Annotated in this window: 55 protein-coding genes, 1 pseudogene and 1 riboswitch (1 of these 57 running past the window's edge); of the genes and pseudogenes, 1 reads left to right on the forward strand and 55 read right to left on the reverse strand. The window is 50.3% G+C overall.

The genetic code is table 11. The features are described 5' to 3' along the window. Positions 1-470 precede the first annotated feature (470 nt). The 55 genes and pseudogenes from lysS to BN3279_RS00570 form a co-directional block, all read right to left on the reverse strand. Positions 471-1,973, reverse strand: coding sequence for a lysine--tRNA ligase (gene lysS / locus BN3279_RS00305; RefSeq protein WP_059048712.1), 1,503 nt, complete (start codon positions 1,971-1,973; stop codon positions 471-473). A 104-nt stretch (positions 1,974-2,077) separates the two neighbouring features. Then, the gene (greA, locus tag BN3279_RS00310) at positions 2,078-2,554 is read right to left on the reverse strand and encodes a transcription elongation factor GreA (RefSeq protein WP_059048713.1); all 477 of its coding nucleotides are present in this window, start codon (positions 2,552-2,554) and stop codon (positions 2,078-2,080) included. A gap of 365 nt (positions 2,555-2,919) precedes the next feature. Next, a complete protein-coding gene (gene dusB, locus BN3279_RS00315; RefSeq protein WP_059048714.1) occupies positions 2,920-3,921 on the reverse strand; it encodes a tRNA dihydrouridine synthase DusB in 1,002 nt (333 codons plus the stop codon). 54 nt (positions 3,922-3,975) lie between these two features. Beyond that, positions 3,976-4,179, reverse strand: a complete 204-nt coding sequence (locus BN3279_RS23265) for a helix-turn-helix domain-containing protein (RefSeq protein WP_082672871.1) — start codon at positions 4,177-4,179, stop codon at positions 3,976-3,978. Next, positions 4,131-4,679 (reverse strand): 2-amino-4-hydroxy-6-hydroxymethyldihydropteridine diphosphokinase, encoded by a 549-nt coding sequence (gene folK, locus BN3279_RS00320; protein WP_059048715.1) that lies wholly within the window; start codon positions 4,677-4,679, stop codon positions 4,131-4,133. The genes BN3279_RS23265 and folK overlap by 49 nt, the downstream gene beginning before the upstream one ends. 9 nt (positions 4,680-4,688) lie before the next feature. Further along, positions 4,689-5,051 (reverse strand): dihydroneopterin aldolase, encoded by a 363-nt coding sequence (gene folB, locus BN3279_RS00325; protein ID WP_059048716.1) that lies wholly within the window; start codon positions 5,049-5,051, stop codon positions 4,689-4,691. A 30-nt stretch (positions 5,052-5,081) separates the two neighbouring features. Beyond that, complete coding sequence (gene folP / locus BN3279_RS00330; RefSeq protein WP_059048717.1) at positions 5,082-5,921, reverse strand: dihydropteroate synthase; 840 nt, start codon at positions 5,919-5,921, stop codon at positions 5,082-5,084. Then, positions 5,908-6,867, reverse strand: a complete 960-nt coding sequence (locus BN3279_RS00335; protein ID WP_059048718.1) for an aminotransferase class IV — start codon at positions 6,865-6,867, stop codon at positions 5,908-5,910. Before BN3279_RS00335 ends, folP begins: the two co-directional genes overlap by 14 nt. Continuing rightward, positions 6,864-7,445, reverse strand: a complete 582-nt coding sequence (gene pabA / locus BN3279_RS00340) for an aminodeoxychorismate/anthranilate synthase component II (RefSeq protein WP_059048719.1) — start codon at positions 7,443-7,445, stop codon at positions 6,864-6,866. Before pabA ends, BN3279_RS00335 begins: the two co-directional genes overlap by 4 nt. Positions 7,446-7,463: 18 nt before the next feature. Next, a complete protein-coding gene (locus BN3279_RS00345; protein ID WP_059048720.1) occupies positions 7,464-9,023 on the reverse strand; it encodes an anthranilate synthase component I family protein in 1,560 nt (519 codons plus the stop codon). 188 nt (positions 9,024-9,211) lie between these two features. Then, positions 9,212-10,150 carry a cysteine synthase A gene (gene cysK / locus BN3279_RS00350; RefSeq protein WP_059048721.1) on the reverse strand — a complete coding sequence of 313 codons (939 nt, stop codon included), beginning with the start codon at positions 10,148-10,150 and terminating at the stop codon, positions 9,212-9,214. Between the two features lie 170 nt (positions 10,151-10,320). After that, positions 10,321-11,220 (reverse strand): Hsp33 family molecular chaperone HslO, encoded by a 900-nt coding sequence (gene hslO / locus BN3279_RS00355; RefSeq protein WP_089153413.1) that lies wholly within the window; start codon positions 11,218-11,220, stop codon positions 10,321-10,323. Positions 11,221-11,262: 42 nt separating this feature from the next. Beyond that, positions 11,263-12,027 (reverse strand): type III pantothenate kinase, encoded by a 765-nt coding sequence (locus BN3279_RS00360; protein ID WP_059048723.1) that lies wholly within the window; start codon positions 12,025-12,027, stop codon positions 11,263-11,265. A gap of 7 nt (positions 12,028-12,034) precedes the next feature. Then, positions 12,035-12,901, reverse strand: coding sequence for a carboxylating nicotinate-nucleotide diphosphorylase (nadC, locus tag BN3279_RS00365; protein WP_059048724.1), 867 nt, complete (start codon positions 12,899-12,901; stop codon positions 12,035-12,037). Continuing rightward, positions 12,891-14,507 (reverse strand): L-aspartate oxidase, encoded by a 1,617-nt coding sequence (gene nadB, locus BN3279_RS00370; RefSeq protein ID WP_059048725.1) that lies wholly within the window; start codon positions 14,505-14,507, stop codon positions 12,891-12,893. The genes nadC and nadB overlap by 11 nt, the downstream gene beginning before the upstream one ends. 36 nt (positions 14,508-14,543) lie before the next feature. Further along, positions 14,544-15,482, reverse strand: a complete 939-nt coding sequence (gene nadA, locus BN3279_RS00375) for a quinolinate synthase NadA (protein WP_059048726.1) — start codon at positions 15,480-15,482, stop codon at positions 14,544-14,546. 286 nt (positions 15,483-15,768) lie between these two features. Further along, complete coding sequence (ftsH, locus tag BN3279_RS00380; RefSeq protein ID WP_059048727.1) at positions 15,769-17,850, reverse strand: ATP-dependent zinc metalloprotease FtsH; 2,082 nt, start codon at positions 17,848-17,850, stop codon at positions 15,769-15,771. 100 nt (positions 17,851-17,950) lie between these two features. Then, the gene (gene hpt, locus BN3279_RS00385) at positions 17,951-18,490 is read right to left on the reverse strand and encodes a hypoxanthine phosphoribosyltransferase (protein ID WP_059048728.1); all 540 of its coding nucleotides are present in this window, start codon (positions 18,488-18,490) and stop codon (positions 17,951-17,953) included. A gap of 72 nt (positions 18,491-18,562) precedes the next feature. Then, on the reverse strand, positions 18,563-19,999 hold the full coding sequence (tilS, locus tag BN3279_RS00390; RefSeq protein WP_059048729.1) for a tRNA lysidine(34) synthetase TilS: 1,437 nt from the start codon (positions 19,997-19,999) through the stop codon (positions 18,563-18,565). Positions 20,000-20,020: 21 nt separating this feature from the next. Beyond that, complete coding sequence (locus BN3279_RS00395) at positions 20,021-20,977, reverse strand: protein kinase domain-containing protein (RefSeq protein WP_059048730.1); 957 nt, start codon at positions 20,975-20,977, stop codon at positions 20,021-20,023. Next, positions 20,949-21,692 carry a vWA domain-containing protein gene (locus tag BN3279_RS00400; RefSeq protein WP_059048731.1) on the reverse strand — a complete coding sequence of 248 codons (744 nt, stop codon included), beginning with the start codon at positions 21,690-21,692 and terminating at the stop codon, positions 20,949-20,951. Before BN3279_RS00400 ends, BN3279_RS00395 begins: the two co-directional genes overlap by 29 nt. 158 nt (positions 21,693-21,850) lie before the next feature. Beyond that, positions 21,851-22,318: a hypothetical protein gene (locus BN3279_RS00405; protein ID WP_082672872.1), complete on the reverse strand. Its 468-nt coding sequence runs from the start codon at positions 22,316-22,318 to the stop codon at positions 21,851-21,853. Between the two features lie 47 nt (positions 22,319-22,365). Further along, a complete protein-coding gene (locus BN3279_RS00410) occupies positions 22,366-23,331 on the reverse strand; it encodes an ABC transporter ATP-binding protein (protein ID WP_059048733.1) in 966 nt (321 codons plus the stop codon). Further along, positions 23,324-24,307 carry an ABC transporter ATP-binding protein gene (locus BN3279_RS00415; protein WP_059048734.1) on the reverse strand — a complete coding sequence of 328 codons (984 nt, stop codon included), beginning with the start codon at positions 24,305-24,307 and terminating at the stop codon, positions 23,324-23,326. Before BN3279_RS00415 ends, BN3279_RS00410 begins: the two co-directional genes overlap by 8 nt. A gap of 10 nt (positions 24,308-24,317) precedes the next feature. Continuing rightward, entirely contained in the window at positions 24,318-25,244 is a 927-nt protein-coding gene (gene opp4C / locus BN3279_RS00420; RefSeq protein ID WP_059048772.1) for an oligopeptide ABC transporter permease, read from the reverse strand. Positions 25,245-25,265: 21 nt separating this feature from the next. Further along, on the reverse strand, positions 25,266-26,222 hold the full coding sequence (locus BN3279_RS00425) for an ABC transporter permease (RefSeq protein ID WP_059048735.1): 957 nt from the start codon (positions 26,220-26,222) through the stop codon (positions 25,266-25,268). Positions 26,223-26,286: 64 nt separating this feature from the next. Then, entirely contained in the window at positions 26,287-28,038 is a 1,752-nt protein-coding gene (locus BN3279_RS00430; RefSeq protein WP_059048736.1) for an ABC transporter substrate-binding protein, read from the reverse strand. A gap of 220 nt (positions 28,039-28,258) precedes the next feature. Then, complete coding sequence (locus BN3279_RS00435) at positions 28,259-29,170, reverse strand: ArsR/SmtB family transcription factor (RefSeq protein ID WP_059048737.1); 912 nt, start codon at positions 29,168-29,170, stop codon at positions 28,259-28,261. Positions 29,171-29,272: 102 nt separating this feature from the next. Beyond that, positions 29,273-31,738, reverse strand: coding sequence for a stage II sporulation protein E (gene spoIIE, locus BN3279_RS00440; protein WP_392396813.1), 2,466 nt, complete (start codon positions 31,736-31,738; stop codon positions 29,273-29,275). A gap of 434 nt (positions 31,739-32,172) precedes the next feature. After that, the gene (locus BN3279_RS00445) at positions 32,173-32,652 is read right to left on the reverse strand and encodes a S1 domain-containing RNA-binding protein (RefSeq protein WP_059048738.1); all 480 of its coding nucleotides are present in this window, start codon (positions 32,650-32,652) and stop codon (positions 32,173-32,175) included. A gap of 116 nt (positions 32,653-32,768) precedes the next feature. Further along, complete coding sequence (locus BN3279_RS00450; protein ID WP_232436722.1) at positions 32,769-33,119, reverse strand: FtsB family cell division protein; 351 nt, start codon at positions 33,117-33,119, stop codon at positions 32,769-32,771. A 31-nt stretch (positions 33,120-33,150) separates the two neighbouring features. Beyond that, positions 33,151-33,738, reverse strand: coding sequence for a spore cortex biosynthesis protein YabQ (gene yabQ / locus BN3279_RS00455; protein WP_059048740.1), 588 nt, complete (start codon positions 33,736-33,738; stop codon positions 33,151-33,153). Further along, a complete protein-coding gene (gene yabP, locus BN3279_RS00460) occupies positions 33,735-34,016 on the reverse strand; it encodes a sporulation protein YabP (RefSeq protein WP_059048741.1) in 282 nt (93 codons plus the stop codon). The genes yabQ and yabP overlap by 4 nt, the downstream gene beginning before the upstream one ends. 139 nt (positions 34,017-34,155) lie before the next feature. Next, positions 34,156-34,437 carry an RNA-binding S4 domain-containing protein gene (locus tag BN3279_RS00465; RefSeq protein WP_018753533.1) on the reverse strand — a complete coding sequence of 94 codons (282 nt, stop codon included), beginning with the start codon at positions 34,435-34,437 and terminating at the stop codon, positions 34,156-34,158. Continuing rightward, positions 34,437-34,709 (reverse strand): HU family DNA-binding protein, encoded by a 273-nt coding sequence (locus tag BN3279_RS00470; RefSeq protein ID WP_018753532.1) that lies wholly within the window; start codon positions 34,707-34,709, stop codon positions 34,437-34,439. Before BN3279_RS00470 ends, BN3279_RS00465 begins: the two co-directional genes overlap by 1 nt. A gap of 183 nt (positions 34,710-34,892) precedes the next feature. Beyond that, positions 34,893-36,392, reverse strand: a complete 1,500-nt coding sequence (yabN, locus tag BN3279_RS00475) for a bifunctional methyltransferase/pyrophosphohydrolase YabN (protein ID WP_059048742.1) — start codon at positions 36,390-36,392, stop codon at positions 34,893-34,895. A gap of 116 nt (positions 36,393-36,508) precedes the next feature. Next, positions 36,509-38,081: pseudogene (locus BN3279_RS00480) on the reverse strand (polysaccharide biosynthesis protein). Positions 38,082-38,241: 160 nt separating this feature from the next. Further along, positions 38,242-38,784, reverse strand: a complete 543-nt coding sequence (gene spoVT / locus BN3279_RS00485) for a stage V sporulation protein T (RefSeq protein ID WP_059048743.1) — start codon at positions 38,782-38,784, stop codon at positions 38,242-38,244. Positions 38,785-39,100: 316 nt separating this feature from the next. After that, positions 39,101-40,198 carry a peptidylprolyl isomerase gene (locus BN3279_RS00490; RefSeq protein ID WP_059048744.1) on the reverse strand — a complete coding sequence of 366 codons (1,098 nt, stop codon included), beginning with the start codon at positions 40,196-40,198 and terminating at the stop codon, positions 39,101-39,103. After that, on the reverse strand, positions 40,185-43,709 hold the full coding sequence (gene mfd / locus BN3279_RS00495) for a transcription-repair coupling factor (RefSeq protein WP_059048745.1): 3,525 nt from the start codon (positions 43,707-43,709) through the stop codon (positions 40,185-40,187). The genes BN3279_RS00490 and mfd overlap by 14 nt, the downstream gene beginning before the upstream one ends. Before the next feature lie 158 nt (positions 43,710-43,867). Beyond that, entirely contained in the window at positions 43,868-44,098 is a 231-nt protein-coding gene (locus BN3279_RS00500; protein ID WP_059048746.1) for an anti-sigma-F factor Fin, read from the reverse strand. Positions 44,099-44,145: 47 nt separating this feature from the next. Next, entirely contained in the window at positions 44,146-44,706 is a 561-nt protein-coding gene (gene pth, locus BN3279_RS00505) for an aminoacyl-tRNA hydrolase (protein ID WP_059048747.1), read from the reverse strand. Between the two features lie 111 nt (positions 44,707-44,817). Further along, positions 44,818-45,771, reverse strand: a complete 954-nt coding sequence (locus tag BN3279_RS00510) for a ribose-phosphate diphosphokinase (RefSeq protein ID WP_059048748.1) — start codon at positions 45,769-45,771, stop codon at positions 44,818-44,820. Positions 45,772-45,869: 98 nt separating this feature from the next. After that, on the reverse strand, positions 45,870-47,273 hold the full coding sequence (gene glmU, locus BN3279_RS00515; protein WP_059048749.1) for a bifunctional UDP-N-acetylglucosamine diphosphorylase/glucosamine-1-phosphate N-acetyltransferase GlmU: 1,404 nt from the start codon (positions 47,271-47,273) through the stop codon (positions 45,870-45,872). A gap of 137 nt (positions 47,274-47,410) precedes the next feature. Further along, positions 47,411-47,695 carry a septation regulator SpoVG gene (gene spoVG, locus BN3279_RS00520; RefSeq protein ID WP_009226349.1) on the reverse strand — a complete coding sequence of 95 codons (285 nt, stop codon included), beginning with the start codon at positions 47,693-47,695 and terminating at the stop codon, positions 47,411-47,413. Positions 47,696-47,871: 176 nt separating this feature from the next. Further along, positions 47,872-48,708 (reverse strand): pur operon repressor, encoded by an 837-nt coding sequence (gene purR, locus BN3279_RS00525; protein WP_059048750.1) that lies wholly within the window; start codon positions 48,706-48,708, stop codon positions 47,872-47,874. Between the two features lie 127 nt (positions 48,709-48,835). Continuing rightward, entirely contained in the window at positions 48,836-49,690 is an 855-nt protein-coding gene (ispE, locus tag BN3279_RS00530; protein ID WP_059048751.1) for a 4-(cytidine 5'-diphospho)-2-C-methyl-D-erythritol kinase, read from the reverse strand. Between the two features lie 189 nt (positions 49,691-49,879). After that, positions 49,880-50,056, reverse strand: a complete 177-nt coding sequence (locus BN3279_RS00535; RefSeq protein WP_059048752.1) for a small, acid-soluble spore protein, alpha/beta type — start codon at positions 50,054-50,056, stop codon at positions 49,880-49,882. 176 nt (positions 50,057-50,232) lie between these two features. Continuing rightward, positions 50,233-50,508, reverse strand: a complete 276-nt coding sequence (gene veg, locus BN3279_RS00540; RefSeq protein WP_059048753.1) for a biofilm formation stimulator Veg — start codon at positions 50,506-50,508, stop codon at positions 50,233-50,235. Between the two features lie 213 nt (positions 50,509-50,721). After that, on the reverse strand, positions 50,722-51,624 hold the full coding sequence (yabG, locus tag BN3279_RS00545; protein ID WP_059048754.1) for a sporulation peptidase YabG: 903 nt from the start codon (positions 51,622-51,624) through the stop codon (positions 50,722-50,724). Between the two features lie 38 nt (positions 51,625-51,662). Further along, positions 51,663-52,559, reverse strand: a complete 897-nt coding sequence (gene rsmA, locus BN3279_RS00550) for a 16S rRNA (adenine(1518)-N(6)/adenine(1519)-N(6))-dimethyltransferase RsmA (RefSeq protein WP_059048755.1) — start codon at positions 52,557-52,559, stop codon at positions 51,663-51,665. Then, a complete protein-coding gene (gene rnmV / locus BN3279_RS00555) occupies positions 52,550-53,110 on the reverse strand; it encodes a ribonuclease M5 (protein WP_059048756.1) in 561 nt (186 codons plus the stop codon). The genes rsmA and rnmV overlap by 10 nt, the downstream gene beginning before the upstream one ends. A gap of 140 nt (positions 53,111-53,250) precedes the next feature. Next, the gene (locus BN3279_RS00560) at positions 53,251-54,387 is read right to left on the reverse strand and encodes a 3D domain-containing protein (RefSeq protein WP_059048757.1); all 1,137 of its coding nucleotides are present in this window, start codon (positions 54,385-54,387) and stop codon (positions 53,251-53,253) included. Between the two features lie 263 nt (positions 54,388-54,650). Beyond that, positions 54,651-54,864: riboswitch (cyclic di-AMP (ydaO/yuaA leader) on the reverse strand. A gap of 213 nt (positions 54,865-55,077) precedes the next feature. Continuing rightward, positions 55,078-55,854 (reverse strand): TatD family hydrolase, encoded by a 777-nt coding sequence (locus BN3279_RS00565; RefSeq protein ID WP_187377708.1) that lies wholly within the window; start codon positions 55,852-55,854, stop codon positions 55,078-55,080. Between the two features lie 13 nt (positions 55,855-55,867). Continuing rightward, entirely contained in the window at positions 55,868-57,157 is a 1,290-nt protein-coding gene (locus BN3279_RS00570; RefSeq protein ID WP_059048759.1) for an HD domain-containing protein, read from the reverse strand. Positions 57,158-57,466: 309 nt separating this feature from the next. On the opposite strand from BN3279_RS00570, the gene BN3279_RS00575 reads away from it, so the two are divergent. After that, a protein-coding gene (locus BN3279_RS00575) for an AbrB/MazE/SpoVT family DNA-binding domain-containing protein (protein WP_018753512.1) crosses the window boundary here: on the forward strand, positions 57,467-57,671 show its 5' portion. The gene runs 50 nt beyond the window's last position; only the first 205 of its 255 coding nucleotides appear in the window; the start codon lies at positions 57,467-57,469; its stop codon lies beyond the right edge, outside the window.

Here is a 57,671-nt window from a genome sequence, read left to right on the forward strand (position 1 = left end):
GTTCGTCCTGAGCCAGGATCAAACTCTCCAATAAAGTGTTTGACTTGCTCATGTAAACTTGCTGACGAGAACTTTCGTTCTCTTTATTTCTTACTCACTCGTTGTTCAGTTTTCAAAGATCAACTTGCTTTTTCTTCATCACCGCGTTTCAGCGGCAACTTTTATAATATATCATGTCCGACGTTATTTGGCAAGCATTATTTTTCATCGCAATTCTTAGCTGACTGCTATAATGCTGTCCGGTTAACGACCGGATTTATAATATACCATCTTTTATCAATGGGCGCAACCTATTTATTTAGCTTTTGAGTAAGCAATATAAATTAGGCTTAGGATGTAGAAATCCATTCATAGACTCATCAAACATAAAAGGCAGTGCAAGGACAACGCCTCACACTGCCTTAAGTTATATTCATCCGTTTTAGGACGATGGTTATCCCTTAACTTTCTATAATAAGAGGTTGTCCTATTTAGCGCATATGCGGGAATAGTAAAACGTCGCGGATGGAAGCTGCATCTGTCAGAAGCATCACCAAACGGTCTACCCCGATACCCAACCCTCCGGTTGGCGGCATACCATATTCCAGGGACCGGACAAAGTCCTCGTCCATCTCATGGGCTTCATCATTACCGAGCTCTCGTTCCAGCAATTGCGCTTCAAAGCGCTGACGTTGATCGATAGGATCGTTCAGTTCGGTAAAAGCATTAGCATGCTCGCGGGCCACAATAAACAGCTCGAACCGGTCCGTAAAGCGCGGGTCAACTTCGTTTTTCTTAGCCAGCGGTGAGATTTCCACCGGATGCCCATATACAAATGTAGGCTGAATCAACGTCTCTTCTACAAATTGCTCGAAGAAAGCATTCAAGATATGGCCAAAGGTCATGTGCGGATCTACTGGAACCTTATGCTCTTTCGCCAAACGATGCGCTTCTTCTTTACTCATTTGGACAGCGAAATCAACACCGGTTACTTCCTTCACCGCATCCACCATCGAGACCCGACGCCACTGCGGCTTCAGGTTAACCTCATGACCTTGGTAATTAACGACTTGTGTACCCAACACTTCTTGAGCAATATGAGCAATCATATTTTCCGTCAAAGCCATGATATCCTTATAATCCGCATAGGCCTCATAAAGTTCAATCATCGTAAATTCCGGATTATGGCGAGTGGAAATCCCCTCGTTACGGTATACGCGTCCGATCTCATAAACCTTCTCCAACCCACCGACAATCAGGCGCTTCAAATGAAGTTCGATCGCAATCCGCATGTACAACTGCATGTCCAGTGCATTGTGGTGCGTAATGAACGGACGGGCTGCCGCTCCTCCAGCGATGTTATGAAGGGTAGGCGTCTCAACCTCCAGATAACCGAGCGAGTCCAGATAACGACGCATCGACTGAATAATGCGGGAGCGTTTGATGAAAGTCTGCTGTACTTCTGGATTTACAATTAAATCCACGTAACGCTGACGGTAACGCAGTTCTACATCTTTCAGGCCATGATACTTGTCCGGCAACGGATAGAGAGATTTCGACAACACTTCCAGATCCAGCACCTTGATGGTCGTTTCTCCGGTCTTGGTCTTGAATACTTCCCCCGTCACTCCAACGATATCCCCTAAATCCAAAATACCAAACGCTTCATATTTCACTTCAGGGATACTGTCTTTGCGAACATAGATTTGAATTTTACCCGACAAGTCCTGTACATGCGCGAAGCTGGCTTTACCCATAGTGCGTTTCGCCATAAGGCGTCCTGCAATGGATACCTTCACAGCCTTCTCTTCCAATTCCTCTTTGGTCAGACTGTCATACTTGGCAAGAATCTCTCCCGCCATATCGGTACGCTCATACTTTTTGCCAAAAGGATCGATGCCCAGTCCACGTAGCTCGTCCAATTTGGCGCGGCGAAATTGCAGCAGTTCACTAATCTCCACGACTTCTTCGTTGTTGTTCATTTCCTCGCTCATAGCCTTGCTCCACTCCTTATTACTGCTTTATTGGGTCCCACAAACAAAAGAAACAGTGAAAGAAGCTTCCGCGGTGGAAGCTTCTTTCAGGCGCTAATTCCGGCTTACTTCTTAATGTCTACGATTTTATATTGAATCACGCCAGCAGGAACTGTTACATCCACTACAGCGCCTTTTTTCTTACCAAGAATCGCTTTACCCACCGGGCTTTCATTGGAAATCTTGTTTTGCATCGGATCGGATTCCGCAGTTCCGACAATGGCATATTCCATAGTATCGCCGAACTCCAAATCCTCCACCGTCACAATAGAACCGATGCTAACCGTATCTGTGGCGATCTCATCATTGTTGATAATACGAGCATTACGCAGCATTTTCTCAAGTGTGATGATACGTCCTTCAATGAAGGCCTGCTCATTCTTGGCATCCTCGTATTCCGAGTTTTCACTGATATCCCCGTAGCCGATAGCTACTTTGATCCGTTCCGCAACCTCGCGGCGCTTCACAGATTTCAGATTTTCCAATTCTTCTTCCAGTCTCTTCAGACCGTCCTGGGTAAGGATAACTTCTTTGTCACTCATCTCAACCGATTCTCCTGTCATGGAAAAAATTTTCGCACGGTGCGTGCGGCACCCGAAAACCTTCCTGGAAAATGAACTCTCCCTCAGGAATGTTCTTTTGTCTTCCACTACCGCTTAGGTGCTTGGAAGCGCTCGCCTCCGGCAGCAATGGCCTTCTTGCATGGTGATTCATTGTATATATCATATGCGCTATGTTGTAACGGTCAGACCATCCCAAATAGGAAAGCCCACCACTGAGGCGAATTTATATTGTGAAATTATAGGTGAACGGGTCTCAAATGTCAATGACACCGAAAACTGCATATGTAAACGTTTTATGAAAAGGGAGGACTCTTGGAAAAAAAGAGCCCTCTGCCCGGTTCATGTCAAGCCGATACCTCGTCACGGGCCGTCTCCAACACCAGGTCGTCAACAAACGTCTCAAGGATTCGCACCATCTCATCACGCCGGGTCTCTTCCATGATTAAGTCCTTAATGCGCGCAGCGCCCTTCAGACCTTTCAAGTACCAGGCAAGATGCTTGCGCATCTCCCGAACGGCGACATGTTCGCCCTTCAAGGCAGCCAATCGATCCATATGAAGGATGGCAATACGCATTTTTTCATCCGCAGATGGCTCAGGGAGTAGTTCCCCTGTCTTCAAATACTCTACAGTGCGGTACAGCATCCACGGGTTCCCCAGAGCACCGCGCCCAATCATCACACCATCGCAGCCTGTCTCTTCCAGCATACGCTTGGCATCTTCGGGAGTAGACACATCGCCATTTCCGATGACCGGAATGGATACGGCTTCCTTGGCTTGCCGAATGTAGCTCCAGTCTGCCTTGCCCGTGTAGAGCTGCTCGCGTGTACGGCCATGCACGCTGACCGCCTTGCCGCCAGCCTGCTCTACAGCCTTGGCGTTGTCGACGACGTAGATATGCTCAGCATCCCAGCCAATCCGCATCTTGACGGTGACCGGCTTACTAACCGCATCCACGACAGCCGATACCATTTCGTAAATTTTACTCGGTTCCAACAGCCAGCGTGCACCTGCATCGCATTTTGTCACTTTCGGCACCGGGCAACCCATATTGATATCAATAATATCCGCGTTGGTCTCCTGGTCGACGACCTTGGCCGCCTCCACCAGCGATTTGCGGTCTCCACCAAAGATTTGCAAGCTTAGCGGCTTCTCACGCTCATCAACAAACAACATTTCCTGCGTACGCTTGTTGCCGTGAATAATCGCTTTGTCGCTCACCATCTCGGCGCAGACCAGTCCTGTCCCGAACTCCTTGGCAATCAGGCGGAATGCCGGATTACAGACGCCCGCCATAGGAGCAAGTACGACCTGATTCTTCATTTCAATATCGCCAATCTTCAGCAAGATGGTTCCCTCCTCTGACCTTATAGTCAAGTTGTGCCTGGGGTGCAGGCGTTGCTATTCCGGCTTCAACTCCGTTAGGGGAATCCCCAAACAATCCGAAATTTTATTTAAAATTTGATCATCTGGGCGGCGGTTTCCCCGCTCTATGGCTCCCAAGACCGCAAGGGATATACCGGACGCCTCAGCCAACTGCTGCTGGGTAAAGCCTTTTAACTTTCGGAAAGCGCGGATGCGCTGTGCCAGTTGTATGTTTTCCAAAACCGGACGCCTTCCTTTCCATCAATGGTGCCAAGCGCACGGCGTATATTCTCATACAGCCCGGAAGGCTCTCCTTCCGGAACGATATCCGATAAAGGAATCAGCACGAAGGCCCGCTCCATCATACGAGGATGCGGCAAGGTTAACAAGGCGGTATCCATTTCCCGTCCGGCAACCCATAGCAAATCCAGATCCACCGTTCGTGGCCCGAAACGAATCTTGCGCTCCCGGCCAAGTCGCTGTTCCACATCAAGCATGACCGATAACAGTTCCTCGGGGGCAAGGGTGGTGCGAAGGGCGACCGCCATATTGACAAAGCAAGGCTGGTCCAGATAACCTACTGGATCAGTCTCATAAAGATGGGAGCCCCGCAAAACCTCAATTCCGGGATGCTCCTGTAAAGCTGAAATGGCCTTCATCAGGGTAGCCTCTCGGTCTCCCAAATTGGCGCCCAAAGCAATATAAGCCTCTGAAAACTCAGAGGTAGAAGATGTGCTCATACGGAGTTCTCACTTTCTTGAACGGTGCAGCTTCACGGTCACACCCTCAAAGTGAATATCAAATGGAGGATGCGGCTTGGTCACCTGAACCGTTAAAGCATCTACCCTAGTATAAGTGTCCAAAACAGCAGATGCAATATGCTCAGCTAGCGCTTCGATCAATTTGAAGCTTTTTTTCTGAACAATTCCTTGGACCAGTTCATGCACTTCGGCATAATTTACCGTCAGCGACAAATCATCGTTCTCCCCTGCCTCGCGTAAATCCAGCTCTAACTCCAGATCTACGTAGAACCGCTGGCCCAGCTTCCGTTCCTCTTCAAATACGCCGTGGTATCCGTAATATTCCATACGACGCAGTATCATTTTATCCATAAATTCAGCCCCTTTTCCAGCAATACATAACTAGGCGTAAAGTATAGCATCACACATACGCGCAGTTTCTTTCATTTCCTTCACGTCATGGACGCGTACAATCTGGCAGCCTTGGGCAATGCCCAGCGCTACGGTCGCCGCCGTTCCCATAACGACCTCATCTACCGGCAAATCCAGTGCGGTGCGAATAAATCGCTTGCGAGATGTGCCGAGCAGCAATGGAAAGCCAAGCGTGGCCAATTGGTCCAGGTTAGCCATTACCTTTAGATTCTCCTCATAGTCCTTAGCAAACCCGATGCCCGGGTCCAAAATAATTCGTTCGTCGCTCACTCCCGCCTTCCTGGCCAATTCCACGCTCTCCAGTAAGTCCGCAGCAACATCGCTCATCAAATCACCATAGGCAAGGTCCTGCCGATTATGCATAAGAATGACCGGGCATCCGAACTCCGCGGCCACCTGCGCTATGCGCGGCTCCGCCTTGAACCCCCACACATCATTAATGATATGGGCTCCGGCGCGCAGTGCTTCCTCAGCTACCTGTGCCTTATACGTATCCACCGATAAAGGAATCTGCGGCATCTCATGATGAAGCTTCTCCACGATAGGAATGACTCGCGCCAACTCTTCCTGCTCGTTCACGGGCTCATGTCCCGGGCGCGTTGATTCGCCCCCGATATCAATGATATCCGCGCCGGCCAGTACCATCTCCCGGGCATGCTGCACTGCGTGTTCCACCTGGTTGTACCGCCCACCATCCGAGAAGGAGTCTGGAGTAACGTTAAGAATCCCCATAATTAAGGTGCGCTCTCCCAGCGCAAGAGACGCTTCTCCCATCTCGTAGCTACGCTTATACCACCTAGGTTGCATCATGATCCCTCGCTTTCTCTCTATAATCTCCCAACAAGTGGCTTGTTATCGCACCAATCCGACCTTCGCCTACGATACGCGATTGAGACAACAATTCATTCACCTTCAGTTCTGCATCACTTGCCATCCACCATAACTCTGTAATAGGCACCAGTTCCTGAATTGAGTTCGTCATAAACACTTCATCTGCGCTTAACAGACGGCTCCAGGCATAGCGACCTTCCTCCACAGCCAGCCCTTGGCGAGCACCCAATTCCATAACCATTGCCCGGGTAATTCCGGGCAGGATGCCTGTTCCGACTTCCGGCGTATGCAGCGTCTGTCCTTCTACAAAAAACAAGTTGCTAACAACGCCCTCGGCCAGACAGCCATCGGTCGTCAATTGCAGACCCTCCGCCGGAACGTGTGAGGATTTCGCAACAGGACTAGCCGCTGACTGCCGGGTCGCTTCTAGTTGGACCAACTCCCGCTTGGCAAGCATGCTGTTCATATAATGCAGCGATTTAAGGCGAATGTCGCCCTCCGGCGTGTTCCGCGAGGTCGCTAGCCTCCACAAAGGCTTGCCCTTGGTATACAGCGCCGCCCCCGTCTCCGGGAGCGGCTTCACATAAATAATAATCCGCGGCTTGCCGTAATCTCCTGCCGGCAAACCTAGCGGCCCATCTCCTGCGGTTACGGTATACCGGATATACCCCTCCGCCAATCCGTTCAGCTTCAGCAGCCCGGCGATCTGCTCGGCAATCTCTTCCGGCTCGGCAGCATATTCTATGCCAAGCGTGCGACATCCTGCCTGAAGCCGCTGGATATGCCGCTCCAGCAAGAATGGGCGGCCGCCATAAGTGCGGAACGTCTCGAACAGGCCGATCCCGTACATCAAGCCGTGATCCATCACAGAGATCACGGCTTGATCTGCTGGGGTCGGAACTCCGTCCACCCCGATATAATTCATGCTCTCTCTTTCGCTTTCCGGCTCAGGAAATTACGCAGGATCTGATGCCCATGATCCGTAATAATGGATTCGGGATGAAACTGAACGCCCTCCACCGCATAGGTTTTATGACGCAATCCCATAATTTCACCCTCGGCTGTTTCTGCGGTAATCTCCAAACAATCAGGTAAGCTCTCCCGTTCCACGATCAAGGAATGATACCGGGTCGCCGTAAAAGGAGACGGCAAACCAGCGAATACCGATTCTCCCTGATGAAGAATCGGAGAGGTCTTGCCATGCATCAGCCGTTCGGCGCGAATCACCCGACCTCCGAAGGCTTGGCCAATGGCCTGATGACCCAGGCATACACCAAAGATCGGGATAACTCCCTTGAATCGCTCAATCAGGTCCAGGGAAATTCCCGCCTCGCTTGGCGTACATGGACCCGGTGATATCAAAATATGATCTGGCCGCAAAGCCTCAATACCCGCAAGATCAATCTCATCATTGCGGCGGACAGTCACTTCCTCGCCTAGCTCGCCTAAATACTGTACCAGGTTATACGTAAAAGAATCATAATTGTCGATAACCAAAATCATCTCGTCTCATCTCCTGTCCTAGGCTTTGTCCGGCACGCCTTCGCTATGTCGAACCGCCAGAGCAATGGCTCTGGCCTTGTTATGGCATTCTCTGAATTCACGATAAGGCACGGAATCGATAACGATGCCGGCCCCTGCTTGTACGTATCCGGTGCCGTCCTTCGCCACCAGCGTACGTATAATAATATTTAATTCCATATTGCCGCTATAGTCAATCCATCCCATAGCACCCGTATAGGGTCCCCTAGTGACCGGCTCCAATTCCTCGATAATTTCCATCGTTCGCACCTTGGGAGCCCCTGTAATAGTCCCCCCCGGAAATACGGCAGCAATGGCATCGTAGATGGTGTGGTCCTCCCGCAAACGTCCTTCAACCTCGGAGACCAGATGCATGACATGGGAATAACGCTCAATAACATACAACTCGCTTGCCCGTACTGTGCCATAGGCCGCCACACGGCCGATATCATTGCGGAGCAAGTCAACCAGCATAATATGCTCGGCCAGTTCCTTCTCATTGTTCTTGAGTTCTTCCTCCATACGCTGGTCTTCCTCCGGGGTATGACCACGGCGGCGCGTACCGGCAATCGGCCGGGTACTTATTACCCCTTGCTCCACCTTCACCAGTAGTTCGGGCGAGGCCGATACCAACTGGAAGTCAGGGAAGCGGAGCAATCCCATGTAAGGGGACGGATTCATCCGGCGAAGCTGCTCATATACCTGTTCTGGGGTCGCAAGCAACGGGAAGGCTTGTCTGAGCGACAAGTTAACCTGAAACACATCGCCAGCACGGATATAGTCCTGTACTCGGCTTACAGCATCTTCGAACGCCTGCTGGGACATGGACACCCCCAGACGATATTGTTCCAAAGCTTCATCGCTCATTAGCGAATCTAGCGAGAAGGAATCGTTAGATTGCTGAGAGGCCCCCAGCTCTTCACCACCACTCGCCTCGCAGATCCTCTGCCAGCGGTCCAGCATCTTGAGAGCACGCTGCTCTGCTTGTGTAAATGCTTCCCTCCAGCCCTCTATAGTTGGTGAAGCATCCACAGAACGAGCATAAACGATGCAATACAACTTGCTTAATTGTTGGTCAATAACCCAAAGCTCGTCCATTCGCATCCAGACATAATCGTCCAGACCGAGATCATCCTGAGCCTGAGATGGCAAGCGCTCCAGGGAACGAGCGACATCATAGCCCAGATAGCCTACCGCCCCGCCGCTGAATTTAGGTAGTGCAGGAATCGCGGGCGATTGATAGGGCTTCATCCACTCTTGCAGCAGCTTCAGGGGTTCACCTTGCACATCCTCTTGCTTCCCTGACGACAGTTCATGAATGGTTGCTCTGTTCCCCTTACCCCGAAGTACAGAGATCGGGTCCACGCCCAAGAACGTGTAGCGCCCCCCCTTGCCACTCTCCAATACAAAGGAATAAGGACCCGCGTCCTGCCAGGCCGCGCTCCAATCCACAGGCAACTCCGCTGAAGGCAAGGAAATGCTTACTGCATACGGTAACAGTGTCCATGTTCCTTCCTCTATCCATCTATTCCACTGCTCCCATGTCGTTATCTGTTCCATCAGCGGCTTAAACCCTCCAAATGTGTAAGTCTGATCGCTTGCTTCTATTGCTAGCTAGTATACTAGATGCCATCCCCGTTTGAAAACGGAAAATAATTTAAAAATAAAATACCCCGTATCTATCTCTGGATTATCCGGAGATAGATACGGGGCTTACCGGGCGTAACTCCCGGGGAGTCCTGACTAGCTTATGCCTCAAAATTATAAAGCGGCGTACTGAGATAACGTTCGCCATTACTTGGAATGATGGCTACCACACGCTTGCCCTTACCCAATTCCTTGGCTATCTTCAGCGCAGCGAATACGGCAGCACCGGAGGAAATACCGGACAGAATGCCCTCTTCCTTCGCTACAATACGAGCTTGTTCAAAAGCTTGGTCGTTCTCAACATGAACAATCTCATCGTAAATTTCCCGGTTCAAAATCTCCGGCACAAAGTTAGCTCCGAGTCCTTGAATTTTGTGAGGACCTGGCTTGCCACCCGCCAAAATAGGCGAAGCTGCAGGCTCTACAGCATAGATTTTCACTTCAGGGAAGCGTTTCTTCAACACTTCACCGGCACCACTAATGGTACCGCCTGTACCGATCCCTGCCACAAACGCATCCAAACGTCCATCCAGCGATTCGATGGCCTCTACGATTTCAGGTCCTGTCGTCTCACGGTGAATCTTCACGTTGGCTTGTGTTCTGAACTGATCGGCCAGGAAATAATCGGGATTAGCCGCAAGCAGTTCCTCCGCCTTCTTGACCGCCCCGTTCATCCCTTCTGATCCTGGTGTCAATACCAGTTCTGCCCCATAGGCACGCAACAGGTTACGACGCTCCAAGCTCATCGTCTCAGGCATAACAATAACGGCCTTGTAACCCTTGGCCGCTGCGACCATCGCCAAGCCAATTCCCGTATTGCCGCTGGTAGCTTCAATAATAGTGCCGCCTTCCTTCAGCTTACCCGCCTTCTCGGCCTCTTCAATAATGCTGATAGCAATCCGGTCCTTAACGCTGGAGCCTGGGTTTTGATATTCCAATTTGACGTAAATTTCCGCACTGTCCTCTGGAACGATTCGGTTCAAGCGAACCAACGGCGTGCTGCCGATCAAGTCCGTTACACTGTTTACGACTTTGGCCATATTAAATATCCTCCCTTATATATGTTGCTGTTGTTTATATCCGATCAATTAAGTTGGTATTCTGTTTATTATCTTAACAACCCCTATCGGAGTTGTCAAGAAAAGTCACAAAAAAATACTTTGCAGCCAAGGGTTTCCTCACCCGCAAAGCATATTTTTTTGCCCTCATTTTAAGCTTCTCTTTTTGGCTTTCCTACCTGCTCGATCAAGCTATCAATTTCCTCGGGACTAAATACGTAAGCCTCATTACAGAAGTCACATATGACTTCCGCCTCTTTGCCTTCTTCCCGTAATTCCGTTAATTCCTGCTTGCCCAAGCTAATTAGCGTGCTTTCCACTCTCTCCCGCGAACAGCTACAAGAGAAGACGATGTCCATTTCCTCCAATACCTGTACGTCCGGTAGCATCCAGCTCAGCATTTCCTCAAGCTCCAAGCCTTGGTCCAGCAACGAAGTCACCGGAGGAAGCCCGCCTACGGCACGCTCGATTTCACTAATCTCTTCATCCTTCAAGCCTGGCAGCAACTGAATAATGAAGCCACCTGCCACAATGACGGAGTTGTCGACATCCACCAGTACGCCCAGACCTACCGCGGACGGGGTTTGCTCAGATACGGCAAAATAATAAGTGAAATCTTCGCCCAGTTCGCCGGAAATCAAAGGAACGCTGCCCCGGTAAGGCTCCTTCAGGCCCAGATCCTTGGTAACATTGATAAAGCCTTCCGTACCCACGGCTCCGCGCACATCCAGTTTGCCTTGGCTATTGCTCGGCAATTGAACATGAGGGTTCTTAACATAGCCGCGAACCTCCCCGCGCGCATTGGCATCCACGATAATTTGCCCGACAGGTCCATCGCCTTTGACTTGTACCGTCAACTTCTCATCGCCTTTAAGCATGGCACCCATCATGGCACCCGCCGATAACGTTCGGCCAAAAGCTGCGGTTGTGGTAGGGTAAGTATCATGACGGCGGCGTAATTCTTCCACCAATTCCGTAGTCCGCACGGCAAAAGCACGAACTTTCCCGCCCATCGCAATTGCCCGAATCAACCGATCTTTCTTCTTATTTATGTTAGAGTCCATCGCTTGAGGACCTCCTTCCTGACTTCCTGATTATTGATTTCGTTCATAAATGAGACGAAGCCCCTCCAGCGTAAGCTGAGAGTTGACCTCCTCAATTGTGCGCGTCTCACTGGCAATCAGCTCAGCAAGGCCACCCGTGGCTACTACCTTCGGCTTGGTATTCATCTCGCGGGCAATCCGTTCCACGATCCCATCCACCTGACCAGCATAGCCGAAAATAATACCCGCTTGCATCGCATGCACCGTGTTGCGGCCAATGACCTTCTTTGGCTTCTCCAATTCAATGCGCGGCAACTTGGAAGCCCGTTGATAAAGCGCCTCGGTCGAGATTCCGATCCCCGGTACGATGGCCCCGCCCAAGTAATTGCCCTGGGCATCGATGCAATCGAAGGTTGTAGCTGTCCCAAAATCGACAACCACCAGCGGTCCACCATATTGCTCAATGGCAGCCACGGCGTTAACAATCCGGTCAGCTCCCACCTCCCGGGGATTCTCGTAACGTAAATTCAGCCCCGTTTTGATTCCAGGTCCGACAATTAACGGCTTACGGCGCAAGTACTTAACACATAACTCCTCCAGGGCATGCATTAATGGAGGAACTACAGAGGATATAATGACTCCCTCCATCTCACTCTCGCGGATTCGAGCCATATCAAATAAATTGTGAATCAGGACGCCGTATTCATCCACCGTCGCCTGGCGATTTGTGCTGATACGGAAATGATGGAGCAGCTCCTTGCCCCGATACACCCCTAATACGATATTGGTATTGCCTACATCGACTACAAGGAACATCGGCTGGTTAACCCTCCTTCTTAGCGTTCAGATCCAGACTGATATCCAGACTCTCGAACGAATACGTCAGCCGTCCGACGGAAATGACATCCACACCACTCTCGGCGATGTCACGAATGGTCTCCAGCGATACGTTGCCGGAGGCTTCGACGATCACATGTGGTGCCGCTTGCTTGATTCGCTGAACCGCTTCCTTCATAAGTACAGGTGCCATATTATCCAGCATAATAATGTCGGCCCCGGCCTGCAAGGCTTCATCCACCTGCTCCAGGTTCTCCGTCTCCACTTCGATCGTCATCGTATGCGGAATAGCGGCGCGAGCACGGCTGACCGCCTGGGCAATACCGCCAGCTCCCTTAATATGATTATCCTTGATCATCACCGCATCATACAACCCGAAGCGATGATTCGCTCCGCCCCCGGTACGCACCGCATATTTCTCCAGCATCCGGTGTCCCGGAGTCGTCTTGCGCGTATCCACCAGCCGTGTTGGCAATCCACCCAACGCCTCTACAAAAGTACGGGTACGTGTAGCAATACCCGACATGCGTTGCAGCAAGTTCAGGGCCAGCCGTTCTCCCGTCAAAATCCGATGCGTACTGCCCTCCACTTCGGCAATCACGGCGCCCTTCTCCACCCGCTGACCGTCCTGCACAAGCGGCGTGAAGCGAAGACTTGGGTCCACAATTTCAAACACCATTTGGGCCACCGGCATCCCAGCAATCACCCCGCCTTGCTTGGCGTGAATGATTGCCTTCGATTCATGGCCTTGAGGAATCGTGACGGCGGTTGTGACATCGCCGGAACCTACATCCTCCTGCAGCCAGCCCCGAATATAGCGGGTTATCTCTTCATTATATCCGTTAAACATCATCGCTAACTTCCTCCATCATTCCTTTTTCCCGTTGCCATAGAAGATGCTTGTGCCACTTCTCGTCGCTACGCTCCGGGAAGTCCTCGCGATAGTGGCCACCACGGCTCTCTTCCCGTACCAGTGCCGACTGAGTTAAGAGCAGGGCACAAGTCAGCATGTTCGCATACTCCCAGTGCTCCCGAGTGTGAAGAGCTTGGCTGAAAATCGGGATCTGCCGTTCCAGTTCACGGATAGCCTTGGCCAGCTCTTCTCCCGTACGGCGCAATCCGACGCGGCGAACCATAACCTTTTGCAGTTCAAGCCGCTTGGCGGTCAGGGAAGTGGGAGCTGTCTCCGCTCGTCCTCCCTGATAGGAGATCGCTTCCCCTGTTCGAGTCAGCGGCTGTAGCTCACGAATCCGCTCAATGATGCGTCTACCAAACACTATCGCCTCGGATAACGAGTTACTTGCCAGGCGGTTGGCCCCGTGAACGCCGGTGGACGAGACTTCTCCGCAGGCAAACAAACGGTCCACACTCGTCTCGCCGTGATGGCCTGTCCGAACCCCGCCCATCATATAATGCGCGGCCGGAGCCACCGGAATCCAATCATTGGTCATATCCAGTCCATAGCTCATACAAGTTTCGTAAATCGTCGGGAACCGGCGTCTTATTAGCTCAGGATCTTCATGTGTAATATCCAGATAAGCCATGCTCGCACCCGTAGCCTCCATCTCGCTTACGATGGCCCGGGCCACAATATCCCGTGGAGCAAGCTCCAGCAGCTCATGGTATTTACTCATAAACCGCTCACCTTTAATATTGCGCAGCACTGCACCTTCGCCACGTACAGCCTCGGAGATCAAAAATCTCGGTGCTCCCGGATAGCAAAGGGCCGTCGGGTGAAATTGGATAAATTCCATATCCCGTACTACCGCACCTGCACGATAAGCTATCGCCACGCCATCCCCGGTCGCCACCTCCGGATTGGTTGTGTACCGGTACAACTGTCCGGCGCCCCCGGAACATAGAACGGTCGCCTTGGCACGCAGGAACAGTTGCCCTCCGTCAGGTCGTTCTACCAATGCACCCAGGCATTCGTTATCCTCCGTGATTAAATCGATCACGTAATGATTATCCCATACCTCAATATGAGGATGCGAGGCAACCTGAGCAGATAAGGCTCGTACGATTTCATAGCCTGTGGCGTCACCATTAGCATGCAGTATCCGGCGGTGGCTGTGTGCTCCCTCACGTGTTAAGGCCAGCTCCCCATTCTCCAAATCAAATAAGGTGCCCATCGCCATTAATTCTTTGACACCCTCAGGCCCTTCATTTGCCAGAATATCGACCGCAGCAGAGGAACAAAGGCCCGCTCCCGCCAGCAGAGTATCTTGACGGTGATAAGTGGGCGAGTCATCTTCGGAAATAACGGCAGCAATACCGCCTTGCGCATACCGGGTATTGCTGTCCAGCAGCGACTTCTTGGTAATCATAATGACGCTTTGATGTTCGCTGGCCTTAATGGCGGTGAACAGGCCGGCAATACCCGAACCAATGACAATAACATCCGTATCAACTGTGGGCAGCTTACCAAGCTCAAAATCAGTTAAATATTGTGGAATCACGATCGTCACCTATCTTAGACAAGAGAGTAGCGCATGCTATTGAACTTGCAGCATGCGCTCTAAGGATAATCTGGCTTTATCGGCAACGACCGGCGGTACGTAAATTTGCGGTTGCATTGTCTCCAGACATTTGACCAGCTTCTTCAAATTGTTAACCTTCATATTAGGACACACCAGGAATTTAGTGGCAAAATGAAATTCTTTATCCGGGCTATCCAGACGGAGCTGATATCCGGTTCCATCCTCAGTGCCCACGATAAACTGCTTGGTAGACGAATTTTTACAATAGTTCAAAATGGCCGTGGTACTCCCTACGAAATCACCCATCTCCACTACTTCCGGGCGGCACTCTGGATGAACTACGAACTCGGCGTTTGGATATTTGGCCTTCATTTCGATTACATCTTTAACCGTCAGCATATCATGCGTGTTGCAGTAACCTTCCCAAATAATCAGCTTCTTGTCTGTATGCTGCTGTACATAGTGGCCCAGGTTCTTGTCCGGTACCCAGATAATTTCATCTGCGTCCACGGAATTAATCACTTGCACGGCATTGGATGACGTACAGCAGATATCCGTCTCCGCCTTAACATCAGCCGAAGAGTTAATATAAGTCACGACCTTGGCATTGGGATGCTGGGCCTTCAGCTTGCGCAAGCCATCCACGTTGACCATATCGGCCATGGGACAACCCGCTCGTTCATCCGGAATGAGCACGGTCTTGCCCGGTGCCAGAATCTTGGCACTTTCCCCCATAAAGTGTACACCACAGAAGACAATCGTCTCCGCATCCGTAGAAGCCGCCTTCTGGGCGAGTAAAAAAGAGTCGCCACGAAAGTCAGCTACCTCTTGAATTTCATCGCGCTGATAATAGTGCGCTAATATAATTGCGTTGCGTTCCTTCTTAAGCTGAGCCAGCCTTTCACGCAGTTCACGGTTCATTTCCGCTTTCCGCTCTAGTGCTAAAGCCTCCACCTGAATTCCTCCCCCATAAGGTGCTTGACTTGTAGCAACGGTATGCCCGCTGCTTCCCGTCCCTCTCGCATCGGCTGGCTTCTATTCTCTATACGCCACTCTTCCGCATCATCTCACAAGAACGTATCAAATTTCACACGGTGTTTAAGAACTAATTTACACAAGGTCCAAGACACTGTCAAACATTTATCTAAAATTTTCGATAACTTACGTCTGTCTCTCTGTTTAGACGCAAAAATCCGGGAAACACAGAGTTTCCCGGATTTGATCGTCAACGATGTATCATTTATACGGTAGGCGTGTTGCCCCCGTTATTTGAACCTTTGTCGTCATCGCCCTCAGGTTTCGCTCCCTCGGAAGCTCCGCCGGCTGCACCTTCTGGTGCATCGTTCGGAATATCTCCCGCTGGTGCAGAAGGTGCCGCATCATCAGGTTTACCCTGAATACGAACGCGCACATCCCCCAGGCTATCCACAGTTGGTTCGCCCGATTCCGAAGAGTCGCCATCCACATGTGGGGCACTTTCGAAGCCTTCCAGCGAGCCGTTCTCAATCAGATACTTGATCTGATCCAGTTCCAACGTCTCCACTTCAAGCAACGTCTCCGCAATGAGGTGAACTTCCCGAGAATGCTCGGTAAGCAACGCTCTGCAGCGTTCGTAAGATTCATTAATAAAGCGCTGCATCTCTTGATCGATATCATAGGCAATCTGATCGCTATAGTTCTGCTCATGTCCGATATCACGTCCAAGGAACACCTGTCCTTGGGATGTGCCGAATTGCATCGGTCCGAGCTTCTCGCTCATCCCGTATTCAACAATCATGCTACGCACAATGCTGGTTGCTTGCTGGAAGTCACTATATGCACCGGTACCAATTTCACCGATGTAGATTTCCTCCGATACGCGTCCGCCAAGCAGGCCGGTCACTCTATCGAGCAATTCGTTCTTAGTAGCAAGCATACGATCTTCCTTCGGCAGCATGATAACATACCCGCCAGCGCGTCCCCGCGGAATAATCGTAACCTTGTGAACCATATCAGCATGCTCCAGATAGTAACCAACAATCGTATGACCCGCTTCATGATAAGCGACGATCCGTTTCTCTCGGTCGCTGATTACGCGGCTACGCTTCTCTGTACCCACAATTACTCGGTCAATCGCTTCATCTACTTCCCGCATGGAGATGTCTTTACGGTTCCGCCGCGCTGCAAGCAACGCCGCCTCATTCAGCAAATTCTCCAGATCGGCACCGGTAAACCCGGTGGTCCGCTTCGCAATGACGTCCAGACGTACGTCCTTGGTCAACGGTTTGTTGCGGGCATGAACCTTCAACACCGCTTCGCGTCCTTTGACATCCGGACGGTCTACGGTAATTTGACGGTCAAACCGTCCCGGACGCAGCAAGGCAGGGTCCAAAATATCCGCACGGTTTGTTGCGGCTATCATGATAATACCTTCGTTGCCACCGAAACCATCCATCTCTACAAGCAATTGGTTCAACGTTTGTTCACGCTCATCGTGACCACCGCCAAGACCGGCGCCACGCTGACGTCCAACCGCATCAATTTCATCGATAAAGATAATACATGGTGCATTCTTCTTCGCATTCTCGAACAAGTCACGAACACGTGATGCCCCGACCCCTACGAACATTTCCACGAAGTCAGAACCGGAAATACTAAAGAACGGAACCCCGGCTTCACCAGCAACGGCGCGAGCCAAGAGGGTTTTACCTGTCCCTGGAGGACCTACGAGCAGAACGCCTTTTGGAATTCTGGCGCCTACTGCAGAGAACTTCCGTGGATCTTTCAGAAACTCAACGACTTCCACCAATTCCTGCTTCTCTTCGTCAGCCCCGGCTACATCCTCAAAGGTAACCTTCTTCTTCTCTTCATTGTACAGACGCGCCCGGCTCTTGCCAAAGTTCATTACTTTGCCGCCGCCACCTTGCGCCTGATTGAACAGGAAGAAGAACAAGATGAACATAATCGCAAGCGGTATGATCGATGTCAGGAAGGTTAGCCAAATGCTTTCGCCCCGCATCTTCTCCCACGTGACCTGAAAATTGTTTTGTTCACTCAGGTCAGTGATTTCCTTCAACACATTCTCGTCAAAAGGAACATGTAGCGAGAACTTCTTTGTTTTCTCGTCCCCAACCTCTTGTTTATATTCACCGGTTACCAGATAAGCATAACCGTCGAATTTACCGGTTAGTTCACTCACATTGTCATCCTTCAACTGCTGACGCAGTTCCGTATAACTAGGGGTGACGGTCGCTTCTTGTCCGCCGTTGAGGAATTGGACGATGCCCACCACGACTAAGAAAAGTATCAAATAAAAACCAGAATTCCGGATGAACCGATTCATCCCCTACCTCCTCTCAAGACCTTAAGTTATTTTAACATAGCCACTCTCGCGATTTCAAAAATCCGGCGAGGGGGTGGTTTGCCCTAACAGGGCACTGAGATTAATGGGTGTAAATTTCAGGTTTCAACACGCCAATAAAAGGAAGGTTGCGGTATTTCTCAGCATAGTCGAGACCGTAACCGACCACAAAAGCATCCGGCAGTACAAATCCCGACAAATCCGCTTCCAGCTTCACAGTGCGGCGAGCAGGCTTGTCAAACAGTGTTACGATTTTGACGGACTTCACCTTGCGCCGCTCCAGAACATCGACCAGGTAGCTCAGCGTTAGCCCACTATCGATGATATCCTCCACAATCAGCACATCGCGCCCTTCTACGGAGCTGTCCAGATCCTTGATGATCTTCACTTCTCCCGAAGAACGGGTCGAAGCACCATAGCTGGAAACAGCCATGAAATCAAGCTCGATGGGTACGGTAATCTCTTTGACCAAGTCAGCCATAAAAATAAAAGCGCCCTTCAAAATACAGATGACCAGCGGGTTCCGGCCCGCATATTCTGCGCTCAGTTGTTTGCCAAGCAACGCAACCTTCTCCTGTATCTGTTCCTTTGTAATCAGCACTTCTTGAATATCGTTTTGCAAAATAAGTAAACCCCCTACGTTATACTATGAATGCCGGTCTTTCGCTAATCCTGAAGTGTAAATGACTTGCTCTTACTGCCCGAAAACCATGTGCACGACGGAAGTCGTGCCCCGGTTGACCGCGGCAATCGCGGAACGCCGAACGCCAGGTATCCATAATATCCGGCCCGCAGCATCTGTCACGACGGGAATGCGGGAGCGCAGGGAAGGAGGTATTTTCGCATCGATGAAAATATCTTTTACCTTTTTGCTGCCGTTTAATCCCATGACTTTCATGACATCTCCCGGAAGGCGGGAACGTACTGTAAGCGGATAGACCAGCTCATCCGCATCAAATTTCGCCTCGTCATTGCTATCTGCCGCCACTCTTGCCTCATCCCGGTCCACCACAAGCTGCGTCATGCGCAAGCTCTGGCCCATGCCAGCAATCGGCACTTCTGCCGGAAGTTGCTCCACCAAATATGTATAGTGAGGAATCTGACTCTCCACAGCAGCGGAGACAAAACGGATTGTGCCATACTCACGCAAGCACTTTATGCCGCTGCCCAGATCTAGACTCCAGGTCGAGGGATGATGCTGAATCGTCCCTTGACGAATAGCTTCGATCTTGACAAAATCGCTTTCATCCGTCCTTAAAGGCAGATAATTTAATATTAGTTTAATCAACCGCCGTTGTAAAGCAACATGTAACTCGTTAAAAACAGGGATCTCAAACGTGGGGTACCCATGATCTTGCCGAACGATTTCCTCATAAAGCCGGAGCGACTCCTGCTGCAAATAATCATCTTCGGCAGCAGCCAGCTCTGCTAACCGGTTCAACGATTCCGGCAACTGACCATTATATTGCCCCAAAAATGGGAGCACATCCAACCGAATTGCATTCCGAGTAAAGTCTGTTTGTTGATTGCTGCTATCCTCCACAAAGGAAATGCCCGATTCATGACACGCCCGGAGCAAATCCGTCTTGTATATACGAAGCAGCGGTCTGATTAGTTCCACATTTTTTTCCCGTCGCTTAAACCTCATTCCAGCTAGTCCGGATAGCCCGCTTCCGCGCAATAAGCGCATTAGCACAGTTTCGGCCTGATCATCCGCATGATGGGCCAGAGCTACGGAAGTTGCCCCGTATTTCCGGGCCACCTCGCGCAAGAAAGCATAACGCACCTCACGCGCGGCAAGCTCTAAGCTCTTCCCAGTTTCCTTCATATAAGCATATACGTCGGCATGCCCCAACTCGAATGGAATCCCAAGCCTTTCGGCCAAGGCTTGAACAAAGGCAGCATCCCGATCCGCCTCTGTGGCGCGCAAGCCATGGTGCAGATGCGCACAGACTAATTCAAGCCCAAGCTTCGGGTCGGCGGCCAATTCTTTCATTATATGTAGTAGCAGCGTCGAATCCACTCCACCGGAAACAGCAACCACAATACGGTCTCCCGGATTCCACAGCCGCTCTTGTCTGGCCGTTCGACGAACATTCTCTACCAGACGGTGCATCATTTGTTCCTTCATCCCGAGATTTCCTCCGTTCGTTCAGAAGCGCAAGGTCAAATAGATGGCGCAAGCAAGCAGACCTAAGGAGACAACAAAAGCGCCCACCATCCAGTTCGGCGTGGCCCCCCGCTTGCGCCGCGGCCTTGTGGCGAACCGCTCCGCTACCTGCTCCCGCCATAGACGGCAAGCCTCCGCAGTATCGCGGAACTCCCCGCGCAGTGCCAGTTGCAGCCAAGCCTTATAGGGCTGAAGCGCCTCGTGATTGTCAACAATCGCAAGCAAGTCCTGCCTGCTGCGCATCTGCGGCAACTGCGTCGCCGCCTTCTTAAGCGGCTGCTCGGCAAGCATATGTAAGCACACCACAGCAAACGAGAACAAGTCATAGGACGGATCTGCCGTCCGATTACCTGCGTCCCAGAAACCACGGTCGTACCATTCCGTGAACTGCTTGACGCTTCTCCCTATACTGGTAGCACCGCCGTAATCAATCAGTTCGACCTCGCCATAGGGACCAACGAGCATATTTTCCGGCTTGAGATCCCCGAACACCCAGCCCGACTCATGCAGACGCTTCAACTGCTGCAGCAATTGCAATCCCGCCGCATCCAGCCAGCGTGGTCCACGCCGGGCCAGAAACACCCGCAGCGGTTCACCCTGCACATAGCGCATAACATAAAACGGAACCTCCCTGCCCTGGTAAGCATAATCGTCTACCTCCACCAGATAAGCGAGATCCCGTTCCGTCGGTCCGCGCCGCCGCCTTTGACGTTGCAGCGCCTTCAGCACATTGATCTCCGATTGGATATCAAGCGTATCGAAGCCCAGCTTCAGCGCATATAGTTTGTTGTTCTTCTCTCGTTTCACCAAATATACAACGCCGTTCGCACCTTGTCCCAGCAAACGCTGGATGATGTACTTCCCGCCATGCCAGCGTCCGCGAATTCGCGTCCCCTGCGGCAGGCTGATTTTAAACGACGTAGCCACCGAGGATTCCATCTTGTCCATCCGTCTCCTCACGCCAAGACTTTCCATGTCCATTCAGTGTACCATATTGGATAAATTCCATCACCTTCAAGATGGCCGGGCCCGTAGGAGTAGCGCCCCTCATGGCAATTCGCTGGAATATGGACCGTGCGGCTCCCAGATCCTCTGTCCAGTCTACATCGAGCACTGCATCTTCACCGCTGTGAGAGCCCGGGAAATGAAATACGGCCAGCTTGCTCTCCCCTGCTCTTGAACTGAGGCTCAGCATCATATCGCGAATGGCTTCCTCTACGGCACGCAGCTTGGGCTTCATGCTGGCACTGGCATCAATCAGGAGTGCCACCTGCAATGGGCTGCTCTCACTCAATTCATCGATGACCTCGACAACCTGCGACCGGGTCTCCGGAGGCAAATCGCCCACCGTTTGATCGCCCAGAATATGCCTGATTTCCTTGTTAACCGCGTGCTGAATCGTCTGTACCACCGTCTTGCGCGTTAACATTTGCATCGTCTGAGCCAAGTTCTCTGTTCCGGCGATCCGGCTCATGCCGCCCCCCGCCTTGGCGATTTCGCTAATCTCCAAGCTGCCTAGTTCCCCAATCGTGCCATAATCGACGATGCCGATCACATTGACCGTAATCCCTTCCTGTCTAGCCAACGCCGCTGCCATAACCGGACTATCGCCCACGTTCGAGCAACCGTCCGTAATCAACATAATTTGCTTCATTCTGCTTCCCGCCCTTCTCGGATATCAAAAAATACCTTCTCTCGTATCTAGCATTTCCAGAGTAGGTAGATTTCAAACGAGTCAGTTGTAACGTTAGCGGGACATTCCCTCAAGGCAAAAGAACCTAAGGCCATGGCCTTAAGTTCTGTAGTCCTCAATTATTCGGTTGATGTTGCGTAGCGGTGCTCAATCCGGACTTGGAAATACCCTACTACAGCAGGGTCAGGCTGACTATCGATGACCCAGTAATCCGGAGTCAGTTGTTCTAATAGTTGATAGCTTGAGGTATCCAACATCAGCCCGGTTAATTTCGTAGCGTGCAGTTGATAATCTCGCTCAGGCTGGAGTCCGAATTTGATATCAAGCAAGCTGCGAAGACCACCTATCGTCATAAATTTGAATGTATAGCCACTCCGGACGGCTTCCGCGAACTCCGCAGCATGGACACTCGTATATTCCAGAAATTCAGTCCACCCCAGTTCCGCACTAATCCGTTCCTTGAACTCAGCTTCATCCCGGCGCCCAACCAGGTCCAACACCTCACGATTTGAATATCCCTTAGCGCGAATGAGCTCCAGACGGAGTGCATAAGGCTGTGGCAACCCCGCAGTCAATCCATCTCCCAAAAAGATCTCCCCTTCATCAAAAAGTAAAAGTAACTAATACATTCCAGTCAGACCCAGTGACAAGCGACGTAGTGATTACTGCCAACATTGCGCATGTTCGGTATTTGCTCCCGACACTCCGACGTGGCGAACGGACACCTTGTATGGAATTTGCAACCGGAAGGCGGATTCGCCGGGCTGGGAATATCCCCCTTCAGAATGATTCGTTCCCGCTTCAACCGCGGAATGGGCATCGGCACGGCCGACAGCAATGCTTTGGTATACGGGTGAAGGGGATGAAGGAACAATTCGTCCCGGGTCGCCGTCTCGACCATTCCTCCCAAATACATGACGCCCACATGCGAGCAAAGATGCTCTACCACGCTAAGATCATGAGAGATGAATAGATAGGTCAGGCCCTGGCTTTCCTGTAGCTTGCGAAACAGGTTGATGATCTGTGCCTGAATGGACACGTCCAGCGCAGAGACTGGCTCATCAGCAATCATTAAGTCAGGATTCAGAATGAGCGCCCGGGCAATGCCAATTCGCTGACGTTGTCCACCAGAAAATTCATGGGGATACCGATCAATATGATATGAGGATAACCCGCAGGAGTTCAGCACCTCCAACACCCGCTCTCTGATCTCCCCTTTGCCCAACAATCCGTGGTCCAGCAAGGCTTCCCCGATGGCATCGCCTACTCTAATTCGTGGGTTCAGGGAGCCGTAGGGGTCCTGAAAAATCATTTGCAGCTTCGGACGCAGTCTGCGCAATTCATCGCCTTGCAAGCTATGCAAATCTGTTCCCCGGAACATGATTTCGCCATCTGTCTTCTCGGTAAGTCGAACGATGCTTCGACCCACCGTGCTTTTACCGCTGCCCGACTCGCCGACGAGCCCAAAGGTCTCTCCTTCCTGAATCGTGATGCTGATATCGTCAACAGCCTTGACTTGACCTGTCGTTCTTCCTAACAATCCCGTTTTGATAGGAAAATACTTCTTCAAATGCCTTATCTCCAACAAGGGTTCAGCCATGATGTGCTACCTCCCCATATAGCCAGCAGGCCGCCTTCTGCTGATGACCTACCACTCCTAGCTCTGGCTCCTGCGTCCGGCAAATCGCCATACAATGTTCGCAGCGGTCGTGGAAATAGCAATACGGCTGTAATTCCAATAAATTAGGCACCTGGCCAGGGATAGAGAATAATTCCTCCTGCCGCTGGCCCAGCACAGGCTTAGACCTCAAGAGACCTTGCGTATATGGGTGCTTTGGGTCTTCGAACAGCTTGGTCACTTCGCCCTCCTCCACAATCTTGCCGGCATACATCACGACGACATAGTCAGCCATTTCGGCAACGACACCCAGATCGTGCGTAATCAGCAGAATCGCCATGCCCGACTCCTCCTTGATTTGACGCAGCATATCCAGAATCTGCGCCTGAATCGTAACATCGAGGGCCGTGGTTGGCTCGTCGGCAATCAAGAGCTTGGGGCCACAAGAGATCGCCATAGCAATCATAATCCGTTGCAGCATACCTCCACTCAGCTCATGGGGGTAACTATTCATGATCTGCTTGGAACGCGAAATCCCCACTTGTTCAATAAGTGCAGTCGCCCGTTCCCTTGCTACTTTTTTATTTAGCTTCAGGTGCTCCATCATCGGCTCGATTAACTGTTCACCAATGGTCAACACCGGATTTAACGAAGACATCGGCTCCTGAAAGATCATGGCAATCTCATGACCACGAATCGCTCTGATCTCGGCTTTGTTTAGAGATAGCAAGTCGGTGTCTTGGAAGGTAATTCGCCCGTCAATGGCTACGCCAAGCCCACCTTGCAGCAGTCCCATTACGGACATAGCCGTAACACTCTTACCACAGCCGGATTCACCGACAATACAGACGGTTTCGCCTTGGAGAATTCGCAGGCTCACCTCGTCAACCGCCTTGATTCGCCCTTCTTCCGTGATGAAATGCGTGCTTAATCCTTCGATCTTTAGCAAAGCTGACATGATTGTTCACCTACCTCTTCAATTTGGGGTCCAGTACGTCCCGCAACCCGTCACCAAACAGATTAATAGCTATGACGGTAGCAAAGATGGATAGTCCCGGCGGAATCCATAACCAAGGCCGTTGCTGGAAGTCAATCATATTGTTGGCGGCATCGATCATATTGCCCCAGGTCGGCGTAGGTGGCATAACGCCAAGCCCGAAGAAGCTTAACACCGATTCGCTGAGAATAGCTCCACCAATATTAAGCGTAGCCATGACGATGATAAGCGGCACCAGGTTGGGCAGCAGATGATGAAGCAGCTTGCGGCGATCTCGGAGTCCCAGCACCACCGCAGCATGCATGAATTCCTGTTCCCGCAGGCTAAGCAATTGACCCCGGATCATTCGGGCAAGCCCCGGCCAGTTCACCAGGCTTAACATCAGCATCACGATATACATCCGGTAGTCAGTAGGCACTTTCCATTCGGATAGCAGGGCCCCGGAAATAAATAATAGTGGCAAGCCGGGAATGGTTAGCAGCAGATCTGCTATTCTCATAATAATCTGATCTACGATGCCGCGATAATATCCTGCGAGAGCCCCTAACAAAGTACCAAGAAAAACGGATAGCGCCATAGAAGCGAGGCCAACGGTAAGCGAAATTCTGCCCGCTTGCAGCACACGCGTAAGCACATCCCTTCCCAGCTTGTCTGTACCTAACCAATGCTGCCAGCTAGGCGGCTTGTTCATGATGGACATATTGATCTTATTGTCGGCATAAGGCGAGAATAGGGGGCCGATAAAGCAAGCCAAGAACATAAAGGCAACAACGATAAAGCCCGACACCGCCAGCTTGTTGCGAAGTAAATGGCGTAGCGCTTGCTTCCAGAGCGATGGCTTCTTGTACCTTGTTTCCGATTTCTGTGATTCTGCTGCCCGCGCCGTGTGCGGTTCCATTAGTGTCATGTTGACTCCCTCCTAATGTAATCTGACACGCGGGTCAGCGAGATGATAGAGAAGATCAGATATTAAGGTCCCGATCACGGTCAGGATAGCAATCAGCATCGTAAACCCCATCAATAGAGGGTAATCCCTCACGGAGAAGGAAGACATATATAACTGCCCGATTCCCGGCCAATTGAAGATTTTCTCTATAATTAAAGAGCCTCCAAACAGTGCGGGCAATTCAAAACCAACCAAGGTTATGGCCGGAAGCAGGGCATTACGCAAAGCATGGCGATACAGCACCTTGCCCTCCTTTAACCCTTTAGCACGGGCCGTTCTTATATAGTCCTGCTTGATCACCTCGATCATGTTGGTACGGAAATACCGTGTCAATGAACCTACACCCAGAATGGTCATGACGATAACCGGCAGCGCCATATGATGAATGACTTCCTTGATATAGGCCATCCCGGTTGCATTACTCCCCGTAGTCAGCATCCCCCCCGGCGGCAGCCATTTAAAGTCCACAGCAAGAACCTTAATTAGAAACAGGCCGATAAAAAAGGACGGTAGCGACATGGCTGCGAAGATAAGTAAAAGCACCAATGTATCGAACCAGGAATACTGCTTATAGGCCGACACTACACCCACAACCACTGCTATGAACCAGGTCAGAAAGGTAGATACCGCCGCTAGTAAGAAAGAGTTCCAAATATAATCGTTAAACAGGGTTAAGACCGGTCGTTGCTGAGCGAGTGAATAACCAAAATTCCCATGAAAAGCGTTGTTCATCCAAGTAGCATATCGCTCCAATAAAGGCTTGTTGAGACCATAAATCTCGCGGAGCTCGGCTTTTCTCTCAGGAGTGAGCTTGATGTTTCCGCTAATGAAATCCCCAGGGGTCAGGGCATATAAACAAAATATCAACAACGAAGCGGCAAGGAGAATGACCGCCATGTAGATCAACCGTTTGGTGATGTAAGTGCTCATAAGTAGCTCCTTAGACAAGCCACCCCCCTCGCGCGTTCACCAACGCGAGGGGGGGCGGATTTTTTTATTTAAGAGTCCAATTTGGCAGGCTGGAGGAGAGTCCCGTAAACGGACTAACAGATAAATTCTCGATCCGGCCATTGTAGGCGTAGACTGTCTTCTTGTAGTTGGTGAATATCACTGGCAACTCATCATTCAAGAGTTGGAATAGCTCCTGATAAGCTGCCTTACGTTGCTCGATATCGCTGGTAGCCAGGGCTTTGTCGTACAACTCTTTTACCTTGGGATTGTCATACCCTTCAATTTCCCCGTTCACAAACTTCTGCACGCCCTCGGAAGGATCGGTGAGCATCGGTGTTGAGAATGAAGCGACATCGTAATCTCCACTTTCCACCTTCGAGATTAATGCGTTAAAGTCGGCAAAGACCTCCGGTTGAAAATCAACCCCGATGGCCGCCAGGTTCTCGGTAGCGACGGCGATAAAAATATCATTTTGTGCATTCTTATAACCCAGGTAATGAAGCGTCAGCTTCTGACCATCCTTCTCACGGATACCGTTCGCTCCTACCGTCCACCCTGCCTCATCCAGCAGTTGGCCCGCCTGCTCAGAATCAAAGGCATAGCTATTGATTCCCTCTTCGGTGTAAGCCCACGAGATTGGCGATGCCGGGATGTTAGCCACACTGCCAGCACCCTGGTTAGCATCGACATAGATACTTTGACGATCCAGGCCAACTGCCAGCGCTTGTCTTACTCTCTTATCCTTCAACTGTTCATGTTCCAGATTCAATTGCAGATATCCATAGGTGCTTGGCGTATACGGCAAAATATTAACAAAGCCCAAGCTCTTTAATTTCTCAATATTTTCCGTAGTTGCACTGAAGGAAGAATAATCAACTTCACCTGTCTCCAGATACTGCCACACATCCCCTTCAGAGGTTTTATAAATAAAGCGCGGTGTTTTTGGAGGTCCCGCATAATAGTGCTCATTAGCTACATAACGAACCTCTTGGCCGGGAATAAATTTCTCCAGCACATAGGGACCGTTGCCCAGCGGCTTCTCATGCAGCTTCTTGATATAATCCAGTTCACCAAATGTATAATCCTTGCCATAATACGCCTTGGACAAGATATCTCCGCCAAGAATAACCAAAGCGGTCGCATTAGGACTCTGTAATTGAGCCGAAACGGTCAACGAATCGGTAATGGTGATTCCAGAGATACCATCGACAGTACCGGACTTGTAATCCTCCCCACCCTCAATACCCAGTGCTGGAATTTGAGAGTCTCCGTCATAAGACTTGTCATGTAACAAGGTCCAGGTGAACGCAACATCCTCTGCGGTTAGTGGCGACCCGTCGCTGAACTTTAAATCCTGGCGTAGATGAAAGGTATAGGTAAGCTGATCGGATGAAACCTCCCAGCTCTCCGCCAGTCCCGGTGTGGGCAGGCCGCTATCATCGACGGTAACCAATGGCGTATACAGCAGAGACGAAACATTGCCATCGTAGCCGCTTTGCTGGAAGTACGGAGTGAATGCCCCACTTGGATCAGTTAACCCGACAATAATGGTATCCGTTCTCTCCTTGGCTACGTTGGGTAGCTTGGATAGATCGCTAGCTGCAATAAGCTGTAAATCCTCCGTTAAATTCTCAGTATCGCCGCCCGTCTCCCCCGCTGTATTTTGGCTATTTTGAGCTTGCGTTGCTCCTGCGTTCGGTGCGGCAGAATTGCCCCCTTTACTCGCGCAAGCCGACAATAGCAGCACCCCAACCAGCATAATGGTAAACCATACCGTAGATCTTTTTCTGTCCATCTCCCTCACTCTTCCCCTTTCGCAAGCTAATTTCCAAAATTCAATACTCTTAAATTCCGATAAGATAACAAGGCTATATGATTTCAATATTATACGCAACTCTATTTGTTCTGTAAATAGAGAACCATTTTATTTTTCTTTATATAGAGAATGAACAACAAAAAACTCCCTTCCGTCCTCGGAAGAGAGTCACTTATGCGTTTCAATCTGTGAATAATGGCTACTTGGTCAAGATAAAGTCCATCAGTTTGCCATGCATCTCGCTTAGCATCTCAGGCCGCAGGCTATATTCAGCAACCGTCTCACCTTCAAAGTGGGCCCGGATAAAGCCTCCGCTCCGCAGTTTGGATACATGATCATGCGTAATCCCCTTGGATAGCTTCAAATGGCGAACAATCTCGGTAAAGGTCCGTGGGCCTTGACTTAAATATCGTAAAATTTTCAATCGACTTTGCTCGCCCAAAGCACGAATCATTCGGTACTCCTGTGGAGGGAAGTTCTTATCATCACCTAAATAGATCCTTGCGGAGTAGTGACACAGAGTGACTTGACCAAAATGATAAATGACATTCATAGGTTGAAAATGATATTGCGGGATTAAGACCAGCCTCTCCAAGCCTTCTTTTGGCCTAAATGCCAGCCCGTTTGTCGTTCGGTCTACAAATTGATCTGCCTTCATAGAAGGTTGCTCTTTCTTCCGTTGTTCGACCTCTTCACGCAAAGCACTCAGTACAGTGGGGTCCAGCCGGCGAAAATATTGCTCGTTCCAGCCTGACAGTAATTTCAAAGTACGGGAGCGGAACTCCCCCATGTCCTTGGGAAATTGCTGGCTATATGCCGCAATCTGCTCGTACAAATCTCCTGGGGATTGAGCTTCTAGCCAAGCCAAGAAGCCTTCCGGAGACAACTCCCCCGGACAGACATAGTTCAGTAGGTAGGTTGTCTTCCAGTCGCTATCAATTTCTGCCTCGCCAAGCAAAGTAGCAAATTCCGGGGTTAGCTGATTCAGTGTGTCCTTAACCCATTTGGAGGAGATATCTATTTTTTTATGTGATTTACGGCAAATCATGGTATGTAAGCTGCTAAGCAGTTCGAACCGTGGCTCAAACGCTGTGTCAACAACGTAGTTCATTTCTTCAAGCCCCTTTCTGTCTCTATTATAACTTGCTCCCCCAATTTAGAACCAAGCTTATGACAAAAAAAGAGCTTGAGGTTTTCCACCCCAAGCTCTTGACTAACTGACCGTGCGCGGCCGCTCCAATCGGCTGATGCCCGGAATATGCAGCGTAGACCACTGTGGCCTGAAATGATCTACGGTCGCTACTACAACGGTCATATCATCATGAACTACATTCTTCTGATAGCGGATGACCGATTCAAGCAGACGATCGGCAATCTCCTGCGGTTCCTCGGCCCCGATCTCCTGAATCAGCCGTTTGATCCAGAGTTCCTTGTTCACGGCCGGCCCCGGTGCATCATAGATACCATCGGTCATCATAATCAGCGTATCCCCCGGATACAACTGTACTGATACCAAATCTACCTCGATATCCTGAATAATCCCAATTGGCAGATTGCTTGCAGAGATAGGAATGACCTCCTGGCCCCGCTTGATAAAACTCGGCGATGAGCCAATCTTCATAAATGTCGTCCGTGCGGTGTATTGGTCAATCAGCGCCATGTCCACCGTAGCATAGAATTCATCCGGCGAGCGCAGCAGCAGCACAGAATTGACCGATTTGATCGCCAGCGTCTCTTCCATTCCCGACTGCAGCAATTGCTCCAAAATATTAAGTGCGGTACTGCTCTCCAGCCTGGCCCGCTCTCCATTACCCATTCCATCGCTTATCGCTACCGCAAAAGTACCGTTACCAAGTTCCTTCGCACTGAAGCTGTCCCCGGAGAGAATGTCGCCCCCCTTGGCCGTACCTGCCACGCCGGTCATAATCTCGAAGGTCTTGGCGGAGCCGAAGGTCACCGTGGCGAGTCCGTCCTTGCCCTTATGGAGCGTCTCGTTCATAACGGCAATATGCTCGCCCAGAATATCGGACAGCAGCGGACCGATGATTTTGCGGCATTCATCATACCCGCGAGTATACGCATGTACGATCTCAATCTCTACATTGCCATGGTCCAGGTTGATAATATCAATGCCATGTATAGACAGCCCCATCTGCTCCAGGGCCTCGCGAATTTGTGCCTCCTGTCGGTACATGGCTTGTCCTTCGCGCTGAATCTCACGAGCCAAATCCTCCATCACTTGCGAGACGCCAGATAATTGCTCGGCAACAAGTTGACGACTATCGTATATCTGCCGTTTCCAGTGCATATCATGTTGGTAAAGGTTGTACTCATGCTTCATAATCTCCAGTACCTGATCCGGCTTGACGCACAACTTGGTCCATCTTGCAGGAACCTCTGCGGCCGTGATGTCCGGCTTCTCTTCAATCGCCGTCATCATGTCGGTCATCAGCTTGTAGGTTTGGTAGAACTTCCCGTCCCAGCAACTGTTCCGCCGGTAGCAGGTAGCGCAAGCCCCTTCTGTTACCGCATTCATAAAATGGTCCATTTCCTCGCCCCGCTTGGCGATTTCCCCTGAGCTGGACACCTGCCCAAAGCTCCGCGCCAACTGCTTGAACACTTGGGAGAATTGGGCCACGCGTTCTGCCGTGATATCGCGTACCCGCTTGGCATACTCATGTTGCGTCTTGGCATGCTCCTGCGTACCCGGCACATACCCGGCAATGATTTGGATGGTTCTCTTTGGTGTTAACAAGAAGAACAACACGGCGGCACAGCTCTCCCAAGTGGAGGACATCACGTCAGTGGGACCAGCAATGTAGATGGACAGAATGGACGAACCGAGTAGCATCCCAAACCCAACCGCCCATTTGCGTCCTTCCTTCAGCATCCCGGCCAGCAGCCCTGAGAAGGCCAGCAGGCTCATCTGATATAACGCCCCTGTATCGGCCAGACTCAGAATAAGTCCGGTGATCACTCCGACCGAAGCCCCCAAGGGTGCTCCCCCGACAAAAGCAAACAATAGAATCAAATATCGCGACAGCACATGCTCTGCGGACAAGCCGGTAATCTCCCAGCCTACCGTTCCGGTCATGACCGAGGCCAGCAGAATAACCAGGCATAATATCTCTTCGCCGCGTAATTGGTGGTGCTTCTTCCTATGTGTAAATACCGGAATAGCTTGAATGAAGACCAGCGTAAGCACAAAGCTTAACAGCGCATCCATAACGGTCATCGTCAAGGCATACCATGTCAATGAAGGACCAATAACAGCACTGAACAAGCCAACGAAGAAGGTACTGGTAAATACCATAACCGGAGCATAAGAGATGTCCGCCCGTTCAAACGACTCGAGGCCCCGGTGAATTAGATAAAAGATCAGCAGCTCCACGGATATTTGCAGCACATGAGTATGAGCACCAGGCGCAAACGCTGCTCCGGCCAGCATAGCCACCCCTGTAATCCAGGCGATGTCTCGCCGCATAAATAACATAACCGCGAAGAAAGCGACGGCAAAGGGAGCCAGCTCGTCCAATATCGTGGCTTTCCCTAACAGGAAACTCATCATGATCAGCAATCCGTTCCATTTGTTAGCAGCCAGCATATGCTCAGCCCTCTGTACGGCAGGTAGTTCCGCAACAGCTTTTCGCCACGCGCCTTGGTCCCACATTTTTCTCATCCCCATAAACAGGGTGATATTCCACTTGTTCAACATCCCGGCACCACCTTTTCCTGAGTTAGTAAGGTATGTCCCATTATAGGAGGCCGCAAGTGGAAAGTTTGTCAGATACCGGAACCTGTCCAAAAGAAATTTCCGACAAATTGAGAGCGAAGGGCGACAACAGCGCGAACGCACGCGCCTCTAAAGGTTGAATGAGCTGAGGGGTGCTTATGTTCGTATAAAAACAGGGCATGTCTGTAGGGAAACCTCTTTTCTTTGCGCGCAGTCCTCGTAAAAACCCGTAACAACCTGTCGGCAAAAGTGGAGAGGCGACAAAAGCTGCTTTGTTTATAAATAAAAAATAAAGCGACTCTTTAAAAAAAGTCGCTAAGCATACAAAAAACCGCAGGCTAATTACGCTGCCTGCGGTGGGTCTAATATTGGATTAGGGATTACATTCGTTTGGCTCCGCGTCCTCCACGCTTCCCTTCCGTATTCTTCTTCAACGAAGAAATACGCTCCTCACTATCCTTAAGGAACCTGGAAACCTTATCCTCAAAGGTAGCTTTGCCGGCCGGGGGCTTGAAAGAACGTCCTCCACGATCCCGGTTAAATCCGCCGCCTGGACGGTCTCCGTCTCTTCCGCTAGGCCGATCTGTTCTCGGTGCACGAGGCGGTCTGGCAGCCTCTACCGGTTTGTCAACAGCCTGCTTGATGGAAAGTCCGATCTTGCCGTCCTTATCGACATTGATTACCTTCACGGTAACTGTGTCGCCGATCTTCAGATGATCGTTGACGTCCTTGACATAGTTGTCGGCGATCTCCGAGATGTGAACGAGACCCGTGACACCTCCTGACAGATCCACAAATGCTCCGAAGTGTGTAATGCCTGTCACTTTTCCTTCTAACTTGGTGCCCACTTCAATTGCCATAAAATAAAATGATCCTCCCTTAAAAATATACAGCCAGGCCTCGAAATCATGACTGCGGTGATTTGATTATACCGAATGACTGAAACAAGGTCAACAGACGTCTACCCCGCACGGGGTCAGTCATTTTCGGCTTCAGACTCGGATACCCGAACCGGAATTTCGCCGGGCTTGTACAGACCGTATTTCTTCATGGCAATTTGTCCAATATATTCGGGGTCATTCAGACGGTTAATTTCATATTTGAGTTGGTTCAAACTCTGCTCATTGGCATCCCTGGAAGCCTGCCGCTGTGCAAGTTGTTCAGATTTGGCGTTGATCTCCCCGGATTGGGAGACATAGGTGTAGCCGGCCCAGCCGAGAAATAGCACCATTAACGTCATCCAGAGCCGCAGACGCCGCTTGGCTGACACCGATCCATTCTTGGTAGAAGACTTGGAGTTGTTTGAAATTTTCGAATTTGTCGGCACAGCACGCCGCATCAGGGCACCCCCAAACATGTTATTCTTTATTAAACCAACGTAACAAACGCAAACAACGATCCCGCCACATGGCCGCCCAATGCTGAACCTTGGTCCACCCTTCCGGAATTCTCAGCTTCCTCCAGATAGGCCTAAACGCCCACCGGATTAACTTCCAGATCGGCAACAACGTTATCCGAAGCAGGAATAATAACCCAATCCATAGGAAACCAAGCATAAGCCGGATCAAATTGACCAGCCATTTCAGCGGAGCGATCAATAAAATCTCAATCGTTCGTACGATCATGCGATAAATTTTGTTAGATATCCTCATTAACATTAACACAAAACGCTCTGTTATAACACTTAGGAACAAAAAATAAATCCAAATGCCTATAAACAATCCCAAGAAAACATAAAATCGTAATTCTCCATGGTTGCTATGGTACAACACCCGAAATACGAACAAAGCTGCCGCTACCCAATACAATAAATCGAGAACATGAATACTCCACCGGGGAAAATGAAGTTGTCCAGATACAACCCGGTAGCTGTCGAAGGCTACCCCCAAAATGCCTCCAGATGCGAGCATCCATAGCAAAGTGATCCATTGTGTCTCCAGATTCATCGGAACAGCTTGCCGAGCAAGCCTTTCCCGGATGACTGGGAACCCGGCTCCAGATAGGACAGCGTATGGACCAAACCTTCAATGCTGACCAATCCTTGCTCCAAATTGAGATTTTTGATATGTAAATTCTGCCCTCGAATCGTCAAATGCCCAAGCTCGGTCTGAAGCAGGAACTCCTCACTGTCAAAGCTCTCCACATTGAGTACCCCCGAAATCTCCAGCAGCTTGCGATTCATCAAGTGCAGCTCCTGATGCTTGCCCTTATTAAGCTCGACCATAGCATGTACCCCTCCTTCTTATCCCTAGCTTATGGGGGTGAGGGAGGGTTTAGAACTCCAGAACAATACTCAGCGCCTACGTAGTTAAAAACAAAAAGCCCCGCACGTAATGTGCGGGGCCTTTTGTTAGCTTCTCGCCTTACATCCAGTCTAGACCGGACTCCTTGGCGATCGGCTCTTCCTTGACCAAGGTATACATGGTAGCAGCTTCGTCCTTACGAGTAGTCTCAACCAAGCGTTCGACACGAACGGTCACCAGCTTTTGGCCGAATTGAACCGTAATCTCATCGCCGATCTTGACGTTACTGCTCGGTTTAGACTCACGTCCGTTGATCAGGACTCTGCCTTGCTCGGAGACATCCTTGGCCACCGTACGCCGCTTAATCAACCGTGACACCTTCAGGAATTTATCAAGACGCATTATTTTACAGCTTCTTTAAGCTTGTTGCCCGCTTTGAATGCCGGAACATTGGAAGCCGGGATCTCAATAGTTTTGCCGGTTTGCGGGTTGCGGCCCGTACGACCGGAGCGTTTGCGAGTTTCGAACGTACCGAAGCCGATCAATTGTACTTTGTCTCCGCCAGCAAGCGCTTCGGTAATTTCACCGAGGAAGCCGTTCAATACGGATTCAACGTCTTTTTTAGTCAAACCGCTTTTGCTGGAAATGTTGTTGATCAGATCTGTTTTGTTCATTAATAATGCCTCCCAATATTAAAAGAAATAGGTGATACCTTGGTACTACAGGCATAAATGCCTGATCTAGGCCCGTCGATATCTTTGTATGAGTATTCTTGCTTGAGATGAAAAATCCTGCACCATTTGGAACTTTTTTTTGTTTTTTTCGCAAAAAAACCGATATTTAGGCCTTTTATCCCATTATTCCCGTTCTTTCGACTTAGCTTCATCCCACAGCTTGTCCATCTCCGCTAAAGTGCTGTCGCTCATGGATTTTCCCTGTTCGCTCAATCGCTGCTCCACATAGTGAAACCGCCGGGTGAATTTGCGAATGGTTTGCGTTAGCGCCAGTTCCGGATCAGCCTTGATATGACGAGCGGCATTGACGACGGAGAACAATACATCGCCAAGCTCCAGTTCCTGTAGCTCCGGCGCTAACCCTTCGGCTACCGCTGCTCTCAATTCAGCAACTTCCTCCTCCAGCTTGGCCCAGACACCATCGATTTCATCCCAGTCAAATCCGACCTTCGCCGCCTTCTTCTGCAACTTGTAGGCCTTCATGAGCGCGGGTAGATCGCGAGGCACCCCGTTCAGCGCAGATGGCTGCTCGTCGATGACGCCCTTCCGCTTCTTCTCCTCTGCCTTCATTGCTTCCCAGTTGTTCAATGCGGCCTCGGCATCCTCAGCACTTAATTGTCCGAATACATGCGGATGACGATAAATCAGCTTCTCATTCAACTCCTGGATGACGTCATACACCGTAAAGACGCCTTCTTCCTCTTCCATCTGTGAATGGAGCATCACCTGGAGCAGCAAATCCCCCAACTCTTCCCGCATATGATCGGGATCATCCTCGTCAATGGTCTCCAACACCTCGTAGGTTTCCTCAATGAGATTTTTGCGGATAGATGCATGGGTTTGCTCCCGGTCCCAAGGACAGCCGTCTGGACTCCGCAGGATTGATACGATCTCATGAAGACGCTGAAAGCTGCGCATACGCAGCGCGTCGTCGTTACTGGCAGGGACATATACCAAGGATAAATTACCGTACCCCTGAATTCGGTCCAGTTCATACAACGGAATTCGCTCGATCTGCTCCTGCCCGTCTACGCCCAGCGCGTGTCCAACAACAATGGGGTAATCATCCGGTAACAGTTCCATCAGTCCAAGCTTCACCTCAGAGGCGGTAAGCACGTCATACACCTGCCCAATCAACGTATGCTGACGGGGATCAATCGCCCACCCACTGCCAAGGGCCGACGCATCCAATAATTGAAAACCTTCAATGGGATCGAAGCCCAGCCGGAGGAAGGCCTCGTCTAAGAAGCTCTCTCCCCCAATAATAGAAAGGGGAATCCCCCTCTCTTCGCAACGCTCTCGCAATAGCTTCACCGTAGCCTCCGCCACCATGGGGTGCCCGGGAACCGCATAAACAATCTCGGAGCCTGGAGAGCTAGCCTCAGCATAGCTCAGCAAACGGGTAGCAATCTCCTCATACACTTCGGAGAATTGATCCTTCGCTTCATATACCTCGTCAAACGAGGTGAATTCCACTCCTGTCTCCGCCAGCCAGGAGACGACCGGATGATCCTTCGTTCTTATGTAACGCTCGCTGGCGCCCTGCAATCGTTTCAGGCTCCCTAACGTGAGCCGGTCGGGATCACCGGAACCAAGGCCAATGACCGTAATGGTTGCGCTCATGCTCTTCCTCACTCCCTGTCCGTTCATCATGTTTTTAACTATACCATTGCCGGAGCCGAATATGAAATCGGCGAAGGCAATGGACTCCGCAGGAGTAAGCGCTTAGGCTAGCCGCATCAGGATGGCGGCAGCAAGCGCAGCTTCCGAAGCAGCGACAGCAGCTTCGTCCCCACCCGCGGCAGAGCGCCCAGCTCTGCCGCCGTAAGCAGCCGTGTGCGTAGCACGGCTGCGACAAACACGGCTGCGCCCAGCAGCACGCCGAGCAGGCTCACAGCCGCAGCCAGGCAGCAGCAGCGCAAGGTTCAGCGCAGCGGCTACGCCATAGGCGGCGATACCCGCAATCGCCGCCCCGGTAATCCCAAGCTGCGGCACCAGCAGCGCGTTCAGCGCGGTCTTCAGGATCGCCGCAGCAAGCAAGTGCCAAGCCGGGGCTCGTACATGCCCGAGCCCCTGCAGTAAAGCGCTCGTCACGGCGACCATAGCGCCTGGCGCCGCCGTCCAGGCGATCCAGGCCAACGTGCCGGTGCCTGTCGCATCCTCGTACAGCATCACATTGATCGGCTCCGCCAGCATGGATAAGCCCAGTGAAGCCGCCAGGCCGATCAGCCAGAACCACCGCAGAGCCAATTGCACCTGCTTACGTATAGCTGAATCGTTCCTTTTAATTTGCAGTTCGGCCATAGCCGGGATAAATAACACCGACAAAGAACTGGCCAACATCGTTACTAGCTGCACCAGCGGAATTCCCCGATTATAGACCCCTACCTGAGCCATGATCTGCAACTCCCCGCCATGTCCAGGCAAGAGACGTGGCAGAGTAAATGTATCAACCAGACTCATCAGCGGTACAGCAAGCGCCGCCAGGCTGATAGGCAGGGCATACTTCCATAACGCCCCTAAGAGAGCTATTCTGGTCACAGAAGACGCGGCAAGAGACTTGCCTTGTCCATCTTCAAGCTTCGCACCTGGCTCCGACACAGGGCGCTCAGCGCGAGCTACCGAGAGTCTCCCGCCGAATTTTGGCCGCGCTGAACCTCTCCCATGGTTATGCCAATAAATCAGCATCACCATCAGGCCTACCGCTGCTCCCGCAGCCGAGCCTGCCAAAGCCCCTCCAGCAAGCACATGCTCCGGCATATGTAATCCACTTAGATAAAGTAATAAAAGGATCATAACCGCGACGCGGGCAGCTTGCTCTGTCACTTGAGACAGAGCAGTAGGCACCATGTTCTGCAAGCCTTGAAAATAACCTCGCAATGCCGCCGTCAGCGGCGCAAACAACAGCGCTGGAGCAGCGCCCTGCAAAGCCGGGACAAGCAAGCTGCTGCCAATGAGCCGAGACAGCAATGGCGCTCCAAAATAAAGCAGCGCAGCACAAACAGCGCCCAGCAACGACATGCCAACAGCGGCCGTCCTCAACACTTCCCTCTGTTCGCTCTCTCGGCCGCTAGCTTGCCGCTCTGCCACAAATTTGGCTACCGCCGCCTGGAACCCCGCGGTCGTTAACGTCAGAAAGAGCAGATAAAAAGGATACACCGTATTATAAATGCCAAAAACACCGTCTCCCCCAATATTTTGCAGCGGAATCTTCTGCAGCATCCCGAGCAATTTGGTCAGCAGAGCCGCCGCGCTAAGCACGGCTGCCCCCTTCAACAGCTTGGAGGACAGGTTGTCCTTCGTCGTCATCATAAGTTACCTACTTTGCCAATTAAGATTAGCTTGCTTCACTCGCAGGTTTCATTATAAGACGAAACGCAAAAAACTTACACCTCCGTCCCGTGGCAGACTGACCGCCTTAGTAACCGGATGTGTAAGTTTATAGATGCGCCCTGCGTGAATAGCAATCGTCCTACTGCTCCATTTGTTTAGCCAGAAAACCTGCTGCAGTTTCAGCCATTTTAGACTCCAGATCAGACATCTTCACAGAGTCATCTTTGTTGAGCAGTATCACTGTGCCAATAGGGTCGCCACCAGCAATAATCGGAGCGATAACAAAGGAAGAGATATTTTCAGGTCTGTCCTTGGTAATCTCATAAGATCCCGAATCGGTGTCCACAATGATTTTCCGACTTTCCATACTACTCTCAAGGAGCATGCTGACTTGCTTGTCCAGATATTCTTTCTTGGAAGCCCCTGCTACCGCAATGATGGCATCACGGTCGGAGATCAGTGTAATATGTCCTGTGCTCTCATACAGCGATTCTGCATACTCCTTGGCGAAATCGCCCAGTTCACCAATCGGTGAGTATTTCTTCAGAATCACTTCTCCATCCCGATCCACGAAAATTTCTAACGGGTCTCCTTCACGAATACGTAAGGTCCGGCGAATTTCCTTAGGGATAACGACACGGCCCAGATCATCGATACGGCGTACAATACCAGTAGCTTTCATTTTACTTGTTGCCCCACTTTCTTAAGAAGTTTTGAACTACGGTTTTATAGACGGTCTCTATGCAAATCGGATGAACGCAGCTTTATGCGTCTTACACTTTTGCCAAAGCGCTGACCGAGGTTCGCGAATAGGGAGAGATGCCTCTGTGATTCTGACCATAGTATTCATCGGTGGGGAACACCTTATTCATCATAATGCACCATGATTTTTTATTATCGACTGTGCATAAGGATTTGCCTTTAGGGCAAAAGAAAACAGCGCAAACACATGTTTGCGCTGTTTTAATTTTTTCTTGCTTATGATCGGGAATCTGAGTTTACTTGCCCGTGTTAGTGCTGTTGCCTTCGCCTTCAGCACCGTTTGTAGCCCCATCGGTATCAGTGCCCGCATTTCCAGAACCTTCGGTTCCGGCATTGGTGCCTGCATCTGTACCTTCATCGGTCTTCACTGGAGGCAGCTCAATTTTCTTAATAATGTTCTTCTCCAGGTCCCCTGCCATGAACTCGTCCAATTTATTCGCGGCCAAGTTCGTTTTAATCATTTCCTTCTCTTCATTAGTCAAAGCATCATAGGTCTTCTCCGTACGCGCTTCAACGCGAATCACATGATAACCAAATTGAGATTCCACAGGCTCGCCGATTTCGTTCAAGGGTTGCGTTAAAGCAGCCTCTTTAAACTCGGGTACCCACTGGTCTACGGATACATTTTCATACAGTCCACCATTTTCTTTGGACCCTGGATCTTCGGAGTATTCCTTCGCGAGTGCAGCGAAATCATCCCCTTTATCCAATTTAGCCTTAACGTCTTGAGCTAACTTGAGTGTATCTTCTGGAGTCCGCTCTTTGCCTTCAGGATCGGTAAAGTTAATCAATATATGACGCACAGATGCTGTAGTGTAGCTATCTTTGGTAGCATCAAATTCTTTCTTCACATCATCTTCAGTAATTTTCTGCTGCTCACCTTCCATGACGGTGAAGATCCGCGTCATGTAGGCCGCGAACTGAGCTTCGGTCAGTTGCTGAGAATCGAGCATTGTCTTAAAGGTTTCATCACCATAAGCAGCCTTCATTTCTTTAAGCTGATCTTCGGCTTTTTTCTTGCCTGCATCCTTTGTCTTCTTATCAGCCTTGCCTTCCAGATATTCGTAGGCAATTTCCTGCTTGATCAGGAATTCCCGGAAATCCTCCATTTGGATCAATTGCTCCATTTGTGGTTGAAGAGCCAGGACCATGCGTTGCTCGAGGTCAAACTCATTCTCGGTAATCTCGCCGCCCTCATAGGTAGCAATCACCTTGCTGCTATCCTTGCCTTCTCCAGCTTCTTTTTTCCCGCATCCCGCCATCACGGTGAAGGCTAGTACCGCCACAAGGGCAATCATTAGCGTTTTCCAAGAACGCTTTTTACTTTGAAACATTTTGTAGTTCCCCTTTCGCTTTGAACGCATCTTTTAACGCATCCAGAAATTGTTCCAATAAACTCATCAACTCTTGATCGTTCATCCCTTTGACTTTCATGCGGATGAGCATCACGGACCCTTGACTAAATTGTACACGTCTTCCGAACAGATTTCCAATTTCCGCAAGTTTATTCGGAATGACCACTTTCTCTCGCCCCTCGTGGAACTTCAGGACAACCTCATCAGCACGAAGCGCGATGGACTCAATACCGAACTGCTTGCCGTACAGCTTGACCCGAGCCACGGACAGGAGGTTGCGTACCGCTTCAGGTAGGTCTCCGAACCGGTCCAGCATCTCGTCCTCAAGCTCGGCCACGTCCTCGAAGGATGTAACGGAAGCTGTCTTCTTATAAATCTCAATCTTCTGAATACTATCATAAATGTAATCAGACGGTAAATACGCATCGATACCAAGGTCAATGGAAGTGTTCCAACTTGTATCGGCCACATCGGTCTCGCCCAGCATCGTTACCTTACGCTTCTGAATTTCCTCAGCCAGCATTTGCGAATACAAATCAAAACCGACTGACGCGATAAATCCATGCTGCTCAGCGCCCAGCAGATTACCGGCGCCCCGAATGGAGAGGTCACGCATCGCTATTTTGAAGCCAGAGCCAAGCTCAGTGAACTCTTTGATCGATTGCAGCCGCTTCTCAGCGACCTCTGTCAGCGATTTGTCCCGCTGATACGTAAAGTAGGCATACGCAATCCGGTTGGATCGCCCTACCCGTCCACGCAATTGGTACAACTGGGACAAGCCCATTTTATCGGCATCATGGACAATCAACGTGTTCACGTTAGGAATGTCCACCCCGGTCTCAATGATACTTGTACTGACCAGCACGTCGTACTCCCCGTCCAGGAAATCAAGGATGGTCTTCTCCAGCTCCTGCTCCGACATCTGACCATGTCCAATCCCTACACGGGCCTCAGGTACAAGCATCGATATTTGCGCAGCCATCTCCTGAATGCCTTGTACACGGTTATACAAGTAATAAATCTGGCCGCCTCTTGCCATCTCGCGTTCAATCGACTCTCGTACCAGCGCCTGGCTATGCTCCACCACATAGGTCTGTACAGGGAAACGGTTCTCCGGCGGTGTCTCAATAACGGACAGGTCACGCACACCTAGCATCGACATATGCAGCGTCCGCGGAATAGGCGTTGCCGTCAATGTCAACACATCGACATTGGTCTTCAGCTTCTTGAGCTTCTCCTTATGAGTTACGCCAAAGCGCTGCTCTTCGTCAACAATTAACAGACCGAGATCCTTAAATACCAGGTCCTGCGACAGAATCCGATGGGTTCCGATCACAATATCCACTGTACCCTGACGCACACCTTTAATGGTCTCATTCTGTTCCTTGCGGCTACGGAAACGGCTTAACGTTTGGATATTGATAGGATAACCTGCAAAGCGTTCACGGAACGTCTCGTAATGTTGCTGAGCCAGAATCGTCGTTGGCACCAGTACCGCTACTTGCTTGCCCTCAATGGCTGACTTGAAGGCAGCCCGAATGGCCACCTCGGTCTTGCCATAACCGACGTCGCCGCAGAGCAGCCGGTCCATAGGACGGCTCTTCTCCATATCCTTCTTAATCTCTTCAATGGCCCGAAGCTGATCAGGGGTCTCATCGTAAGGGAACATTCCTTCAAATTCATGCTGCTCCGGTGAATCCTTCTCGAAGCCATAACCCGGTGCGGCCTGACGTTCAGCGTACAATTTAATTAGGTCATCAGCAATATCCTGTACCGAGGAACGAACTTTGTTCTTTACCCGAGTCCATTCATTACCGCCCAGCTTGTAAACCTTCGGTTCCTTCTCTTCCGAGCCCACATACTTCTGAATCATGTCGATCTGTTCGATCGGGACGGAGAGCTTATCACCACCAGCATATAGAATATGCATATAGTCTTTATGAATGCCCGCGACTTCCAGCGTACCGATGCCTAAGTATTTACCGATACCGTGGTTCTGATGGACCACGTAATCGCCCACCTTAAGCTCCGTATAGCTCTTAATGCGCTCAGCGTTGTCCATGCTCTTGGCGACGCGACGTGCCTTGCGTTGCTTCTGAGAGAACATTTCTCCCTCAGTAATGACAACCAGATGCACGGAAGGTAGCTCAAAACCTGATTGCAGATTGCCCTTAAGCAGGGTCGGTTCCTCAATTCCATAGTCCTGTAGCACCCGCCGCATACGCTCCATGCGTTCTTCGCCGCTTGCCAGCATCATAACGTTAGCGCCGCTCTTCTTCCAACGCTCCATCTCGGCCTTAAGCACATTCATCTGACCGTGAAAATCCTGCATTCCCCGGCTGACAAAATTAATAATGTTCTGCGGCTGGGAATGTGGCACTTGCCGCAAGAATAAGGACAGGAACAAGGTCTGGAACGGTCGATGGTATAAGGCACTATCTCCATCCACACCCAGCGGCAACTCGGGCAAGCTCTTCCCATTCTGGAACAAATGCAGATTCCACTCGGCTTCGTCACGTTCAAGCTGCTTGGCCGTCTCCAGCAGACGAGCCGGTTCATCCAGAATGAGCAGGGTATCCTCAGGCATATAGTCATACAAGAGACTTCTCTCCGGATAGATCTGTGAGATGTATTTGTACATCTCCGGGAAATGAACATGCTCTCGCAGCATCTCCATTTCCTTGAACAGTTCCTCACGCAGTCGGTTCTTCGCCTGACGGTCAGTCATTTTATCCAATTGGATTTCCAGCTTCTCCGCCACCGCTTGGGCTGCCCGCTCCAACCGTTCTGTCGAAGCGATCAATTCCTTGCATGGAGGGATGAAGACCTCCTTCACCTGGTCTACCGACCGTTGATCTGCCGGATCAAAGGTACGGATCGAATCCACCTCATCATCAAACAGCTCAATCCGATAGGCCATGGTGGAGGTCAACGGGTAGATATCAATAATACCGCCCCGCAGACTCATTTCCCCACGTGACTCGACGCGTTCAACGCGTTCATAGCCAAGTTCAACCATACTCTTTAGAAAAGCTTCCAACTCCACCGTTCCGCCCAAGGTGATGTGTATGCCAGCTTCAGCCATCGCTTTCGGGGTTGGAATATACCGCCGAATACCGGAATAAGGCACCACTACAATGCCCCGATAACCTCGGGAGCATTGTAGAAGTACCTCAATCCGCTGCGCCAGCGTTTCCGGACTGGATACAGCCGACTCCGCAGCCACCAACTCATTCGCCGGGTACAGCAACACCCCGTCCGGTGTTAGCGCTTCCTGTAAATCTTCAAATATTTTCTGGGCAGCAAACATATTGTGGGTCACGACAAGAAGGGGACGATTTGTTTCCTGCTGCAAAGCGGCCAGCATGACCTGTCTGGATGATCCTGACAAGCCGGAAATCAACTGCTCCTTCATGCCTGAATGAACACCCGCGACTGTAGTAGCAAAGTCGTCATCCCGGGAAAAAGCTTGAATAAGTGCTTGTAGCAAAATGAGGCACCTCTCTTACTGCTTATTAAATCTATATCGTTTCCATACTCGAACCAAAAAGGAGCCTCAGCAAACGTGCCAAGGCTCTATAACCGTAATTTTCCCTGAAATCCGGTAGACTGCTGCGGAACAGAAATGCGCCACTTCATCCGCTGTAATCATTGCAGCGGGTTTGTTAGCAGCAGCAACTCCGGGTTATGGTCAATGGCTTCCCTGCAATAATCGCAGGTCACACGGACCGTCATTTCACCATGCGAATCATACGCTATTATATCTCTCCGCTCATCGGGGGTCAAGGAATGAAAGCCTAATTGGGCTTCTGTGACCCCGGTTGCCTCTATTCTACCTATCAGAGTACGACAATGCCGGCAAACGTAATTTATAGCCATCTTATGCCTCCTGGAGAAGGGTTATGTCTCCAGTATGCCCTGTACAACTATCCGTTAAACTTGGCCATGGTCTGTTCAAAGGTATGATCCAGACTGAATTCGAGCGCATCACATGCGGCCGAAATTGACTGCTCCAATAAAGGCTTGTCCTTCTTGGCAAAGCCGGACAGAACATAGTCCACCACAGCATATCCCGGTTCAGGACGTGATATCCCCATGCGGATTCGATTAAATGTTTGCGTACCCGTATGCTGAATTATTGATTTAATTCCATTATGCCCGCCCGCACTGCCTTGATAACGGAGTCGGTTGCGCCCGATTTCCGTATCCAGGTCGTCATACACAACAATCATGTCGTCCAGGGAGGCTTTATAATAATCCATATAAGCCCGCACCGCTTCACCCGACAGGTTCATGTAGGTCATCGGTTTAATCAGCACGACCTTGCCACCAGGCAGTGTACCCTCACCAATTAATGCCTTGCATTTGCTCTGCTTGATTTCAATGCCATGGCGGCGAGCCAGTTCATCCACGGCCATAAATCCGATATTATGCCTCGTCTTGGCATATTGGGCTCCAGGGTTACCGAGTCCGACGATCCACTTCATACCACAATTACCTCCACCATGATCTTCAATCCAGCATACGCCGATAGGGGTTGCATCCCGGGGAAAGGAATGCAACCCCTATACAAGTCCAAGAGAATCGCCTTGATTCTGCTATTCGATCTCAAACAGCTTGCTGATAGACAGTTCTTCGTGAACACGAATAATCGCTTCGCCCATTAATGGGGCCACGGATAACACTTTCAGCTTGCTGGTCGGATTCGGATGCGTAATCGGAATCGTATCTGTAACAATGACTTCTTTCAACGGAGAGTTCTCCAGTCGATCCATAGCCGGACCAGACAGCACCGCATGTGTACAGCAGGCGTAAACCTCTTCCACGCCGCCTTCCTTCAGGGCATTAGCACCAAGAACAATGGTTCCGGCGGTATCGATGATATCATCGACCAAGATCGCTGTCTTGCCTTCAATATTCCCGATAATGTTCATCACTTCGCTGACATTCGGCTCCGGACGACGCTTATCAATAATTGCCAGCGGCGCATTCAAGAAGTCAGCCAATTTACGTGCCCGTACAACGCCGCCATGGTCAGGAGACACAACAACCGGATTAACAATATGCTTCGAACGGAAATATTGAGCCAAAATAGGTACGCCTAACATATGATCCACCGGAATATCGAAGAAGCCTTGAATCTGCATCGCATGCAAATCCATCGTAATGACCCGGTGAGCGCCAGCCTTCTCGATGAGATTGGCTACCAGTTTGGCCGTAATCGGATCACGTGAGCGAGCCTTCCGGTCCTGACGGGCATAGCCGTAATAAGGGATAACCACGTTGATACTCTTGGCGGAAGCTCTCTTCAAAGCATCCACCATAACAAGCAGTTCCATCAGATTGTCGTTCACAGGCGCGCATGTAGACTGAACTATATAGACATGGCAACCCCGAACACTTTCCGACAGCTTGACTTGAATCTCGCCGTCGCTAAAGCTCGTCGTATCCGAATCTCCCATGGGAATACCGATGTAATCGGCAATTTGATGGGCCAGTTTGGGATTAGAGTTACAGGTGAATATCTTTAATTTAGAATCGCAATAAGTCATAAATTCAAAACCCTCCGTGCTGTGTAGATAGCGAAAGGGAGCATCTATTAACCCGCCTTCAAGCTACCCCGTCATTGAAATGGTCACTGCTAAAATAATTACTCCGACTCTTGCTGCCTTTGTTTCTTAGCTTTCGCACGGGCACGAATCTTCTCTGCGTATCCCGCCTTGTTCTCTTGTCTTGCTCTGGCAATGGCCAAGTCATTCTCGGGAACTGCTTGGGTAATCGTTGAGCCGGCTACCACATAGGCGCCTTTGCCCACCTTCACGGGTGCAATCAAGTTGACATTGCTGCCCACGAATGCATCGTCCTCAATCTCCGTAATAGACTTATTATAACCATCGTAATTCACTGTAATCGCACCACAGCCGATATTGACGTTCTTCCCGACCTTGGCATCCCCGACATAGCTAAGATGCGATACCTTGGCTCCATCGTCAAGCGAAGCGTTCTTAATCTCGACAAAGTCGCCAACCTTGACCTTGGAGCCGAGCTTGGTCCCGGGACGCAAATAAGCGAACGGTCCCACCGTCGATTCCCGGCCGACTTCGGCCTGACTGAGAACGGACTGCTTCACCTTCGCACCGTCAAGAATTATGCTGTCCTCGATTTGAGCCGAGGGTCCGATGATGCAATCTTCACCGATCACCGTTTTGCCGGACAAAAATGTCCCTGGATAGATCACGGTGTCAGAACCAATCGTAACTTCCGCGCCAATATAGGTCGAGCTTGGATCAATAATCGTTACCCCGCCAAGCATGTGCCCCCGCACAATACGTTCCCGCATCATCTGCTCAGCCTCGGACAACGCGATCCGGTCATTGACCCCAATCGATTCGCGAACATCGGGCACTGCGTACCCTTCGACCACTTCGTTCTCACGCACCAAAATGCCGATTACGTCGGTCAAGTAATACTCCTGCTGGGAATTATGATTTGTGACCTTCTCCAGTGCAGCGAATAATTTTGCATTATCAAAGCAATAAGTGCCTGTATTGATCTCTTGCACGGCCGCTTCCTCAGGTGAGCAATCCTTCTGCTCAACAATTCGTAAGACGGTACCGTTCTCCCCTCGAACGACGCGTCCATAACCGTAGGGTTGGTCCATATGGGCAGTCAGTACCGTAGCCGCTGCACTCTTGCGGGTATGATGATTAATCAGCGCTTCAATCGTTTCAGCAGTTACCAGGGGCGTATCTCCACAGATGACAACGGTCGTCCCTTGTTCTTCAGCAAGTAATGGTCCGGCCTGCTTCACCGCATGTCCAGTACCGAGTTGCTGCTCCTGAAGCACATATTCCGCCGATGAACCCAAATAGGATTTCACCGCCTCTGCGCCGTGGCCAACCACCACGATGCTGCGCTCGCATCCAGCCTGGTTCACCGCATCAAGCACATGCCCAACCATCGGCTTACCACATACAGGATGAAGAACCTTATAAAGCTTGGACTTCATGCGCTTCCCTTGCCCTGCGGCAAGAACAATCGCTAACCTTTTCAAAGCCCCGGCCTCCTTACCTCTCACTTAAACTCATTACTGAATATATCTCATTTAGGGGAAAAAGAAAAGGGAGCCATGCACAGGCATGACTCCCTTTTCCTCGAACCCCAATCGAGCATCAAAAAAATGACTACGACTTACGCCCCTTCTTCAATGGCTTCCTCTTGCTCGGCAGCGCGTTCATATTCAGCCAGAACTGCAGCTTGAATCTTCTCGCGAGTACCCGAGGAAATCGGATGCGCGATGTCCCGGAACTCCCCGTCCGGTGTGCGCTTGCTAGGCATAGCTACAAACATTCCATTGTTGCCGTCGATGACGCGAATGTCATGAACAACAAATTCGTTGTCGATGGTAATGGATGCGATCGCTTTCATTCTGCCTTCAGAGCTGACGCGGCGGAGCCTTACATCCGTAATTTGCATGTGTGTTCACCACCTTTTTCCATCAGAGACTTGGTGTAATATTCCACAAAGCAAACGGAAATCCTTTTTTTTGGATGAACAAAATAGGCTAAATTCACGATTTTTTTTGAATTTATGGGCTTTTCGACAGGTTTCGTCGGAATTTCCACTTTTTTGAGGTACAATCGACACGGTTCTTATTGTCCTATTTTTGAGAAATAGTTACCTGGCTCCACCGAAATTTCTTTGCCTTTGGCATCCACTGCCCGAAGTGTAGCGAGGGAAATATAATCATGCAGCAGACGTTGCTCCGTAGCAATCTCTCCAGATTCCACCAATACGCCGACACCAGCCACCTTGGCATTAAACTCAGCGAGCAGATCAACCATCCCTTGAATGGTCCCACCCGCCTTCATGAAATCATCAACGATCAGGACCCGAGAGTTCTCCTTCAAGGCCCGCCGTGACAAAGTCATCGTATGCAGGCTCTTATGAGAGCCGGACACATAATTAATGCTTACGGCCGAGCCTTCGGTCACCTGATGGTCTCTACGCACCAGAACGACCGGTAGGTTCAGTTCAGCACCCGTCGCATAAGCCAGTGGAATCCCTTTGGTCTCCACGGTCATGATGCAATCGATGTCCAAATCGCCAAAGGCGGTAGCAAACAATTTGCCCGCTTCATTCATTAAGGCCGGTTGACCTAGCAAATCAGACATGTATAAATAACCGCCTGGCAAGATTCGGTCCGGCTGCGCCAACTTGTCACACACTTGTTGAATAAAGGTCAGTGCCTGCTCCCGGGCAACCCGGGGGATATATTTCACGCCACCAGCAGCGCCAGCGAGCGTTAACAGCTCTCCCATACCCTCTTCCTCAAATACTTCCTTGATGATCCCAAGATCTTCACTGATGGACGATTTGGCTGCCCCATAGCGCTGAGCAAAGGTTGTCAATGGAATCAAGTGGTGTGGGCGGGATAATAAGTAGTGGGTCATCTCCACTAAACGAGCGCTTCTCTTTAATTTTTTCACGAAGTACCCCTCGCTAAATCCGAATATTTTAAAGAAACTATAACATTTTTGTACGGATTTGTCCAAGCCTTGAACCTTATCCGGTCAGCTACTTTATTTGACCTTTGGATGGTTTGGCGAAGAGCACTCAGGTCAACAGCCGTACAGCGTATACCTCTTTGCAGAAGCCACGCAACCCGTTATATATGCGAGATACCTTTGATTCCTTGGATACCAGACCAAATACGGTTGGCCCACTGCCCGACATCAGGACGCCGTCCGCTCCGAGACGCAACATCGTCTCCTTGAGATGAGCCACATCCGGGTGAATTTGCAGCGTGACCCGCTCTAGCACATTGCCAAGCTCCTGACAAACGTCCTGGAAAGAGTGCCTCTCCAGTGCCTCCTGCATGCGCTTCGCGGATGGATGATCTGTGATGCCCTCGCTGCGTAAGCGGCCGTATACCTCTGCTGTTGACACGTTGATTGGCAGCTTCGCCAGCACCACCCAGCACTGGGGCGGATTCGGCAGCGGCGTAAGCAGCTCGCCTCGTCCTGTCGCCAGGGCCGTCCCTCCAGTGACGCAGAAGGGGACGTCCGAGCCAAGCTCTGCGCCAAGCTCCTTGAGTTCCTCCTCAGGAATCCCCAGCCCCCACAGACGGTTCAGTCCTCTGAGTGTAGCTGCAGCATCACTGCTGCCACCGGCCAGGCCAGCGGCTACCGGAATTTTTTTGTCCAAATGAATATATACACCGCTACGCACGTTGTAGCGCTCCTTGATCAGCTTTGCTGCCTGGAAGGCCAGGTTCTTCTCGTCGAGCGGAATATACCCCGCCTGGCTCGATATAATGATCGTATCCCGGGGGAGAGCGCTCATTTCCAATCGATCCGCCAGATCCACCATCGTCATGATCATCTCGACCTCGTGGTATCCATCCGGACGCTTATGCAGAACATCAAGCATCAGATTGATTTTGGCCGGTGCTTTCTCGTAAATTTTCATGGCGCTTCCCCACCTTCAACAAGTCCGTGTAGTTCCTCAGGTTCCCTAGGTCTACCTTTACGTTTCTCTATTCTAAAAAAATGTTAGCTCTACGTCTATGTATGAAAGACAAAAATTCCTGATTCTATCTTACTTCATAAGGCGCAAAAAACGAAGCTCCTCCTTCGAGGAACTTCGTTCTGGCTTACGCTACTGCTGCTTCGCGGCTTGCTCGGCAAGCTGGATCGCCCGTTTCACCATGTTCCCGGCGTCCTTTGCTTTAATGCCTCCCCAGCCCTCCTGCTGAACAGTATCATAAAATCCCAAATCCTTGGCAAGTTCGACCTTGAAGTTCTCCGACATAACGCTGCGTCTTCTGCGCGACATCGTCAGCCTCCTCCTTTGATCTTGGATAAAGGAACAAGGTTAGTATACGTCCCGCCGTTCCCTTCATACGAGGGAAAGCTGTCCACTTGGGTGCACCAAGCTTCAGACGGCGTGTAAGGCAAGAAAAAAACGGCCTTCGCTTAAGGCGAAAGCCGTTTGCTGGCTCTTCATGATGTTCACGGTTTAATATACGAAATCCGCATCTCATCGTTGTCATTGCAAATCATGACCTCAACAGATTCGGTCAGTATATCGGCATAACTGTAAGACACACGCTTAAAGGTTTGCTGCTCTTCATCCAGCTTCACAATGAAGACCGAAGGATAGGTCTCTTCCAAGACTCCGGTACGTTCCACGGTCTTGCGACGACCTCCGTTGGCCCGAAGCATAATTTTCTGTCCTACGTGGGCGTCGAGACTATGCTTAATTTCCGACAGCGCATTTTTAGCCATTGCCTGTGACCACCTTCTTTCTTTGTCCATTATACAGAAAAGTCACAGGTTTGTCAATTCAAAACAAATAATTATAGCAGTAGGTAAAAAGCGATGTCAACGTTTTTTTTTCGACAATTATAGTTTGATGTAGGATAAGCCTAAAGACAAGTAACCGGAAGGCCTCAGGCTAACGCCAAGAGTCCTTCCGGAATGGACAAAAATATTATTAGTCTACACTGAAGGAACGACATGAAGGGTCGATAAATCCTGCAGCTTGGGCAGTCCGATTCGGTAGCTGCCTCGTGTTTCGATCCCACCTACACCTTGAGCCCCGCTGATCGTATGATTCAGAACATCGGTAATTTGAATCGTCTCCCGTATGGAGGTTAATGCAGCCTTTGCCGCGATATACACCGGGTCCAGGGCATGAATCAACACGCGTCCCGGTGAGCTGGCGAAGTTAGCGCCAGCTTGCAGAAGCGCCTCAAAATGCGACTGACAAGCTCCCGCTACAATCGTCAGCGTATCAAAATTCCGTTCGTACTCGCGAGCACGCGCGATCGCCTCGACGAAATGCCGGGAATTTTTGTAGCTGGCAAGCTGATACAAATCGCCCGAAGGACGTGACTTCAGCACGCCATCATGCCCTGTAAGCACTACAATATCCGGCTTGACAACGGGCAACAGACGATACAACGTTTGGGCCATCTGAGCCTCTGTGACATAGTAGCCCTGAGCCGGAACACGCAGCTTCTCATATAAGCTCAAGCTCTTTTGCAAATAACGTTCGTCCCCATCCAGATGCAACACCTTACCGGGAACCTCGAAATAAGCCGGCTCCCCTTGCGTATAATACGCCCGGCCAATGGTCGTACGGTTTCTTTCCGTTAGTTCCTCACGGTCTTGCGTGAGCCGCTTGAGCGATTCTGTCGCTTTGATACGGACCCGCTGCGTCTTCTCACCCGGGGAAGCCGGATCGACCTTAATCAGATCGTTCAAGGGCGCATCCGCCAGCAGTCGGAACTCCGTGCCTTTGATGATAGCTTCGCTCCGCTCAATTCGTTCAATTCGGAACGTCACGTCTCCACCGTAAGATTTGCGGACGACCAAGTCTCCCAAATTCGTCAAATCCATCACCTCTACCCCATCGTATGGGCGTATACAGTGAATGGTTACAATTGGAGTTCCTTTACGCCTGCCTCCAGTAGTACATCGGATAGCTTAGCGAATTCCTCGATACTTAGCGTCTCGGCCCGCCGTGACGGTACAATTCCCGTCTCCGTCAGCAACTGGTCCAGCCGTTCCCGCCCTTCTTTAGGGAAGTAGCGGCTCTTCAAATTATTCGAGATCGTCTTGCGCCGTTGAGCGAAGGAAGCCTGAACAACATCGAAGAAGAATTCCTCGTCCTGTACAGCAACAGCCGGCTGCTTGCGAACCGTTAGGCGGATGACAGCAGACTCCACATTCGGCTGAGGAATGAAGACGCTGTGAGGCACCGTGCAGATCAGCTCTGGTACACTGTAATACTGCACGGCGATACTCAAGCTTCCGTAATCCTTGCCGCCTGGAGAAGCCGACATCCGCTGCGCTACTTCCTTCTGGATCATGACTACAATATGCTCCAGAGGCAGCTTCTCCTCTAGCAGCCGCATCAGAATGGGCGTCGTCACGTAATATGGCAAGTTCGCCACCACGCTAACACCATTCAACCCGCCAAATTCTGCTGCAAACAACGCTTGAAGGTCCAGCTTAAGTACATCCCCGTGCACGACATGAACATGCGGGTACGGCTCCAATACCTCTTCCAGAATGGGCAGTAGCCGCTGATCAATCTCTACCGCTGTAACCTTGCCAGCCTCACGAGCAAGCTTCTCCGTCAAGGCACCAATGCCCGGTCCAATCTCCAGCGCTCCCTTGTCCGCGTCCAAGCCTGCCGCAGCCACAATCTTGCCGAGAATATTCTGATCAATCAGAAAATTTTGTCCCAGGCTTTTTTTGAATGAGAAGCCATGCCGATGGATAATTTCCTTCGTTCGACGAGGCGTTGATATATCCTCCCTCATGCCCATGTTTCGTTAACCCCTTTATCTTCCAGCTTCACAATTGCTGCTGCAAATTCTTCCTGACTAATGCGAAATACCGTTAGACGCTTATATAGCTGCTTCCCGTTACAATATCCGATGCCGAGCAGTTCTCCCAGCGCCTTTCTTCGCGCGGCTGCCTGCGGATGAACGATGAGTCCCGCCGCAATCAGGTCTTCCCAGGCAATGATAGGCTCCACCCCTGGCACTTCGTTATGCAAGCGTGCCAGCGCCGTACGAATGGCCTCTGGCGTAGCATTCTCCACACCGATATCCCCACGCTTCGTGGCCTCCGCTTCAGGTAAGAAGGCATGCTTGCACCCCGGTACCCGGGCCGCCACGATTTTGCGAATCCGTTCTCCTGCGTGATCGGGATCGGTAAATATAATAACGCCCCGGCGTTCTTGCGCCAGAGCAATCTTCGTAAGCGTAGTCTCGTTGATGGCTGACCCGCCCGTTTCAATCGTATCCGCCTCAACGGCTCGCTTGACGGCGACGGTATCATCCCGGCCCTCCACCACGATGACTTCCTTGATCATCTGAGTTACCTTCTTTCCATTGCCTCTACAACAAAAAGAAGAGGATTCTCATCCTCTTCTAATCCACTGTCTTTATCATCATCCTGAATACTTTGTGTACATATTGTATCCCACTTCTTCCGCATTGTAAAACGGAGAAGCTAGTTTAATTCCGGCTTCGTCGGGCCGATGACGTATACAGTACGACCTTTCTTACGGCCAAAGTTTTTAGCCGTCTTCAAGCTGTCATAGTAAACGTCCATTTTATTTCCCTTGATGGCTCCGCCGGTGTCTTCAGCCTTGCGGAACCCGATTCCTTCAATGTAGACCCACCAGCCAAGCGGAACGACAGATTTGTCAACGGCAATCGTTCTGCCCTCCGTTACACGAGTACCGGAAGCCGTACGAGTGCCGATTCCTTCTTGCTCCGAAGAGTAGGCGGTCAGCGTAACGTTCTTAAGCACCTTTTTATATTTAAAAGAGACACCGTTCTTGGTGGCATTGCCGCCAATGTTCACAGTATTTGCACTGCGGCTGATGCTGGCCGACAGAACGGCTGTCGGTTCCTTCGTGCCTACGGCCACGACTTTCGGCTGGGCCTCCTTCGAGACCTCCTTGCCAAGCCAGCGCTTGGTCACGAATATTCCGTCCTCATAGGTTTTCTCGATGTTGTGAATGACCATGCCCTCACTGCCGGGCTGAACGACCTTCGTCGTCCCTTTCAGCAGTTCCTTATCGGATGTCTTCACGACGCTAAAAGGCACAGCTTCTTCGGTTTGTACCAGATGCTTGCTCACCCGAACAATTGTGATTCCTGCATCCGCGTCCAGCTTGCGGTCCAGGGCAGGAGTTACCTTATCATCTTGATTCAAAGTGACACCTAGCTCATCTAGCACATCTTTGACCTTCTCCTTGGTAGTGAAAGTCGTTTTTGTCTCTCCGTCCACGCTCACCTTTACCGGAACCGCCCGTACAATGACGACTCGGTCGCCATCCGTAAGCACGCTACCCAGCGGACGCGATAATGTATCTTTGGGATGCAGATTGATGGCCTGTTCATCCAGCAGGTCAGCAACGCTGTCTTCCCGTGTTTCCACCGATTGGACGTTACCGTCGATAACCAGGGAAATTTGTTTATTTTGCTGGCCATACAGCCATATGAGGATGATGATGATTACCGCGATGGTCAGAACGCCGACGAGCGCAACCTGACGAATATTTAACTGCTTCCATCGCAATGCGTAAGACATGCTGGATGAGCGTGATTCATGGGTCTCCTCTTTGTGGAAAATGCCCATATCTTCCGTCCTCCTTACATAGCCTCGCCGTCAAGATCGATGCACAATTACATTTGACGCGACTACATTCTTGATTTACGAAATGCGCCCCTTGCTCACTTGCATTTCGTATCCTTTCCCAGTCTGCCCTGCGGGTGTCACCTCCTGTTTATCAACAGTATGATGACCCTACTACTTTTATTCAAAACAAAAGAAGCCTAAAGAAAGAGTTAGAGGAACTCCTTCGTGGCTTCCTGATGGTCTTGGTGTAGTAGGCTGCACGAGTTACCTCTCTTGATACGCTTACGAGGTTAGCTGTCGGGTTAGGACGAAAGAGAGCCGCCCCTTCTCAGTACATTCGCTCATGGCGCAATGACCTCGAATTCACCCCATAGACCCTGGTAAAGAAATCAAATACGAGCGCAGTTGGCAAATTCGCCGCTAGTCGCTTGCATTGGTTCCCCCGTTCTCCATTCGGAGATTCAGCGAGACTGGTTCATGGAATCAAGCATCGAGTGATCCAAATTTCAAGTGTTCGAAACGGACCAAAACGATCACTGAAAAAATTCTATCCTGTTTCGATGCATGTTGTAAAGGACGAATCAACCACGTTTTTTTAAATAAATGGTTAAAAAAATGTAATTATATCCGTTTTAATGGTTAAAATGTATTAATCTTTCCGAAATCCTCGTTTTTTCATTCGTTTATCTCTCAAATACTCGTAATACCAAATCGTTCCAGTGCATTTTGAGTGGTAATTTGGGCAATTTCCTCAAAGGTTACCCCTTTTAGCTCGGCAGCCATTTCGGCAACCAGGCGCACATGAGCAGACTCATTTCGTTTCCCTCTAAATGGATGTGGTGTTAAATAAGGGGAATCCGTCTCGATCAGTAATCGGTCAAGAGGTGTCTTCGCCAACACTTCCTTCGGCTGCTTTGCATTTTTAAACGTAATCGGTCCGCCAAACGACAAATGAAATCCCAAATCCAGACACATTTTGGCAATTTCCCAACTGCCAGAGTAAGAGTGCATGACGCCTCCCACTTCATGGGCTTTTTCTTCGCGCAAAATTTTCACTACATCCTCATGGGCATCACGATTATGAATGCAGATTGGCATACCAAGACTGCGAGCCAGTCCGATTTGCTTGCGGAACACCTCATGTTGTACCTCTTTAGGGGATGTATCCCAATAATAATCCAGTCCAATCTCGCCGATAGCGACTACCTTCTCATGCTTGCATAATTCAGCAATCCAGTCCAAATCGCCCTCCTGCATCGTAATGGCATCTTGAGGATGCCACCCTACCGCAGCATAAATGAAGTCATAAGACTCGGCCAGCTTCATCGTTGTCGGGATTGTCTCCCGATTAAACCCAATGTTAATCATTCGCGTAACCCCTTGTTCTACGGCACGCGCAATCACTTCCTCGCGATCTTCGTCAAATTGGGTCGCATCCAAATGTGTATGTGTATCAAATAACATGATGTCCTCTGACCTCCTAAATGCGTTGTTTAAAAATTTGCGCAACTTCCTGGGGTAACTGATCCATGACAGCGCATAACTTATTGTCGGGATAATACAAATGATATTTCCCCCGATGCAGTCCGCTAATCGACCTGACAATATCGGACACCTCAGAGATTTCCCGCAACTGCTCCTGGCGGTCCAATAACAGAATTTGCTTCTCCCCGATCCCCTCATCCGGACGGAACACATCATAAGGTAGATCGGTTGGAAAATCAATTTCCATATCGTAATCCGGATTTAACCCTACCTGTTCAAAAGCGGTACGAATTTGTCCCAACATTTCCAGATCAATTGTCTCAACCTCTACATATTTATACAATTTCCGATTTAAAAACCGGATACACAGGTCGCTTAGCCGCTCATCCGCCTCCCGAGTCCACTGCATGAAGGCCGTTTGCATCAATGCCTCGTCCAACTGCAGATAATCACGAACGTTTATGTTGCCGTCGAAGAGGCTAGGAAGCGGGTAGGGTAGGAATTCAAACTCATAATGCTCCCGATATAGTTCTTTTGCCCGGCGCAGGATTTGGCGAAGAATAATTTCTGAACTGCGTGTCACCGGATGGAAGTAAATCTGCCAATACATCTGATAACGGGACATCAGATAATCTTCCACAGCATGCATTCCCGACTCCTTCACTACCACCCTCCCCTGGAAAGGCCGCAGCATCCGCAAAATTCGGTCCATATCAATCGTACCGTAGTTCACCCCGGTGAAATAGGCATCACGCAGCAGATAGTCCATTCGATCCGCATCGAGAGGACTGGATACCAGATTAACCACGATCGGATTATCATAGTCCTTCCGAATGACGGAAGCCACCTTCTCTGGAAAATCAGAAGAAATTCGGCGCAGCACGTTACCTACCTCGGTATCCCCGAGCAAAATTTTGCAGGTCCAATCCTCATGGTCCATCTCGAAGGCCTGCTCAATGGAGTGAGAGAATGGCCCATGGCCCAGATCGTGCAGCAGTGCCGCACATAAAGCTACTAATTTCTCCTCCCCAGGCCAGTCTGCATAACCCCCGCGTTCAAACTGAGAAATAATTCGGCGCGTAATTTCATAAACACCTAGCGAATGCGAGAAGCGACTGTGCTCTGCACCATGGAATGTCAGATACGAAGTACCTAATTGACGAATCCGACGAAGACGTTGGAACTCGGACGTATTAATGAGCGACCAAATCACTTCATCCTGCACATGAATATAATTGTGTACGGGGTCCTTAAATACCTTTTCTTCACGAAGTTGACGATACATGGTTCACACACTCCTCTTCATTTTTATTGAAATGACGAAAAAATGACTAATGTCGAAGGTTTTTGTCGAATATTGTCGTATAAAGTCATATATAGTCTTTGTCGAATGTCGAATTATAGAATATCACTAACTTCCTAGGTATAATCATGCTTTTCAGAGATATTCATCAAAAAAATTTAGAAATAACAAAGAACTCTGCCATAAATAGGTTGACTATTCTGGCAATCGTTGGTATTATAAATATCATAAAAGATAGAACAATGTCGAAAAATGACGATTAAAAATGAACTGAAAGGGGCTATCATCAGTATGTTGAAATCAACAGGTATCGTAAGAAAAGTCGACGAGTTGGGCCGCGTTGTTATCCCTATCGAATTGCGTCGCACCCTGGGTATTGGCGAGAAAGATGCGCTTGAAATTTATGTAGATGGCGAGCGGATTATGCTCAAGAAATATGAGCCAGCCTGCATCTTCTGCGGTAATGCCGAAAACGTAACATACTTCAAAGGCAAAA

The sequence above is a fragment of the Paenibacillus senegalimassiliensis genome (genome assembly GCF_001486585.1).
Classification (GTDB): Bacteria; Bacillota; Bacilli; order Paenibacillales; family Paenibacillaceae; genus Fontibacillus; species Fontibacillus senegalimassiliensis.

Coding starts and splice junctions, on each gene's coding strand:
- BN3279_RS00360 (WP_059048723.1), bottom strand. CDS start 12,027: ATGTTCCTTGTAGTCGATGTAGGCAATACCAATATCGTATTAGGGGTG.
- BN3279_RS00570 (WP_059048759.1), bottom strand. CDS start 57,157: ATGTATCGTCAACTTCGTGAAGAAAAGGTATTTAAGGACCCCGTACAC.
- spoVT (WP_059048743.1), bottom strand. CDS start 38,784: ATGAAAGCTACTGGTATTGTACGCCGTATCGATGATCTGGGCCGTGTC.
- BN3279_RS00465 (WP_018753533.1), bottom strand. CDS start 34,437: ATGCGTCTTGATAAATTCCTGAAGGTGTCACGGTTGATTAAGCGGCGT.
- greA (WP_059048713.1), bottom strand. CDS start 2,554: ATGAGTGACAAAGAAGTTATCCTTACCCAGGACGGTCTGAAGAGACTG.
- ftsH (WP_059048727.1), bottom strand. CDS start 17,850: ATGAATCGGTTCATCCGGAATTCTGGTTTTTATTTGATACTTTTCTTA.
- rsmA (WP_059048755.1), bottom strand. CDS start 52,559: ATGGGCATGAGGGAGGATATATCAACGCCTCGTCGAACGAAGGAAATT.
- folP (WP_059048717.1), bottom strand. CDS start 5,921: ATGATGCAACCTAGGTGGTATAAGCGTAGCTACGAGATGGGAGAAGCG.
- pabA (WP_059048719.1), bottom strand. CDS start 7,445: ATGATTTTGGTTATCGACAATTATGATTCTTTTACGTATAACCTGGTA.
- BN3279_RS00400 (WP_059048731.1), bottom strand. CDS start 21,692: ATGAAGCAAATTATGTTGATTACGGACGGTTGCTCGAACGTGGGCGAT.
- nadC (WP_059048724.1), bottom strand. CDS start 12,901: ATGATGTTTAACGGATATAATGAAGAGATAACCCGCTATATTCGGGGC.
- spoVG (WP_009226349.1), bottom strand. CDS start 47,695: ATGCAAATTACGGATGTAAGGCTCCGCCGCGTCAGCTCTGAAGGCAGA.
- BN3279_RS00425 (WP_059048735.1), bottom strand. CDS start 26,222: ATGAGCACTTACATCACCAAACGGTTGATCTACATGGCGGTCATTCTC.
- BN3279_RS00445 (WP_059048738.1), bottom strand. CDS start 32,652: ATGGCAATTGAAGTGGGCACCAAGTTAGAAGGAAAAGTGACAGGCATT.
- pth (WP_059048747.1), bottom strand. CDS start 44,706: ATGAAGTGGATCGTCGGACTCGGTAACCCTGGAGCCCAATATGCCAAG.
- BN3279_RS00470 (WP_018753532.1), bottom strand. CDS start 34,709: ATGAACAAAACAGATCTGATCAACAACATTTCCAGCAAAAGCGGTTTG.
- yabP (WP_059048741.1), bottom strand. CDS start 34,016: ATGGTCGAGCTTAATAAGGGCAAGCATCAGGAGCTGCACTTGATGAAT.
- BN3279_RS00435 (WP_059048737.1), bottom strand. CDS start 29,170: ATGAACTACGTTGTTGACACAGCGTTTGAGCCACGGTTCGAACTGCTT.
- rnmV (WP_059048756.1), bottom strand. CDS start 53,110: ATGATCAAGGAAGTCATCGTGGTGGAGGGCCGGGATGATACCGTCGCC.
- BN3279_RS00510 (WP_059048748.1), bottom strand. CDS start 45,771: ATGACTTATTGCGATTCTAAATTAAAGATATTCACCTGTAACTCTAAT.
- BN3279_RS00430 (WP_059048736.1), bottom strand. CDS start 28,038: ATGGACAGAAAAAGATCTACGGTATGGTTTACCATTATGCTGGTTGGG.
- BN3279_RS00395 (WP_059048730.1), bottom strand. CDS start 20,977: ATGGAATCCTCGGTGGCTACGTCGTTTAAAATCAGCCTGCCGCAGGGG.
- tilS (WP_059048729.1), bottom strand. CDS start 19,999: ATGAAGGAACAAATGATGCACCGTCTGGTAGAGAATGTTCGTCGAACG.
- spoIIE (WP_392396813.1), bottom strand. CDS start 31,738: ATGAGAAAAATGTGGGACCAAGGCGCGTGGCGAAAAGCTGTTGCGGAA.
- folB (WP_059048716.1), bottom strand. CDS start 5,051: ATGGATAAAATGATACTGCGTCGTATGGAATATTACGGATACCACGGC.
- BN3279_RS00410 (WP_059048733.1), bottom strand. CDS start 23,331: ATGGCTGAACCCTTGTTGGAGATAAGGCATTTGAAGAAGTATTTTCCT.
- BN3279_RS00415 (WP_059048734.1), bottom strand. CDS start 24,307: ATGTCAGCTTTGCTAAAGATCGAAGGATTAAGCACGCATTTCATCACG.
- yabQ (WP_059048740.1), bottom strand. CDS start 33,738: ATGAATCTGGAGACACAATGGATCACTTTGCTATGGATGCTCGCATCT.
- lysS (WP_059048712.1), bottom strand. CDS start 1,973: ATGAGCGAGGAAATGAACAACAACGAAGAAGTCGTGGAGATTAGTGAA.
- BN3279_RS00335 (WP_059048718.1), bottom strand. CDS start 6,867: ATGAATTATATCGGGGTGGACGGAGTTCCGACCCCAGCAGATCAAGCC.
- BN3279_RS00535 (WP_059048752.1), bottom strand. CDS start 50,056: ATGTCGCGCAGAAGACGCAGCGTTATGTCGGAGAACTTCAAGGTCGAA.
- yabN (WP_059048742.1), bottom strand. CDS start 36,392: ATGAGCGCAACCATTACGGTCATTGGCCTTGGTTCCGGTGATCCCGAC.
- cysK (WP_059048721.1), bottom strand. CDS start 10,150: ATGGCCAAAGTCGTAAACAGTGTAACGGACTTGATCGGCAGCACGCCG.
- yabG (WP_059048754.1), bottom strand. CDS start 51,624: ATGGATTTGACGAATTTGGGAGACTTGGTCGTCCGCAAATCTTACGGT.
- opp4C (WP_059048772.1), bottom strand. CDS start 25,244: ATGGAACCGCACACGGCGCGGGCAGCAGAATCACAGAAATCGGAAACA.
- veg (WP_059048753.1), bottom strand. CDS start 50,508: ATGGCTAAAAATGCGCTGTCGGAAATTAAGCATAGTCTCGACGCCCAC.
- BN3279_RS00490 (WP_059048744.1), bottom strand. CDS start 40,198: ATGTTTCAAAGTAAAAAGCGTTCTTGGAAAACGCTAATGATTGCCCTT.
- BN3279_RS00560 (WP_059048757.1), bottom strand. CDS start 54,387: ATGGGCATTTTCCACAAAGAGGAGACCCATGAATCACGCTCATCCAGC.
- ispE (WP_059048751.1), bottom strand. CDS start 49,690: ATGAAAATTTACGAGAAAGCACCGGCCAAAATCAATCTGATGCTTGAT.
- BN3279_RS00500 (WP_059048746.1), bottom strand. CDS start 44,098: ATGGCTATAAATTACGTTTGCCGGCATTGTCGTACTCTGATAGGTAGA.
- BN3279_RS00345 (WP_059048720.1), bottom strand. CDS start 9,023: ATGGAACAGATAACGACATGGGAGCAGTGGAATAGATGGATAGAGGAA.
- folK (WP_059048715.1), bottom strand. CDS start 4,679: ATGAGCACATCTTCTACCTCTGAGTTTTCAGAGGCTTATATTGCTTTG.